This is a genomic window from Bradyrhizobium sp. BTAi1 (genome assembly GCF_000015165.1).
Lineage (GTDB): Bacteria > Pseudomonadota > Alphaproteobacteria > Rhizobiales > Xanthobacteraceae > Bradyrhizobium > Bradyrhizobium denitrificans.
This window is the reverse complement of the sequence record NC_009485.1, coordinates 5,987,792-6,044,069: the sequence shown is the minus strand read 5'-3', so window position 1 is coordinate 6,044,069 and position 56,278 is coordinate 5,987,792. Positions and strand designations below refer to the sequence as shown.

General features: G+C 61.6%; 58 protein-coding genes (2 of these 58 cut by a window edge). 47 read left to right on the top strand and 11 right to left on the bottom strand.

The window, feature by feature from the left end; genetic code table 11:
* The 27 genes from BBTA_RS27075 to BBTA_RS39140 form a co-directional block, all read left to right on the top strand.
* Positions 1-851 carry the 3' portion of a lytic transglycosylase domain-containing protein gene (locus tag BBTA_RS27075; protein WP_012045702.1) on the top strand. The gene continues 289 nt to the left of window position 1, outside the view, so 851 of the gene's 1,140 nt are visible here — the last part of the coding sequence; its start codon lies beyond the left edge, outside the window; the stop codon is at positions 849-851.
* A 129-nt stretch (positions 852-980) separates the two neighbouring features.
* Complete coding sequence (locus BBTA_RS27070) at positions 981-1,571, top strand: hypothetical protein (protein WP_012045701.1); 591 nt, start codon at positions 981-983, stop codon at positions 1,569-1,571.
* 895 nt (positions 1,572-2,466) lie between these two features.
* Positions 2,467-2,841, top strand: a complete 375-nt coding sequence (locus BBTA_RS27065; RefSeq protein WP_012045699.1) for a hypothetical protein — start codon at positions 2,467-2,469, stop codon at positions 2,839-2,841.
* Between the two features lie 291 nt (positions 2,842-3,132).
* Entirely contained in the window at positions 3,133-3,777 is a 645-nt protein-coding gene (locus BBTA_RS39150; RefSeq protein ID WP_012045698.1) for a hypothetical protein, read from the top strand.
* A 103-nt stretch (positions 3,778-3,880) separates the two neighbouring features.
* A complete protein-coding gene (locus BBTA_RS27060) occupies positions 3,881-5,551 on the top strand; it encodes a hypothetical protein (protein ID WP_041751632.1) in 1,671 nt (556 codons plus the stop codon).
* Entirely contained in the window at positions 5,544-5,846 is a 303-nt protein-coding gene (locus BBTA_RS27055; protein WP_012045696.1) for a hypothetical protein, read from the top strand. Before BBTA_RS27060 ends, BBTA_RS27055 begins: the two co-directional genes overlap by 8 nt.
* Before the next feature lie 211 nt (positions 5,847-6,057).
* The gene (locus BBTA_RS27050; protein ID WP_012045695.1) at positions 6,058-7,167 is read left to right on the top strand and encodes a hypothetical protein; all 1,110 of its coding nucleotides are present in this window, start codon (positions 6,058-6,060) and stop codon (positions 7,165-7,167) included.
* 9 nt (positions 7,168-7,176) lie between these two features.
* Positions 7,177-8,163: a M23 family metallopeptidase gene (locus tag BBTA_RS39145; protein WP_012045694.1), complete on the top strand. Its 987-nt coding sequence runs from the start codon at positions 7,177-7,179 to the stop codon at positions 8,161-8,163.
* A 501-nt stretch (positions 8,164-8,664) separates the two neighbouring features.
* The gene (locus BBTA_RS27045; protein ID WP_201767739.1) at positions 8,665-9,306 is read left to right on the top strand and encodes a hypothetical protein; all 642 of its coding nucleotides are present in this window, start codon (positions 8,665-8,667) and stop codon (positions 9,304-9,306) included.
* A gap of 576 nt (positions 9,307-9,882) precedes the next feature.
* Entirely contained in the window at positions 9,883-10,713 is an 831-nt protein-coding gene (locus BBTA_RS27040) for a hypothetical protein (RefSeq protein ID WP_012045692.1), read from the top strand.
* A 757-nt stretch (positions 10,714-11,470) separates the two neighbouring features.
* On the top strand, positions 11,471-12,433 hold the full coding sequence (locus BBTA_RS27035; RefSeq protein WP_012045691.1) for a DUF5309 domain-containing protein: 963 nt from the start codon (positions 11,471-11,473) through the stop codon (positions 12,431-12,433).
* Between the two features lie 66 nt (positions 12,434-12,499).
* Positions 12,500-12,862 carry a hypothetical protein gene (locus BBTA_RS27030; RefSeq protein ID WP_012045690.1) on the top strand — a complete coding sequence of 121 codons (363 nt, stop codon included), beginning with the start codon at positions 12,500-12,502 and terminating at the stop codon, positions 12,860-12,862.
* 1 nt (position 12,863) lies between these two features.
* Positions 12,864-13,175 carry a hypothetical protein gene (locus BBTA_RS27025; protein ID WP_012045689.1) on the top strand — a complete coding sequence of 104 codons (312 nt, stop codon included), beginning with the start codon at positions 12,864-12,866 and terminating at the stop codon, positions 13,173-13,175.
* The gene (locus tag BBTA_RS27020) at positions 13,175-13,510 is read left to right on the top strand and encodes a hypothetical protein (protein WP_148221514.1); all 336 of its coding nucleotides are present in this window, start codon (positions 13,175-13,177) and stop codon (positions 13,508-13,510) included. The genes BBTA_RS27025 and BBTA_RS27020 overlap by 1 nt, the downstream gene beginning before the upstream one ends.
* Positions 13,501-14,154: a hypothetical protein gene (locus BBTA_RS27015; protein ID WP_012045687.1), complete on the top strand. Its 654-nt coding sequence runs from the start codon at positions 13,501-13,503 to the stop codon at positions 14,152-14,154. Before BBTA_RS27020 ends, BBTA_RS27015 begins: the two co-directional genes overlap by 10 nt.
* A 22-nt stretch (positions 14,155-14,176) precedes the next feature.
* On the top strand, positions 14,177-14,608 hold the full coding sequence (locus BBTA_RS27010) for a hypothetical protein (protein WP_012045686.1): 432 nt from the start codon (positions 14,177-14,179) through the stop codon (positions 14,606-14,608).
* Position 14,609: 1 nt separating this feature from the next.
* On the top strand, positions 14,610-15,620 hold the full coding sequence (locus BBTA_RS27005; protein WP_012045685.1) for a hypothetical protein: 1,011 nt from the start codon (positions 14,610-14,612) through the stop codon (positions 15,618-15,620).
* Positions 15,620-16,231 (top strand): hypothetical protein, encoded by a 612-nt coding sequence (locus BBTA_RS40295; RefSeq protein ID WP_148221513.1) that lies wholly within the window; start codon positions 15,620-15,622, stop codon positions 16,229-16,231. Before BBTA_RS27005 ends, BBTA_RS40295 begins: the two co-directional genes overlap by 1 nt.
* A 131-nt stretch (positions 16,232-16,362) precedes the next feature.
* Positions 16,363-17,835: a hypothetical protein gene (locus tag BBTA_RS27000; RefSeq protein ID WP_012045683.1), complete on the top strand. Its 1,473-nt coding sequence runs from the start codon at positions 16,363-16,365 to the stop codon at positions 17,833-17,835.
* On the top strand, positions 17,832-18,146 hold the full coding sequence (locus BBTA_RS26995) for a hypothetical protein (RefSeq protein WP_012045682.1): 315 nt from the start codon (positions 17,832-17,834) through the stop codon (positions 18,144-18,146). The genes BBTA_RS27000 and BBTA_RS26995 overlap by 4 nt, the downstream gene beginning before the upstream one ends.
* Positions 18,094-18,555 (top strand): hypothetical protein, encoded by a 462-nt coding sequence (locus BBTA_RS26990; RefSeq protein WP_244424141.1) that lies wholly within the window; start codon positions 18,094-18,096, stop codon positions 18,553-18,555. The genes BBTA_RS26995 and BBTA_RS26990 overlap by 53 nt, the downstream gene beginning before the upstream one ends.
* Positions 18,556-18,754: 199 nt before the next feature.
* A complete protein-coding gene (locus tag BBTA_RS26985; protein ID WP_148221512.1) occupies positions 18,755-19,621 on the top strand; it encodes a hypothetical protein in 867 nt (288 codons plus the stop codon).
* A 107-nt stretch (positions 19,622-19,728) separates the two neighbouring features.
* On the top strand, positions 19,729-20,289 hold the full coding sequence (locus BBTA_RS40290) for a hypothetical protein (protein ID WP_148221511.1): 561 nt from the start codon (positions 19,729-19,731) through the stop codon (positions 20,287-20,289).
* A 147-nt stretch (positions 20,290-20,436) separates the two neighbouring features.
* Complete coding sequence (locus BBTA_RS26980; RefSeq protein ID WP_012045679.1) at positions 20,437-21,315, top strand: hypothetical protein; 879 nt, start codon at positions 20,437-20,439, stop codon at positions 21,313-21,315.
* Positions 21,316-21,360: 45 nt separating this feature from the next.
* Positions 21,361-22,509: a hypothetical protein gene (locus BBTA_RS26975; RefSeq protein ID WP_063719765.1), complete on the top strand. Its 1,149-nt coding sequence runs from the start codon at positions 21,361-21,363 to the stop codon at positions 22,507-22,509.
* Positions 22,510-22,572: 63 nt separating this feature from the next.
* Positions 22,573-23,025: a hypothetical protein gene (locus tag BBTA_RS26970; RefSeq protein ID WP_148221510.1), complete on the top strand. Its 453-nt coding sequence runs from the start codon at positions 22,573-22,575 to the stop codon at positions 23,023-23,025.
* Between the two features lie 268 nt (positions 23,026-23,293).
* Positions 23,294-24,307 (top strand): phage tail protein, encoded by a 1,014-nt coding sequence (locus tag BBTA_RS39140; RefSeq protein ID WP_083780706.1) that lies wholly within the window; start codon positions 23,294-23,296, stop codon positions 24,305-24,307.
* Here BBTA_RS39140 and BBTA_RS26960 read toward each other — a convergent pair.
* A complete protein-coding gene (locus BBTA_RS26960) occupies positions 24,304-25,041 on the bottom strand; it encodes an FkbM family methyltransferase (RefSeq protein ID WP_041751630.1) in 738 nt (245 codons plus the stop codon). The two genes, BBTA_RS39140 and BBTA_RS26960, sit on opposite strands and share 4 nt — an antisense overlap.
* 405 nt (positions 25,042-25,446) lie before the next feature.
* Between BBTA_RS26960 and BBTA_RS26955 the strand changes: the two genes are divergently transcribed.
* The 6 genes from BBTA_RS26955 to BBTA_RS26930 all read left to right on the top strand — a co-directional run bounded on the left by BBTA_RS26955 (position 25,447) and on the right by BBTA_RS26930 (position 29,004).
* On the top strand, positions 25,447-26,040 hold the full coding sequence (locus BBTA_RS26955; RefSeq protein ID WP_148221509.1) for a hypothetical protein: 594 nt from the start codon (positions 25,447-25,449) through the stop codon (positions 26,038-26,040).
* A 119-nt stretch (positions 26,041-26,159) separates the two neighbouring features.
* The gene (locus tag BBTA_RS26950; RefSeq protein WP_012045674.1) at positions 26,160-26,402 is read left to right on the top strand and encodes a hypothetical protein; all 243 of its coding nucleotides are present in this window, start codon (positions 26,160-26,162) and stop codon (positions 26,400-26,402) included.
* A 1-nt stretch (position 26,403) separates the two neighbouring features.
* On the top strand, positions 26,404-26,787 hold the full coding sequence (locus BBTA_RS40285; RefSeq protein WP_012045673.1) for a hypothetical protein: 384 nt from the start codon (positions 26,404-26,406) through the stop codon (positions 26,785-26,787).
* A gap of 2 nt (positions 26,788-26,789) precedes the next feature.
* Entirely contained in the window at positions 26,790-27,083 is a 294-nt protein-coding gene (locus BBTA_RS26940) for a hypothetical protein (protein WP_012045672.1), read from the top strand.
* A gap of 4 nt (positions 27,084-27,087) precedes the next feature.
* Complete coding sequence (locus BBTA_RS26935; protein ID WP_012045671.1) at positions 27,088-27,549, top strand: GNAT family N-acetyltransferase; 462 nt, start codon at positions 27,088-27,090, stop codon at positions 27,547-27,549.
* A 186-nt stretch (positions 27,550-27,735) separates the two neighbouring features.
* The gene (locus BBTA_RS26930) at positions 27,736-29,004 is read left to right on the top strand and encodes a CaiB/BaiF CoA-transferase family protein (protein WP_012045670.1); all 1,269 of its coding nucleotides are present in this window, start codon (positions 27,736-27,738) and stop codon (positions 29,002-29,004) included.
* Between the two features lie 64 nt (positions 29,005-29,068).
* On the opposite strand, the gene BBTA_RS26925 is transcribed toward BBTA_RS26930, so the two are convergent.
* Entirely contained in the window at positions 29,069-29,797 is a 729-nt protein-coding gene (locus tag BBTA_RS26925) for a CBS domain-containing protein (protein ID WP_012045669.1), read from the bottom strand.
* A 161-nt stretch (positions 29,798-29,958) separates the two neighbouring features.
* Between BBTA_RS26925 and BBTA_RS26920 the strand changes: the two genes are divergently transcribed.
* Together BBTA_RS26920 and BBTA_RS26915 are read left to right on the top strand one after the other, a co-directional pair.
* Positions 29,959-30,321 (top strand): hypothetical protein, encoded by a 363-nt coding sequence (locus tag BBTA_RS26920; protein ID WP_012045668.1) that lies wholly within the window; start codon positions 29,959-29,961, stop codon positions 30,319-30,321.
* Between the two features lie 209 nt (positions 30,322-30,530).
* Entirely contained in the window at positions 30,531-32,192 is a 1,662-nt protein-coding gene (locus BBTA_RS26915) for an alpha/beta fold hydrolase (RefSeq protein ID WP_244424139.1), read from the top strand.
* Positions 32,193-32,335: 143 nt separating this feature from the next.
* Here the strand turns inward: BBTA_RS26915 and BBTA_RS26910 are convergent, their stop codons facing one another.
* Positions 32,336-33,892: an AAA family ATPase gene (locus BBTA_RS26910; RefSeq protein WP_012045666.1), complete on the bottom strand. Its 1,557-nt coding sequence runs from the start codon at positions 33,890-33,892 to the stop codon at positions 32,336-32,338.
* Positions 33,893-33,916: 24 nt separating this feature from the next.
* Complete coding sequence (locus BBTA_RS26905) at positions 33,917-34,906, bottom strand: zinc-dependent alcohol dehydrogenase family protein (RefSeq protein ID WP_012045665.1); 990 nt, start codon at positions 34,904-34,906, stop codon at positions 33,917-33,919.
* Positions 34,907-35,163: 257 nt separating this feature from the next.
* Between BBTA_RS26905 and BBTA_RS26900 the strand changes: the two genes are divergently transcribed.
* Complete coding sequence (locus BBTA_RS26900) at positions 35,164-37,857, top strand: bifunctional acetate--CoA ligase family protein/GNAT family N-acetyltransferase (protein WP_012045664.1); 2,694 nt, start codon at positions 35,164-35,166, stop codon at positions 37,855-37,857.
* A 27-nt stretch (positions 37,858-37,884) separates the two neighbouring features.
* Here the strand turns inward: BBTA_RS26900 and BBTA_RS26895 are convergent, their stop codons facing one another.
* Together BBTA_RS26895 and BBTA_RS26890 are read right to left on the bottom strand one after the other, a co-directional pair.
* Positions 37,885-38,385 carry a hypothetical protein gene (locus BBTA_RS26895; RefSeq protein WP_012045663.1) on the bottom strand — a complete coding sequence of 167 codons (501 nt, stop codon included), beginning with the start codon at positions 38,383-38,385 and terminating at the stop codon, positions 37,885-37,887.
* A complete protein-coding gene (locus BBTA_RS26890) occupies positions 38,386-38,652 on the bottom strand; it encodes a hypothetical protein (protein ID WP_012045662.1) in 267 nt (88 codons plus the stop codon).
* 164 nt (positions 38,653-38,816) lie between these two features.
* On the opposite strand from BBTA_RS26890, the gene BBTA_RS26885 reads away from it, so the two are divergent.
* The 3 genes from BBTA_RS26885 to BBTA_RS26875 are packed head-to-tail and all read left to right on the top strand — an operon-like array spanning position 38,817 to position 41,841.
* Positions 38,817-39,953 carry an ABC transporter permease gene (locus BBTA_RS26885; RefSeq protein WP_012045661.1) on the top strand — a complete coding sequence of 379 codons (1,137 nt, stop codon included), beginning with the start codon at positions 38,817-38,819 and terminating at the stop codon, positions 39,951-39,953.
* Positions 39,954-39,955: 2 nt separating this feature from the next.
* Positions 39,956-40,735 carry an ABC transporter ATP-binding protein gene (locus tag BBTA_RS26880; protein ID WP_012045660.1) on the top strand — a complete coding sequence of 260 codons (780 nt, stop codon included), beginning with the start codon at positions 39,956-39,958 and terminating at the stop codon, positions 40,733-40,735.
* 2 nt (positions 40,736-40,737) lie between these two features.
* A complete protein-coding gene (locus BBTA_RS26875) occupies positions 40,738-41,841 on the top strand; it encodes an MlaD family protein (protein WP_012045659.1) in 1,104 nt (367 codons plus the stop codon).
* A gap of 21 nt (positions 41,842-41,862) precedes the next feature.
* Here BBTA_RS26875 and BBTA_RS26870 read toward each other — a convergent pair whose 3' ends face one another.
* Positions 41,863-42,180 (bottom strand): cytochrome c, encoded by a 318-nt coding sequence (locus BBTA_RS26870; protein ID WP_012045658.1) that lies wholly within the window; start codon positions 42,178-42,180, stop codon positions 41,863-41,865.
* A 139-nt stretch (positions 42,181-42,319) separates the two neighbouring features.
* Between BBTA_RS26870 and BBTA_RS26865 the strand changes: the two genes are divergently transcribed.
* A complete protein-coding gene (locus BBTA_RS26865) occupies positions 42,320-43,033 on the top strand; it encodes a helix-turn-helix domain-containing protein (protein WP_012045657.1) in 714 nt (237 codons plus the stop codon).
* Positions 43,034-43,583: 550 nt separating this feature from the next.
* Positions 43,584-44,315, top strand: a complete 732-nt coding sequence (locus BBTA_RS26860; protein ID WP_012045656.1) for a Crp/Fnr family transcriptional regulator — start codon at positions 43,584-43,586, stop codon at positions 44,313-44,315.
* A gap of 99 nt (positions 44,316-44,414) precedes the next feature.
* Here BBTA_RS26860 and BBTA_RS26855 read toward each other — a convergent pair whose 3' ends face one another.
* From BBTA_RS26855 to BBTA_RS26840, 4 genes are all read right to left on the bottom strand, one after another.
* A complete protein-coding gene (locus tag BBTA_RS26855) occupies positions 44,415-45,704 on the bottom strand; it encodes a TRAP transporter large permease (RefSeq protein ID WP_012045655.1) in 1,290 nt (429 codons plus the stop codon).
* Between the two features lie 22 nt (positions 45,705-45,726).
* Positions 45,727-46,239, bottom strand: coding sequence for a TRAP transporter small permease (locus BBTA_RS26850; protein WP_012045654.1), 513 nt, complete (start codon positions 46,237-46,239; stop codon positions 45,727-45,729).
* 38 nt (positions 46,240-46,277) lie between these two features.
* A complete protein-coding gene (locus BBTA_RS26845) occupies positions 46,278-47,276 on the bottom strand; it encodes a TRAP transporter substrate-binding protein (protein WP_012045653.1) in 999 nt (332 codons plus the stop codon).
* A 61-nt stretch (positions 47,277-47,337) separates the two neighbouring features.
* Positions 47,338-48,024 (bottom strand): GntR family transcriptional regulator, encoded by a 687-nt coding sequence (locus BBTA_RS26840; RefSeq protein ID WP_012045652.1) that lies wholly within the window; start codon positions 48,022-48,024, stop codon positions 47,338-47,340.
* A 371-nt stretch (positions 48,025-48,395) separates the two neighbouring features.
* Here BBTA_RS26840 and BBTA_RS26835 point away from each other — a divergent pair, with 371 nt between their 5' ends.
* From BBTA_RS26835 to BBTA_RS26810, 6 genes are all read left to right on the top strand, one after another.
* Positions 48,396-50,483: a molybdopterin oxidoreductase family protein gene (locus BBTA_RS26835; protein WP_012045651.1), complete on the top strand. Its 2,088-nt coding sequence runs from the start codon at positions 48,396-48,398 to the stop codon at positions 50,481-50,483.
* A 185-nt stretch (positions 50,484-50,668) separates the two neighbouring features.
* Complete coding sequence (locus BBTA_RS26830) at positions 50,669-50,935, top strand: hypothetical protein (RefSeq protein ID WP_041750916.1); 267 nt, start codon at positions 50,669-50,671, stop codon at positions 50,933-50,935.
* A gap of 67 nt (positions 50,936-51,002) precedes the next feature.
* Positions 51,003-51,239 carry a YiaA/YiaB family inner membrane protein gene (locus tag BBTA_RS26825; RefSeq protein ID WP_244424133.1) on the top strand — a complete coding sequence of 79 codons (237 nt, stop codon included), beginning with the start codon at positions 51,003-51,005 and terminating at the stop codon, positions 51,237-51,239.
* Positions 51,240-51,337: 98 nt separating this feature from the next.
* A complete protein-coding gene (locus BBTA_RS26820; protein ID WP_012045649.1) occupies positions 51,338-54,772 on the top strand; it encodes an acyl-[ACP]--phospholipid O-acyltransferase in 3,435 nt (1,144 codons plus the stop codon).
* The gene (locus BBTA_RS26815; RefSeq protein ID WP_012045648.1) at positions 54,772-55,509 is read left to right on the top strand and encodes a triacylglycerol lipase; all 738 of its coding nucleotides are present in this window, start codon (positions 54,772-54,774) and stop codon (positions 55,507-55,509) included. The genes BBTA_RS26820 and BBTA_RS26815 overlap by 1 nt, the downstream gene beginning before the upstream one ends.
* 72 nt (positions 55,510-55,581) lie before the next feature.
* Positions 55,582-56,278 carry the 5' portion of an enoyl-CoA hydratase/isomerase family protein gene (locus BBTA_RS26810; protein WP_012045647.1) on the top strand. It continues 83 nt past the right edge of the window, so 697 of the gene's 780 nt are visible here — the first part of the coding sequence; its start codon is at positions 55,582-55,584; its stop codon lies beyond the right edge, outside the window.

The following is a 56,278-nucleotide window of genomic DNA, read 5'->3' as shown; positions in this document are numbered from 1 at the left end:
CTGTGGGCCGGGCGGTGAGATCGCTGTTTCGACTCGACCACGACGTGATTGCTCGGACGATCCTGCCTGGCAACATCGATGCCAGTTGGCAGAAGCTCATCCCCGGATCTGACGTTCACAACCCGCGAGACAATATCGAGCTGACCGCGAAGCTGCTGGCGGGAATCGCAAAGCGGTTAGATGATCCCAGCGTCGAAAACATCTACTCGCTCTACAACGGTCTGTCGCACGATCGAACTTACGTGAACAAGCAGATCAAGTCGACGCCTTACTATGCGAAACGTGCGTTCGAAGATAGGGCTTGGGAGAAAGACGAATGGTCTGCGCCCGATGTGGCCGACGATCTCGCAAAGGTCGGACAGGTGGGGCCGCGCAACAACGAGTCCGTTGGCCAACCGTCTCCTGCGATCGGAGCCGCCGAGCTGTCGCAGTCACCGCTCCTGCGTGAGCTCGCGCGACGCAGGAATGCGGAGGCGGCTGGCGCTCCGCCGTTTCAGCCAGGGTCGCCGTCGCTGTCCCTCTTGTTTCCCCGAGGCGCTCAAGAGCCGCTGAAGCTGGTCGACCCCGCCGCGAGTGGAGGCGGCCCCGATCCGGTCGGGTCTCCCATCCGCATCCTGCGCTCCCGCCGTGCTGATCAGCTGCCGCCCACGGCAATCGGCGGACCGCCCGGGACTGCGCCGGATCAGCCTGTCTTGCCGCTGCCGAGGTCTGCAGGTTCGGTTGGTGTATTCTCCGGGAATGCAATGCCAGATTTTCTTTTGCAGGATCCGGCGTTTGGAGACGCCGCGGCGGGCTTGGAGGATCGTGCCGGGACTCCGCGTCGGCGCTCGCCTTGGGGCTCGGCGCGCTGATCGCGGCGCGGCTGCGAGCAGGCCTCGCGCCGATTATGTCTTGCGCCCGCCCGCTGATGCCGTTCCTCAGGGCCGGCACCAGTCGGCCCATCTCATCGCTTCCATCTTGCCAACGATACGGTTCTGATCATGCCGAAAATGTCCAACTCCGACCTCAAGACGATGCTCGCAACCGAGAAGGCCGACGCGCTGGCCGCCATCTCGGCCGCGCGCTTGGCGGAAGAACGCGCCGACGCCATGGACTACTATCTCGGTAACATGAAGAAGGACATGCCCGCGCAGGAAGGGCGCTCGCGCGCCGTCTCGACCGATGTCGCCGACACGGTGGAGGGCCTGATGCCGCATTTGATGGACATTTTCGCGGGCTCCGACGAGGTCGTGCGGTTCGAGCCGGTCGGCCCCGAGGATGAGGCCGCTGCGGCGCAGGAGACCGACTATGTCAACCACGTCTTCATGCAGCAGAATCCTGGCTTCATGATCCTGTATTCCTTCATCAAGGATGCGCTCCTCTCGAAGGTCGGTGTCGTCAAGGTGTGGTGGGAAGAACGCGAGGAGGAGAGCCGCGAGACCTACTATGACCTCACCGAGGAACAGTTCGCGCTTCTCGCGCAGTCGGTCATGGAGTCTGAGGGAGGCATCCGGATCGTGGCGCATACGATGCGGGGGACGGTTGCCGACCCGAGAACCATACCGCCGGGGGCTGGGCGCGTTCGCGAGTGATGCCGACTGCCATGCAATTCGCAATTGAGCGGGCAGCATGGCAATATGAGCGAGACGCGATGGAGAGAGGTGAACTAAACTGTCACACTGCCCCAGATCGCCGTATGAACAGCGAGGGAATTTTGCGGATCTTGCCGAGAACGCGTTGTCGTCGCGCAATCAATGACTCTGAGACCAAAGCCCTGCCAGGGGAACGACCACGAAGAACAGGCCATCGAACGTCCAGAGCAGAAAAAGGGTTTCAGTCCGGCTTGCGTCTCGGAGCAGCGCCTGGCCTTCCACGGTTAACGCGTTCGGATCGATGTAACGCGCGCATTTGCGGAATCCGTAGTAGTGCGTTTCGGATCGATTTGCGTCCGGCGCCGGCCGCTCTATGGCAAGCCGAGCCTGCGAGCGTGCCCGGCTGGCCAGAACAAGAATGCCGAGCAGCCAGATGCAGACGACTCCACCGCTGGGGGCGATCGCGGATTCGATTCTCGAACTGGCGGTCTGCTCGGTATGATTCAGGACTATCTATCGACCAAGGCCGCGCAACGCGGTGGACCTTGGTCGCCGGGCGGCTCGGCCCCCCGATGACCTGTCAGTGATCATCGGGTGCGAGGCGCGCGGACAGAGTCGAGTCTCGTCGTTCCCTGAGTGACCTGCCATGGCGCTCCTGAACTGTTTCAGACGGGTCCATCATCATGAATCTGTCCTTGCTCCTGGGCATCCCAAAGCCTGGTGAAAGGTTGGAAAGCCGGTGATCCAACACGTCCTGCGTGCAATAAAACTCAAGATCGAGTGAAAGAGCGGGGCAATATGAGTGAGATGAGATGGAGCGTGGTATCATGTGTCCGACATGGCTCAGCCGTCAACGTGCGAGCGGCAAGCGACTAAAATCCTCGGGGTTGAGACGATGCATATCGCGTTTTTTGTGCTCGGTGGATTTCTCTTGTTCGTTTCCGCGATCCGGACCTATTCCGTCCAGCGCGCCATCGTCGAGACGCTGCCTCCGCAATTCCAGGAGTACGAGAAGGCACGGTATGCCGTCTCCGTCTATGCCTTGGAGCCGACGACGCCACTGGACGTCCAGGCCGATTATGTCAGGTCCGAGGGCCTCGCCTGCGGAGCTTGCTTGTCGATTTCGGCCGGCCTCTTTGCGGCGGATCATGCGGTGTTCGGATCTCTCGCGTTGATCGCATTCGCATGGACCGGCTATGGCGCGCTCGCGGATTGGAAGACGTACAAGTCGAATCGCGAGCGAGCGCAGCGTGCAAGCGAAGATATCTGATCGACGGCGCTGAGGCCTGATGACAGCAATGCTGTCCCGACCGGGATCACGCGAGCACAGTCGACAACCTGCCGCCGAATAGGCCACCGTCTCAGCAGACGTGGCAACGTCGCTGTGGCCGGATCGTTTAAGTCACCGAACTTGTTAATGCGCGGGTGGCCACATGCCGCGGAGTCGTTCGGAGCAAACTCTGCAGCAGTTCACGTTCCGAGCGCCCGGCGGTCGAGGCATTTGGCTCGCAAGCTCGGCGCCGTGCGCCTGCGAGCGTTCAATAAAAGAGGAGAAGACAGCATGACGAAGGGCAGCTACGCCGGCGGCGTTTTCGGGTTTCGCCGTATGAAAGGTCTTGGCGGCGGCCTGTATATCGACAGTCATGGGCGGCTCTATCCGCAGCTTTACAGCGGTGAGCCGGGCTTCGGCATTTCGGGGGGCTATACCGATGATCTCGAAGGTCTGCTCACCGGGCCCTCCATCTCCGGAAGCTTCGGCAGGGGACCAGTCCGTCTCAACGGTGGATGGAGCGGCAGCGCATCCGGCTTCGGAATAGGAACGCCGGGAGTCGGCGTGACCAACGGCTATGGTCCATTCGACATGTCGGAGGACTTCTCGCGCCCTTGGGCTAAAGCCGTCGTGCGGGATTCCGCGGCGAGCGCAGGCGTGCCAAGTCGACAAAACGTTTGGGAATATGGCTTTCCTGATCCTACGGATCATACCGCGGCAGAGCGGAATGGGCGATCTGGACCGACGGCGACCGGCGGAGCGTCAGACCACTTTGAAGATGAGAGCGCATTCGGCTTGGGTCGCGCGCCTGTTCCTTTTGCGTATGTAGGTGGTTTGCCCGGTCCGGCCGCAAACAACAGTGAGCGGCCGGCAGGCGGCCTGCTCGGATTGATTCAAGATTATCTCCGCAGTCAGGCCGATCGCGCGGGATGGTAAACCTCCGCGCCGGCCGACGTGACGACTATGATCCAAACGGATCTAATTGCGCTTCGGCTCTGCCCCGCTCGTCCTCTTCGCCATTCCAAGCGAGACCATTGTGATGACCCTCTCCATGCCGTCGGCACTGTCGCAACCGGCGCCGGCATTCACCACACACGACGTCACCATCGTCACCACGCGAAAATTCGCGCAGGCCCGGGTGATGGGGGTGCCGCCCGAGGAGTTCGGCATCGAGCGCGGCGCGCGCTCGATCCGCGATTGCAACTACTGCTTTCACGAGATCGTCACCAAGACCGAGGCGCAGCTGATCGCCGAGGGCTTCGATGCGGCGCAGATCAGATCGCTCGGCGACTATGCCGGGACCACGCGGGTCGAGACCCTGGCCCGCGATACGGTCGACGAGCAGTCGCGGGCGTCGGCGAGCGCGGCCAATTCGGGTACCAGGCTCGTTCGCATCACCGAGCACTATGTGCGGATGGACTATGAAGGCGAGGGCAGGCCGTGCCTGTACCAGATCATCACCGGCGGCGACCAAGGCGAGATCCTGCGCAAGGATGGTCAAGACTGCATCACGCCATTCGATGCGATTCCCTTCGCGGCCACCACGCCGGTGCCGATGACACACCGCTTCTTCGGCCGTTCCATCGCCGATCTCGTGATGCCGCTGCAGCGGGAGAAGACGGCCTTGAAGCGCGGAGCGCTCGACAACCTCTATCTGCACAACAACCCGCGCGTCGAGGTCGCCGAAGCCAATGCCGGCCCGAACACGCTCGACGATCTCCTGGTCTCACGGCCGGGCGGTGTCGTCCGCACCAAGACTGCGGGCGGCCTGAACTGGCAGGTGGTGCCGGACATCACCAGTTCGATCTATCCGATGCTGCAATATATCGATGCCGAGCTCGAGAGCCGGTCGGGGCTGTCGAAGCAGGCGCAGGGCATCGACGCCAATGCGCTGCAGAACCAGTCCGCCACGGCGGTGGCGCAGGTGTTCTCGGCGTCGCAGATGCGGATCAAGCTGATCGCGCGGATCATGGCCGAAGGCGTCCGCGACATGTTCGGGCTGCTGCATGCCACGATCCGCAAGCATGGCCAGCAACGCCAGACGGTGCGGTTGCGCAATGCCTGGGTCCAGGTCGATCCGCGAGACTGGAAGACGCGCGACGACATGACGATCGAGGTCGGCCTCGGCTCCGGCGGCAAGGCGCAGCAATTTGCCCAGACCATGGCGATCGCCAATGTGCAAAAGGAGCTGGTGATGGCCGGAAAGGTCAATCTGGTCGGCGATCGCGAGCTGTACAATACAGCCGCCGAGCTGACGCGGATCATGGGGCACAAGAATCCGGGGCGTTTCTTCAATGACCCGGCTGCGGTGGATCCGCAGAGCGGCAGGCTGCTGCATCCGCCACCGGCACCGCCGCAGCCGCCGCCGGATCCGAAGCTGATCGCGGCGCAGGCGCGGGTGCAGACCGAGCAGGCGATCGCCGCGCACAAGGCGCAGCTCGCGCAGCAGCAGGCCCATAACGACCTGATCCACCAGCAGGTGAAGATGCAGGCCGAGATCGAGCTGGCGAAGATCAAGGCGGGATTGGATGCCAAGATTGCGCTGCTCGATGCGCATCTCAAGGGGCTCGGAGAGGCGCAGCAGCGTGAGCAGGCCCAGGCGGCTCACGAGATGAAGATCGCGGAAACGGCGCTCGATCTCGCCGTGACGTCGGCTCGGGCCGGGAGCGGGGGCCACGCCCATCACAGGACGGAGCGGCGCGATGACTGACGAAAGCATGTTGCAACACGCCGCCGCGCGCGGCATCCGCGCCAAGGCGCTGCTCGAGGACGAACTGCTCGCAAGCGCGTTCGATGCGCTCGAGGCGAGTTACAGCTCGGCTTGGCGGCAGACGTCGATCGACGACGTCGCCGGCCGCGAGAAGCTGTTTCTGGCCATCAACATCGTCGGCAAGGTGCGCGACCATCTCGGCGCCGTCCTCGCCAACGGCAAGCTGGCACAGGCGGAGCTGAAGGAGCTCGCGCTCACCGCGGTGCGGCGGAAGCGGTTCGGACTGCTGTCGTAACGCGCGACACAATCAAAAGATGTATTGACATGTTCCGTGTTTGTTCTAGCGTTCCGCAGCATTGAAGGACCCCTGTGCCGATCGTCGCGCGGAGTTGGTTTGATGATCTCGATCCCAAAGTTCAGCTTGGCTAGGGGTGAGGATGCTCGATCTCCGCAGCTACGGCGGACGCAGGAAGCGAATGCCGCACTGATTGCGAGGATAGGTTCGGATGTCTAGACGTCTGCGCCAGAGTCCGATGGTCCCAGGGGCAGGCAAGCATGTTGGACTCCTGTGGCGCTTGATCCGCACCGCGTGCATCTTGAGCCTCGGATGCATTCCCGATCTTGCTCTCGCGACGACTTCTGCACAGAGCGGGCTCCGCCTGCTGTGGAGCTCGAATCTCCCGGGTATTCCGCAGTTCTGTTACGAGTCTGAACCTGCCGTCATCTACATGCAGTATGATGCGCAACGAAAGACGACCTCGATCTTCAAAGGCTCCCTGAACGGCGAAGAGCATCTTCTCGCGACCGTCTCGGGCAATGCCGATGTGAGATCGCTGTCCTGCTCGCAGGATGGGCGGACGATCGTTGCCTACGATTTCTTTCAGCAGATGCTCTTCGTGTTGCGAGACACGCAACTTGCGACGTATCGGCTACCGCGATTTCACTCGTTCACAAGGGTGGGGCGGTACTCTTTCTTGTCTCCAGATGGGCGTCGTATCACGCTTCCGGAGAAGCCAGTCCTGGTCAGTGGCCCGGATCTCATGGCGGATATCGCCGTCTTTCCCCACGAGCGGCACAACGTCTTTTTCATGGAGCGGCATGTTTATGTCGACGATGCGAGAGTCATCCAGAGGTTTGTCCCAGCCCATGACGGCTGGATCAAGGACGGGGGAGAAATCAGGTTGCCCAAGGACTTCAGCTCGACCGAGATCGTGCGCTGTGGCGACCGCGAAGTCGCGTCTCTGGTCGGTGTCGAAACGTCGCGCTACGTGGCGCTGGGGGACGGTTCGGGCGCGCAGGACTGGTTGGCTCAAATCGGAGTCCGAAAGTTGTTTCGGAGATACAACGTGCCGTTCCTGATCAACGGTGATTACGGCATCTGCGCATTTCCGCTGCTCGATCATCGGCGCTGGCGCACGACGCTCGGAATAGCCCGCATCGACCGCACCGGCGTGCGGACGTTCTCGCTGCCCTATCCTGAATTCGAAGTGTCTAACGATAACGTCTCCTTCAGCAAAGACGGCTGCTACCTGCTGCTCCAGGGAACGTGGTCGGGAGGCGAGGTGTCGGGAAATACACATCTTCTGGCCGTCCAGGTCCCGGAATGCAGCCGATGAGAGGCGACAATGCCACGATACAATTATCCAGGGTATGGACCAAGAGGCGACGATTGGTTGACCAAGCGTCCCGGTACCGTAGGTGGGTATCACGGGGGATCCGATAACCCTGCCGCCGCGGGCACACCCGTGTATTCCGAATATACAGGCAAGATATTCAGAAGCGGCACGATCGCTGGTTACGGTCGTTCGGTCATCGTTAAGTCGGTAGCGCCCGACGGAACGACGTTCTACGCCCTATATGGCCATTTGGGTCCAGGAGACTTGCCGATCCCAGGTACCGATGTCGTCGCGGGGAGGCCGATCCCCGGTGCTGTCATCGGAAGCCAGAAGTATGTGCAGTCGATGAGCGGACTTTCCACTGGTCCACACCTTCACCGAGAGATCATTTCCGGAAATGTCCGGCTCAACGAGACAGGTGGTCTCGGACTTTATTCAAGCCAGATCGAACACAGAGCCGATCCGGATACGTTTGACATCAATCATCCGTCGTTTCCCTACGAACTGCCAGGCCGGTCGCCTGCGCAGTTGGAGCCAAGCAACGATCCTCGTCAATCGCTGCCCGGCACCAGCAAGATGATCATCTCGCCGTCTGTGGTTCAGCCGGAGCTCTCATTGCGACCGGGTATGCCAATTCCTGGCGCAGAAGGGCCCACGTCGATCGGCGGCCCTGGTGGGCCGCAGCCTGTCGTACCACCATCCTGGCCGTCACCAGGCGTGAGACATCCGCGAAGAAGTGATGCGATGGGGCCGTTTGATTTCGGCATTCAGATGGCGCCTGCCTCATTGGATAGCTCAGGCAATTCGCCGGCTTCCCCGCAAGTCGCAGGCTCGCGAATCGTGCCTACATCGCGTTCCGGAGCAGAGAACATGAGTCCGCTGGGGATGCTCGGAATTTTCTCAAGACCCGGCGATCCGGTCGAGCGAGCATCGAAGCAAATAGCTGATCAAGCGTATCCGGTCAGGCGGCTGATAAGCCGCGTCGCTCAGTCCTGAAGCAAGAGGCGGCTGCTGAGGGCCCCAAGTCGGAAGAGTCCGTATCGATGGCTGATGCGCGCCAGTTGCAGGAATCGACGGAGATCCGGCGAGCGTCCGGCGCCCTCGGGACTGCCGCTCGTCCTAAGCCTTGGCTTGCTCCTGCTATCCGTGAAGCGCGCCTCGAAACACGACGACTGGTCGAGTACGGGGCATGGATGCCAAGCCGCGCACGACGAGTTGGATCGCTTCGAAGCCGCGTGTCCAGCCGTAGTTTCGCTGCCGCGATAGAATTCGTGATATGCTGGGAGCAACTGTGCGATGACGAATAGGGCGGTGACGAGAAACGCGAGAGGCTGGAGATTTATTTTCAGCACGCCCTTATGGGCTACCCTTGTCCTTCTTCTGGGCTCCGATGGTCTCGCAGCCGATCAAAAGCAACCGGATCCCGAGGCCTATCATCGCGCGGTCGATTACTGTCGTGGCGACGTTCCGCGCCCCACGGCGATCAGCACTGACCGGATGATCGTCTGCTTCAGCGAGCAGACCGGCGTCGATGTCGACGTGTCCGTGGTCAGCCAGATCGCGCAGAACGGCCTCTTCGTCGTGCGCGGCAATGGCGGCAAGGCCGAGACGGCGATGCGTGTCTCCGACCTTTTGCGCGACCGCAACGCCACCGTCGTGGTGTTCGACGTCTGCGTCCACCATTGTTCGTCCTATTACGTCGTGGCGTCGGCGCAAACCTATGTCGTGAAGAATACGATCGTGCTCTGGCAGCATAGTTTGGAAGATTGCCAGGTCACGTTCCGCGCGCCGCGCGATTCCAGCGTCCCCAAGCTTTGGCGGGCGGAGTGTCCGAAAGGCAATGAATGGCGTCTCGCCTTTGCCAGCGATTATCCGGGGTTCGGGCGTTTCTATCAGGACAGGGTCGTCGACCAAGATCATTTCCAGCCGCTGCCCGACAGCGAATATGTCCGAAAGCGCTTGAAGCGCCTCTACGATCAGACAGGACGATTTCCAGGCATCGGATGGATGCTGAGTCCAACCTCGCTCAAGCGCCTTTTCAAGGCCGAGATCATCTACGAGGCCTACCCGCAGTCGCAGGAGGAAGCAACCGCGTTGGCCAACCACTTCGGCGCGCGTGACGTGATCTATGATCCATGATCGGCAAGCTCGTCGGATTTGTCATCAAAGCCAGAGCATTTTCAGGAGTGACCACATGAGAGACAGAGCGCCAGTGCATTCTGTACCCAATCCCAACTTTGCAGGCAAGCTTCGAGGATATCGCCAGCAGTGGACCGTACCAAGTGTTGAAGATCTCGCGCGAAACCGGGCGCCTCTCTATCTTCCTGGTGACGACCCGGCTCGCGACAATCCCGAGAATTCCCCGTGGAAGCCGAACTATCGGAATCAGAGGCCGCTCTTGCCGGGTCCGCAGTCGTCGCTGCCGGGAGCAGTCTCGGATCGACGGGCCGGACCTGCTTCATCATCGGCTCAGCTGCCGCCCCTTGCTGCGCTTGGTCATGCGTCGGTGGCAAACGGCGCCGGCGGACGCGGGCCGGGCGCGCTGGCCTCGCGACCTATGGGACCAGCCGTTCTGTTCGGCCTCGGCTCTTCGCCGCAGGCGCCGGGGCCTGGGGACCAGACCGGAAGCGGCGGTCTATTGGATCTGCTGGCCAAGCTCATGGCTTCCGGATCCGGCGATCAATTCTCCCCAAGGTGAAGTTGGGGCTATTGCGGATGCAATCCTGGTCTTGGATTCTCGTGCCTGCCCGCTGGTCGCTTGCTTTGGCGATGGTTCTGATCATTGCCATTCCGGACAAGTCCCGGGCACAGATCGATGAGGCTGATTGGAGCCTCTACCATCTCGCGGTGGAGTATTGCCGGGGGCCGTTGCAGCGCCCGATTGCGTCCGGCCCCGACCGGCGGATCGTCTGTTTTGACGGCTGGATCGATAGCGGCATGGATCTTTCTGCCATCCACGATCTCCAAGATGGTGGTCTATTCGTCGTCAGGAGTTTCGGAGGACACGCTGCGACGGCGATGACCATGTCGTGGTTGCTGCGAGATCGCCATGCGACCGTCATTGTCTACGACTATTGCATGTCTGCCTGCGCAGGCTTTCTCCTGATCGCGTCGGATCAGGCCTATGTGACCGGTGAATCCATCGTTGCCTGGCGCGTTGTGGATGACCCGCAGACGGAGTGTGTATCGGTCGGCGACGCCGACGATCGGCGCGGCAAGAGACTGCGGCGGATATCATGTCCGGAATCTTCCCCGGAGCAGGAACAGAAGACCAAAACGGCCATTCGCGCCGAGCGAGCGTTCTACGCAGACAGAGCGGCCAAACCCGAGTTCGAGGGGCCGCCGGACAGTCCTTACACGAGGCGGACGGTCAAGAACCTTTATGATCAGTTTGGAACCTATCGGAGGGTCGCGTGGATGCTCAATCCAAGATACCACGTCTTCTTGAAGACGAAGATCATCTATGAAGCCTATCCCGGCCATCAGGAGGAAGTCGACGCGCTCGCCGCGCGTCATCGTCTCGGCACGGTGATCCATGATCCATGAGAAATCAATATCAACAGAACAGTCACGACCAGAAAGAATGCGCGGTGACAAGCCTGCGGAGAGCCATTCGTGGAGCGATGACGTGAAAAATCCATTTGAGATACTAAAGAAGATTCCGTCGGTTCGTGGTTGGACAGCCGACGAGAATGGTCCCAGCATCAATCAGCTGGGACGGCGATCCGGCAATTCATGAATGACGACAACTCAGGACTTCCATCGTGGCTCCCGTCATCTCGATCTTGATCGTAGTGTTCTTCGGCTATACGTTCAGGCTGGTCCGCCGAGCCTTGGAACTATGATCAAAGTCGGACGCATCGGCAGGGTCTTGCGGTCCGATTCGCATTCAAACAATCACCCATTGACACGTCGGGCAAATCACCTTCATAAGGGCAAGATCGCAAGACTTAAATGAGCCCGCGCCGGAATAACCCGCCGCGGGCATTTTCGTGAGCCGTGACGTCGTCCGGCTCACCGCCAAATGCCGTGCTGTTGAACGTCACCGTCTCAACAAGGTGAGGTTCTCGATAGCTGGTTCTGCCGACCCCGCCTGCCGCGGGCGCCACGGCATCGACGTCTCGTGGGAGCCGAACCGGGAGAGATCTCTCGCGCCATTGTGCCGGCGGGACCTGAACGCCTCAGACCATCTCCAGATCTGCGCAAGCCGCGTGTCGGCGCGTACGCGCGCGTGACGTCCGCATGCGGACGGCGCGATCGCGGCGTTTGCCGTGCGCTGCGCAACCACCATCAAGGATCACCGATGACTACACCCACGTCCACCTTCGTTACCTACCAGGCGGTCGGCAACCGTGAAGACCTCAGCGACATGATCTACCGCATCGATCCGGTCGACACGCCGTTCATGAGCGGCGTCGACAAGGAGAAGGCGACGGCCGTCAATCACGAATGGCAAACCCAGGCGCTGGCGCCGGCCGACGGCACCAATGCCCAGCTCGAAGGCGACGACCCCAACACCAACGTGACCACGCCGACCGTTCGCCTCGGCAATCAGTGCCAGATCTCCTACAAGGTCGCGCGTGTCTCCGGCACCCAGCAGGCGGTTGACCATGCCGGTCGCGACAACGAGCTCGCCTATCAGGAGATGCTCAAGGGCCTCGAGCTCAAGCGCGATCTTGAGACCATCCTTTGCGGCACCAACCAAGCCAAGGTGGTCGGCAACACGACGACGCCGCGCAAGACCGCGTCCATCCTGTCCTGGATCGTCTCGAACACGTCGAAGGGCACGGCCGGCGGCGCTGCCGATCCCACCGCCGCCGACGGCACGGGCACGCGCACCGACGGCACCCAGATCGCCTTCACCGAGGCGCGGCTGAAGACGGTGCTGTCGTCCATCTGGATCAACGGCGGCAAGCCGGGCACGATCCTGACCGGCGCCTTCAACAAGCAGGTGTTCTCGACCTTCACCGGTCGCTCGACCGCGATCGAGGAGGCCAAGTCGAAGAAGATCGTGGCCTCCGTCGATGCCTATGAGTCCGATTTCGGCAAGCTCAAGGTGGTCGCCAGCCGCTTCCAGCGCGCGCGCGACGTGCTCGTGCTGGAGATGGACAAATGGGCCGTGGCCTATCTCAACGGTCGCAACATGATCTCCATCCCGCTGGCCAAGACCGGGGATTCCGACCGGCGGCAGATCCTTGCCGAATATGCCCTGGTCGCGCGCAACGAGAAGGCCAGCGGTGGCATCTTCGACAACACCGTTGCTTAGTTGGTCCCATCATCATCCTGAGCTCAGGCGGCCTTCGGGCCGCCTTCATTTTTTGGAGGATCATTCATGCCGCTTCCCGGCAACCGCCCCCTGAATACAGCTGATCTCACGGCCTATACGCCATCCTGTGGCGCCAGCCCCGTCGCGGCCTATGCTCGCACCCCCTTCCGGAGCCGTCTGCTCAAGGTCGCAGGCATCCTCGGCGGCGCCATCACGACCGCGGACGGAACCATCACCGTGGCGGTGAACGGCGCTAACGTCGCAAGCTTCGCCGTCCCGCAGTCGGCCTCCGCCGCAGGGCAGCTGTTCTCGGTCGTTCCGGCTTCGCCGACCTATCTCAATGAAGACGACGTCATCGTGCTGACGCCATCCGGCGCATCGGGGGCATCGGTGCCGATGCATTTCTCGATCACGGTGAAGGGAGCCTGAGATGTCGTTCTTTCCGAAACAGCCATCGTCCCGGGTCGGCGCCACGCAGACCATCGCCTATGACGGCAGCGTCGGTGCGACAAATAAGTTCGGGCCGGGCACGTTTCAGCTCAGGCTCGCAGCCAGCTCCGCATGCTGCTACCGGATTGGTGACGGCGTGCAGACCGCCACCACGACGGATGTGTTTCTTCCAGCGAACACGGTCGAATACGTGACCGTCACGCCGGGGCAGAACATTGCGGCGATCAAGGCTGCCAGCAACGGCCTGGTCACCGCGACCGCCGGCACATTGTGGGTCACGGAGCTGTCGTGATGGGAGTGACCATTCGCCCGCATCTGGATCCAGATGGCACGCGCCTGGTGATCGAGCATGTGCAGGATGTCGCGCCGATCCTGGATTGGAATCGTGATGCGCGCCGTGACGAGCAGCATAGCGATTGGGGACGGCTCGTCGCGCGCATTCCGAACGTCATCTACGTCAAATGGCTGAACGAGGAGTATGCCCGGGGTAACACGCGGCTGCGCCTGTTCACGCCGGAGTTCGATGCCATCGTGCAGAAGAAGCTCGCGGATCCGGATTGGGCCTATCTGCGCACGGACAAGGCCGGTCTGCATAGCGGATGGAGGTCGAGACCGTCATGCCCTTGATCTCGAACTATTCGTCTCTGCAGTCCGCAGTCTCGGAATACCTGGCCCGCGACCAGGACACCACGCTGGTGTCGCGAATCCCGAGCTTCATCCAACTCGCCGAGGCCAAGCTCAACCGTCAGCTGTTCGTGCGGCAGATGGAGCGGCGGGCCATCGCCGTCGTCGATCTCGGCTCCGCGGAGCCGAATTTCATCGCGCTGCCGTCCGACTTCCAGTCGATGCGACGAATCCGGTTGACCAGCGTTCGCGGCCAGCCGCCGCTGGAGTTCAAGTCGGGCGTCCAGCTCGACGAATATCGCTCCCGTATCTGCAATGTAGCAGGCCAGCCGCGCTACTTCTCGCTGTTCGGTGATCAGATCGAACTCGCGCCGAGGCCGGACGCGGCCTACACGATCGAGATGGTCTACCGGCGGACCATTCCGCCCTTGGCCTCGAACGACTCGAACTGGCTGCTGATGCTGGCGCCGGATCTCTATCTCTACGGCGCTCTGCTGGAGTCGGCGCCCTATCTCAAGGAGGACGGACGCATTCAGACCTGGGGCCTCGGCTTCAGCACTGCGCTTGCCGACCTCAACACGCTGGGTCTGTCCTCGACCTTCAACGCCGGACCGATGACCATCCGGCCCTCAGGTCAGGTCGTCTGACGTCTTTCAACCGAGGAATCACATGGCCGCATTCAACAAGTTCAACTGCTTCGTCCAGGATGTCGCGCACGCATTGCATGACATGCTGACGGGGACGGCGCACGTCTACAGGATCTATCTGACAAATACGGCGCCGACAGTGACCAACACGGTCTACAACACGCCGCCCGATCTCGCGACCGCCAACGGCTATACGGCGGGAGGCGTCTCGATCGGAACGATCACCGGCGGACAGGCTGCGGGCACGTTCCGTTTCATCGGCGGCAGCGATCCGTCGTGGACTGCGGCGGGCGGCTCGATCGGGCCGTTTCAATATGCCGTACTCTACAACGCGACGTCGGCGACCAAGCCGCTGATCGGCTGGTGGGATTACGGCACATCCGTCACGTTGACGAATGGCAATACGTTCACGGTCGATCTCGACCAGGTCAATGGCATTCTGACGATCACTTGACATGGCAGCATTTCTCGACATCTGCAGGTTCCTGCCGACCGCCGGCGGCACGACGGATTGGACCTATGCCGCGGCCGTGCAGGGCTATCAGGGCCCCGCAGCGGCGGGCGCTGTCAATGGTCGGCTCTACAAATATCGCGCCGAAAGCGCAGACCTGACGCAATGGGAGGTCGGTGAGGGTGTTTACACATCGTCGACCGGCACTCTGGCGCGGACGACGATTCTGTTCACGTCTGCCGGAACGACGGCAAAGATCAATTTCGCTGCCCCACCGCAGGTCGCCATCGTCGCGCTCAAGGAAGATCTGGTTTCGATCGAGGAAGCCAATGGATTTACGGCCTCCCAACAGGCCCAGGCACGCGCCAATCTCAATGCGGCATCCATCGCTCGAACCCGCAGCGTGATCAGCTCCGGATCCGGAACCTACACGACACCGGCGGGGTGCAAAACGCTGCTGGTGCGCATGGTCGGGGGAGGAGGCGGCGGCGGCGGCAGTGCAAACACCAGCGCCAATGCGGGCGCTGGCGGAGCCGGCGGCAATACCACTTTCGGGACGTCCTTCCTCGCGGCAAATGGCGGCGCTGGAGGTTCCGGCTCGGGTGGTGCTACCTCGAACGGAGGTGTCGCGAGTGGCGGTGATGTCAACCAGACTGGCAGCTATGGTGCGGCCAGCTCTGGTGCAGGATCGGGGCCGCAGGCGGCCTTGATTGGTGGAGCGGGGGCCGGCTCCGCATTCGGCGGCGGAACGCCCGGCGGCTGGCCCAATGCAGGCGGTCTGAGCGCCACGTCCTTCGGAGCGGGGGGCGGCGGCGCGGGCGGCCCGGCGGCCGCAGCAGGCTATAGCGGCGGCGGCGGCGCCTCTGGCGGCTATTGCGAGAAGCTGATCGCATCGCCTGCGGCGTCCTATGCCTTTGCTGTCGGTGCCGGTGGAACTGCCGGCACCGCGGGCAGCGGCGGTACGACTGGTAGCAGTGGTGGATCGGGCGTCATTATCATCGACGAGTTCTATTGATGTCGCTTCTCGGTTTTGATGCCATAGGCCGTCTCGCGACCGGGCAGCTTCCGCGAAGCGCGGGGGTGAATACGCTGTTCGCAGCGACGACGTCAGCTATCGCGCTCTCAGGTCGTGCTGCCAGCTTCCAGCTTGTCCTTTCCGTGCCGGTGGCCAATGTCAATTGCGCCGGCCTCGCGGTGAGCACAGGCATCACTCTTCCTGCTTTGCAGGCGGGCTGGCTGACATCGGGTCTTTCAGCCCGCTATTCGTTTGGGGCAGCCGCGTCTCGCGGCGAATACAGTGTTGCAGGAGTCTCCGCAGCGAGCCTCGGCAATATGGTCGCTGCGGGCAGATCCTACGATGTCGGCGCACCGCCTGCGGTGTTCGTCGGTGCCCTCGCTGGGCAGAGCGCGGCATTCCAGCTTGGCGGATACGACGTCGCGTATGGTCGCGGATTCGAGTCCTGGTACCCTTTGGCCGCGGTCGCAGGTGAATGGCAGGGCAGCGCATCCGCGACTCAATCCTGGCTTCCGGCGCCGGCGGCAATCCCGTCCTGGCTGGATGGAGCAGCCCCATCGTCGCGATGGGATCCAACATCGAGCCCCTTGCCGCCCTGGAAGAGCATCTGACGTCCTCGCGCTGGCGATGATCAGTTCTGGCGACGTGCGCGATCTTCGAGCGTCGCCGGTCTCGGTACGATTTATCGGCTTTCACGGCCGCGGCGCAGCTGTGCCGGCGGCAACCCATGTCCGGAGGTGACATGCCTCTTCTTGCCTTTGGCGAATACCGGCCCGATGTCAGCGACTACGAAGGCCAGGCGACGCGGAACATCCAGAACGTCGTGCCTCGCGGCGATGGATACGGCCCGTTTTCGTCGTTCTCAGCCTACACCGCCGCGCTACCCGCGCCCTGTCGCGGTGCATTTTACGCGCTGAAGTCGGATGGAACCGTCGTGACCTTCGCAGGCACCGCGACCAAGCTGTACCGTCTCAACAATACCGACTTCACCTGGCTCGACGTCTCCAAAGGCGGCGCCAGCTATTCACAGCTGTCGGCGTCCGCGCAATGGCAATTCGCGCAAACCGGAAACCTCGTCTTCGCGACGCAGGCGAACGCGGTGTTGCAGGTGTTCGATCTGACTTCATCGACGGCGTTCGATAACGCGCTGGGGGCGCCGCCGCAGGCTGCCTATATCAGCGTGGTCGGCCGTTTCCTGGTCCTGTCCGGGCTGCTCTCGACGCCGTACCGAATCCGGTGGTCAGGCCTCAACAATTTCAATTCGGCGACCTCATGGGATGGCCTGACGGCTGGCTCGGATTTCCAGGACTTTCCCGATGGCGGCATCGTTCGCGGCGTGGCCGGAGGAGAGGCGGGGATCATCTTCCAGGATCAGGCCATTCGGCGAATGTCCTATGTGCCGGGATCCCCGGTCATCTTCCAGATCGACCGTATCACCCAGGACAAGGGTCTCTACGCGCCCTATTCCATCATTCGAGCCGGCGAGCGCATCTTCTTCTACGCGGGCCAAGGCTTTCACAAGATCGAGCCTGGCGGTGTCCCGCAGCCGATCGGGCGCGAGAAGGTCGATCGCACCTTCCTCGCCGATCTCGACAAGGGCAATCTGCAATTGATGATCGGCGCGGCGGACCCGCGTTCCACGCGGGTGTTCTGGTCCTACAAATCCGTGTCCGGCACGACCGGAAGCTATGACAAGCTGCTCGGTTACGATTTTCTGCTCGACCGGTTCTTTTCGGTCGCGATGACCGGCGAGTATCTGCTCGGCATGTCGCAGACCGGTCTGACATTGGAGAATCTCGACAGCATCTCGTCGTCGATCGACGCCATGACCTTGAGTCTCGATGCCTATGCGACCGCGGTTCAGCCCGAGATCGCGCAGTTCTCGTCGAGCCACGTGCTGGGCTTCTTCCGCGGCAGCAATCTCGAGGCGACGATCGAAAGCGCGGAGCAGGGCACCGATGACAACCGGATCATGATCCGGGGCTTTCGGCCGGTCACCGATGCCACGACGCTGCTTGGATCGGTGTCGTCCCGTGAAACGCCCTCGGCGGCAGCGGCTCTCGGGGCGGAGGTCGCCGTGAATGCCCGCACCGGCCGGTGTGACGTCCGCAGGGATACCCGCTATGCGCGCTTCAAGATCCGCATTCCGGCTGCGGCGTCGTGGACCTTCTGTGCCGGCGTGGTGCCGGACCTGACCGTGAGTGGCACGCTATGACGGCCTATGTTCCGGGGATCGCGGAGACCGATCTCAAGAAGATCATCCTGGCGCTGCAGCAGCTCGCCGCCGGACGATCCAACGCGGTCGGCAGCGTGACGCTGGCGACGGGCACGTCGACGACGGTGGTGGCCGACAGAAACTGCTCGGCAGGGTCAACGCCGATCCTGACGGCAACCACGGCCGCGGCGGCGGCCGAACTCGGCAACGGTACGATCTATGTGAGCGCGGTCAGCAATGGCTCGTTCACGCTCGCACATGCCGGCAGCGCTGCGGCGACGCGGACGTTTCTCTATGCCCTGCTCGGTTGAACTCGCCTGCGTCGATCCCGAGCACGTCAGGACAATCTGGCCAATCGTCGCGCCGCGCTTGCGGCGGGCGATCCGCCGCACTGGCCTGTCCGCCTTCGCAGATATCGAGCGAGACGTGCTCGCGGGACGGGCGCTGCTATGGCTTGCACTGAATGGCGCATCCGGTGCGGCCACGATCGATGCCGTCGCGGCGACCAGGCTGGAGCTGACCGAGACAGGCATGGTGTGCATCATTACGGCTTGCGAAGGCCAGACCATGGCACGTTGGCTGCCGCTCATCTCCGGCATCGAAACCTACGCGAAGGCAGAGGGCTGTCGCGGCATGCGCGTCTACGGCCGTAGGGGCTGGCTGCGCGCGCTCAACGGCTATCGGCAGACGCATGTGATTATCCAAAAGGAGTTGAGGTGACAATCGGCTTTGATGATCTCTATAGAGTGCTTTGATCGTTTTATCAGACAAGGCGATCCTACCACGGGATGAATTAGCTCGGCCGCCGGTTGGCGGCACGCGCAAAGGCGAACGTTGCGCTTGACAGGTCGTTCTTGTTATGTTCTCCTGCGCTCAGGCGACATTATCTCCGCTAATTGCGTAGTTGCTGGGTAAACGCATGTCTTATCAGACAAGTGCAGATCGCACCGAAACAGCAAGACTCTTAGCAGGCTTTGTGCGATCGGGAGCAAAAGCCGCTCTCCTGGCGCTGACACTCACGATGAGGATGGACGCGACTCATGCCGAGGAGATTGACTTCGGCCCTTATCGCGCCGCTGCAGAATACTGCGCTGGCGAAGTCGCGCGTCCGCTGGCTCTTTCGCCGGATCGGCGGACTCTTTGCTTTGAAGGCCGTCTTGATGCCGATCAGGATCTGTCGCTCGTCAACGAACTGCAGGCCGGCGGATTATTTGTTGTCCGCAGTCATGGTGGTGACGACGTTGCAATGATGAAGCTTGCTGATCGCTTGCGTGATCGCAATGCGACAGTCGTCGTTCATAGCTACTGCGTGCTTGAGTGTGCTAGTTATTTCGTGGTTGCCTCCGGGATGACCATCATATTGAAAGATGGGTTGGTTGCATGGCGACCTCCGGTGATAGACGGATTCTGCGTAGGTTTTCGGAAAGCACGCGACGAGGGTTTGCCGCGCTTTGATATCGGACACTGTATCTCCGAGGGGGAGGACCAGTTTTTTCAGGCGCCTGGTCCAATCGGTGAAATGAGACAGAAGTTCATGAGCGCACGGCGCGTCAACCGTAATTTTGAGGAACCGCCGGAGAGCACATTTATCAGAAGAGCTCTAAAAAAGGTCGATTGGCCAAGGGCGAACGAAATAGCGCCCGTGATGTGGACATGGCATCCTCGCTTTCACCAGAGTTCGGTCAAGACGAAGATCGTGTACGAACATTATCCCGAGAGCCAGGAGGAAGTTGAGGCTCTTGCCAGGCGATTGCAGCTCGGTGTTCGGATTATCTACGATCCATGAGGCTCTTTTCGACATGTGAGTCGAGCTATTCTGGTACCCGAAAGAACTTCGAGGGTTGACGGCGCGCTGACGTAGCGCGCCGTTTTTTTATCTAGGGGAATGAAGGTATGGTAGGAAATCCAAGAGATAAATCGAGTGATTTGCCAAAAGTAGTGCGCGAAGGGATCGAGCCAGAAATATTGCGTCTGCCTGATTGGACAAGGATGCTTGGCCGCAAAGATTTTAGCAAGCCTTTCGAAGGCATTCCGCTGCCAGGGACGAGGACACCGGGGGCGCCGCCAAGATTGCCGTCATGGTTCGAAGATCCATCACAGCCGGGCTTGCCGCCATCGTTACGATACCCGTCGCCCGGCAACGATAGTCCGGGTTTTCCTCCCATTCCGGCACCTATCCCCGAACCGTCAACTATCCCTGGAAGCCAGATCCCCCAATGGCTGTTTGACGCTTTGCTCGGAAGCAATCGTCTGGACCAGTGGCAACTTCCGCAGACGTCCCAGCCGGTACTGAAAACAGATGCCAGTCGCAATGTAGTTGATTCGGACATGAGACTTGTTGCCGAACAGCGGGCCGATCAGGGAAGCCAGAATCGGACGACAAGAATAGGTCAAAACGAAGAACCATCGAAGCAACAGAAGCGCTTCCTCATATCGCGCGCGGAGCGTCGCTGATCTCCACGGGAACGTGACTGGATCCGCAGTGTGGTCTCTGTCTCCCCGGAACGGGGCGCTGGCATGCTCACGGTATTGCCCTGTTCAATCACTGCGAGCTTGCAGTCAAGTCAACTCTTAACAGTGTTAAATCAAGGAGCATGCCCAATGGGCGGACAATCAACCAGCACTCAGACGCAACAGTCCCAGACGCAGCCGTGGCAGCCGGCGCAGCCGATGTTGCAGAACATCCTGTCTCAGGTCAGCAGCGGTCTGAATAACACCGGCCTCACCGGCGCCGAATCCGGCGCGCTTGACGTGCTCAAGCAGAATGCGGCGCAGGGCAATCCATACGCCGGTCAGGTCGGCTCCTACGCGCAGTCGCTGCTCAATGGCGGCCAGGCGTTGGCGCAGGCCCCCGGCGTTCAGTCCAACCTGGACGCGTTGCGCAGCCGGTTGGCGCCCTATGCCAATGGCAGCATGGTCGGCAACAATCCCGCGCTCACGGCGCAGCTGGCGCAGATCCAGAACGATGTCGGCGCGTCGATCAACGGCCAGTTCGCGGCCGCTGGTCGCGACTTCAGCGGCGCCAATCAGATGGCCTATGGCCGGGGGATCGCCGCAGCGGAGGCGCCGATCATCGCGGCCCAGTATAATCAGGACGTCCAGAACCAGTTGGGCGCAGCGAATGCGCTCTACGGCGCCGGCAACACCACGGCCAACATGCTCGGCGGCATGCAGCAGCAATATCTCGCGAACCAGGGGCAGGGCGTGACCGCCTCGCAGGCGGCGCTCGACGCAAAAAACTACGGCGCGAACGCGACGCTGGCCGAAGAGGCGCAGCGCCGCGGCATTCCGGTGCAGGCGCTCGGACTGCTTGCACAGATCGGCACCCCGATCGCGCAACTGGGCCAGCAGAGCAACGGCACCTCGACGACGACGCAGCAGATGTCCGGCGCCGAACAGTTTTCCAAGATCGCCGGCGGCATCAGCAGCCTGCTTCAGCCGTTCAGCGGTGGCCTCAACAAGACGTTCTTCGGCGCCTAGGCGCCGAAGGTCAGCCGTTTGAAGCACGTAGAGGAGCGGATGCGAATGTCGAATGAGCCGGAGAGCAGCCTGACGGGAGCCGCCTTCGAATTGGACAATGCGGGCTATCGGCCGATGCCGGACATGGAGGAGCCGCCGGAGCGCGACGCGATCGAGGCAGACGCGATGTCGCTCCGGGAGGTGGCCGAACGGCGAACCGAGCGGCCTGCGCCGGTGATGGTCCGGGAATATGTCGACGAGGCCGGCAACGTCATCGACCGCAACGAGGCCGTCACATTGGAGCGGGCTGCGCGCGATCATGCACGCGTCAGAGCCGCGGAGACGCGCGAGTCAGGCGCCGGGCAGGCCAACGAGCCGCGTGACGACGAAGCTCCGCAAGCAAGCGGGGAGGAACTGCAGGGACGCGCCGCGGATGGGGTCGAGCAACAAGACGCTGCCGGAGGGCCTCCCGACACCGGCGTCGCGAGTCGGCTTGCACCCGAGCTGGAGAAAGCATTGCAGCATCCGCAGGTGCTGGAAGCGATCGAGCAGAAGATAGGAGAGGCGGAGAATGCCCGCCGATCCTATCAGGAAGGCCTCGCTTCCGCGGTGCAGATCGCGCAAGCGAGTTTCCTCAGTCAATTTCCGGAATTTGCCGGCATGCCGGCTGAGCAGGTTCCGGCCGTGCTCGAACGCATGTCGCGCGACGATCCCGACCGGTTCGGACGCATCCAGGCCGCGGTCGCTATGTCGGATCAATTGCTGGCGCAGCAGGCGCAGGAGCAACGGCGTCAGGCCGAGGTCGCCCAGCAGGGCTTCCAGTCCTTCGCGCAGGAGCAGGACAGCAGGCTCGAGAGCATGCTCGCCCGCGAGCCGAAGGCGGTGCGCCAGGCGGTTGCGGCGGAGATCATGGCGGCGGCCAGGGAGAACGGGATCTCGGCTGCGGAGCTCAACCGCTTGTTCGAGACCGAACCGTTGATGCGCCACGCCACCTTTCAGCGCATGATGTACGACGCGGCGCGATATCGGCTGATGATGCGGGCAAAGGACGACGCGGTCACCAAGGCTGTCCCGCCGGTGATGCGGCCGGGTGTCGCAACGTCGTCGCGGGAGCGCGGCCAGGATCTGCGTGAGCTCAATGCGCGGCTGACATCGTCAGGCGATCTCAAGGATGCGGTCGCGCTCTACCAGGCGCGCATCTCGAGGCGGCCGTGAGTCGTGCCGATGACAAGCCCGGTTCTGGCGGCGCTTGCCGAAGCGCGCCGGCAACGCGCGCCCTTGTTCGCGCACTGGTGTGAGCGGGAGCAGGAAACGTTCTGCCCGGCGTCTCCGGCGACCGTCGCCCGCTTTGCGAGAGAGCATGCCGGCCTCGGTGTCGACAGGCTCTGGCAGGCGCTGCACGACATCTCCAACACGCATCTGACGTTGGGATTGGCGGATCCCACGGCAGGCCCAGCTGTCGCGCTCGTGGTCGACGAGGCCGCCGGTGTATCGCCGCCACAATCGTGGCCGGCGGCCTGGAAGCAGCGTTTCAAGGCGCTACCCCATGACCTCAAGGTCTTCATCGCCGGCCATGAAAAGGGCCGCGAAAAGAGCCTGCGACGCACCCAGCATGCGCTGGCCCATGCAAACAAGACGCTCGAACGGCTCCGCTCAGCGCGGAGCGTAACGACAGAGGACCCGATCGATGAAGCAGAATCGCAGCGCCCCGACGCTGGAGGACAGAATTGAGCAATTGCGGGCCGAGATCGAACGCGTTGTGCAGGACCGCGTGGATGCCGTTGCCAAAGAGAGCCCCGGGGTGCCCAAGGGGGTGATCCGCAATCTCCTGACCGCCAGAGCTCCGTCCTGCGCCTGCGAGCAGTATCTCCTGCTTCGGCGGCAGACGTAGGGGACGATCGGACGCGCCAATCGGGCGAAAGCTGCCCGTTGAGCGCCTACTCAAAAATAGAGACCGGTTTCGGCCGCCCACGCGGCTATTTTCCATTCGAGGAGCAGAATGACATTCTATCGATGGTCGCAGACCGCATCAGCGGATGCCACGGCAGATCCCACAATCAACTGGTCAGAAGGACAGGCGCCCTCGAGCATCAACGACTCGGCGCGTGCCATGATGGCTGCGACGGCGAAGTTTCGCGATGATATAGCCGGCGCGATCGTGACCAGCGGAACCAGCACGGCCTATACGATCGCAAGCAGTCAGCAGTTCGACACGCTGCCGCGTCTCAACGGCCAGATGATCGCGTTCACACCGCATATCACCAACGGTGCGCCGGTCACACTCAACGTGGACGCCCTCGGCGCTAAGCCCTTGCGGAGTGGGCCGAATGCGGATCTCCTCCCGGGAACGATCATCCAGGGCACGCCCTATGTCGCGGTCTACAACCACGTTGACGGGAGTTTCTATCTGCACGGATTTTACGGTAACCCGTATAATATTCCACTGGGGGCTGGGCTTGAATTTTGGGGGATGAGCGCTCCCAACAGTGCATTCGCATTTCCTTACGGTCAAGCGATAAGCCGGGCTACATATTCTGCCTTGTTTGCTCTGGTCGGCACGACCTATGGCGGTGGCGACGGCAGCGCGACCTTTAATCTGCCGGATGTTCGAGGCCGGGTTGTCGCATGTCCGGACAACATGGGAGGAACAACAGCAAATCGTCTAGTCGCAGGTAATCTGGCAGCATTGCGCCATAGCTTAGGAGGTGCTGGGGGAGAAGATGCTCACACACTTACCCTGGCCGAACTCCCGGCTCATACGCATAACAATACACTTAGCGATCCGAGCCACGTTCACGGATCCACACATACGGGAACAGCGGTGGCATACCAGGGGCCGAGTAGTCTTGGAACAAACGGTAGTTCCGCGCTCCAAATTGCGGCCAACGTCACCTTCGGTATCAACGCTGCTACGACGGGCATTACGATTAATAATGCGAGCCAAGGAGGTGGAGGAGCTCACAATGTCGTTCAGCCAACTATCCTTGCGAACCGGATATTGCGAATCATCTAGGCGGGTCTTTGAAAGATGAAGTTATTATAATATTCCTTCCGCTTCCAGAACCACTCTCCATCTGTTTTCTGATGGATATTGGGGTCGAAAGACGACAATGGGAGTAGCTTTGATCCTGCGACAAAAGCTCCAGAGTACCCCAAGTCTGATAGGAATGAGAAGGTTTCTTTCATTCGTTCAAGCGAGACCAGATGGCGGTCACATTCACAAATAATAAGAGGCATGCAGCGGATCAGAGTCTCTTTGGCGCCACGCAGAACCTCTAGCTCCGCTCCTTCCACGTCGATCTTTATCGCGGATACATGCTCTTCTCCGGAGAAATAGTCATCCAACGAGATGGTGCTTACCTCTATCTCGCTGGATTTCTCCATCTGCTTTATAAGCGACGCCGCTGGCTGGTGCCCAGCTGGGATGAAGAATTTGTGAGTTCCGGAGGATGAATACACAGCCGTTCGCTCTACTACCACGTTGTCTAGTGCGAACATTGCGCACAGGCGAGACAGTCCATCGGCTAGATCAGGTTGCGGTTCGAAAGCAACTGTACGTCCTGGAGAGGACCAACGAGAGAACCAGTATGTGAAACTTCCCTTGTTGGCGCCAATGTCGCAAACCGTATCGCCGGGACGGATGTGGCGTCGCAATTCTCTAAGCTCAATCTTGTGATCGCGATATCGCGAGCGAAGCACTCTCACCAGATAACGAGAGGAATCGCGAAGAAGTTGATGGCCGCTCATGATCACGCAGACATCCAAATGTCGCGGGTAGGGAGATTCGACGCATTCGCGACGCACATGAAAGCAGGGGTTGTAACCTCGGTCAGCGTGGCTGAAGTCTGATTCAATAGCCGATACTTCAAAGGCCTGTCTCCTCACGCCTTAAGCTCACGAGGCGTAACACAATGGACCCACAAGTCAAAGTGGTCGCAAACATTTCACCCTTGTTGCAACCTTGGCGGAATAGCTTCAATGTCGGTAGCACGCAATAGGATTCATGGTGTTCATTTCAAGCGAGATGATGGGACGCCTAATCTTAAGACTCTCAGGGAAACGAATTCTGTTCGTTGGCTCAAGCTTAGGAGTTTGCGAGACCTTCGTTCGGTGGCAGGCAGGCTTGTAGCGGCCAAGAGCCGATATGAACTCGTGGCGAAGCGCACCGGTGTTCCCTGGGCTGTCATTGCGGTGATCCATGAGCGCGAATCGTCCCAGAGTTGGTCCGCCTCGTTGGCGCAGGGGGATCGATGGGACCGGGTCTCGGTCCACGTACCTGCTGGCCGGGGACCGTTCGCCTCCTGGGAGGAGGCGGCGGTCGATGCGCTGGTCAATTGCCCGCCGTATGCGGCGCGCTGGCGCGACTGGACGATCGGCGGCGCCTTGACGCTGCTCGAACACTATAATGGCCTGGGCTATGCGCGTCGCGGTGTGCCGTCGCCCTATATTTGGGCTGGCACGGATCAGTATCGGTCCGGGAAATACGTTCGGGACGGGGTCTACGATCCCCTGGCGATCGACCGGCAGCCGGGGTGTGCCGGCCTGCTCAAGGCCATGATGGCGATCGATCCGAGCATCAGTTTCGTGAGCGACGGGGAGGAGACGTTGGAGCCTCGGCCGCCAACAGGCCCTCCGACGTCATCGCCGGCATCGATCAGTCATCCGGAAAAGGGCTCCATCGGAGCCCTTTTTGCTGCGCTGGTGAAGCGCATTTTCGGTCGCCGGCAAGGTGGAATCGGCGGCTGAATTCTGACGCTGCCTGCGGCGCGGAGGTCGCAGGGAACGAGGCGAACGACAACAACCGCATCGCGCTCGTGCGCCCTGGGGGACGCGCGGCGCTTCTCTTATTCGAAAGGGGCTTTGTCATGTGGGCAAGAATCAAGGCCGCGTGTCGTCATTCGTTGACGATCGCCTGGGGCTACGTGCTGGCGTTCATCGGGGGGCTGCTGTCGATCATCGACACGATCAGCGACGCTCTGGGGGATCCTGGGCTGAAGGACCAGATCAGTGCCGCGTTCGGCGATACGCGGACCGTCGGCCGGATTCTTCTGCTGATTTCGCTGATCACGATCATCGCGCGACTGCGCTCGCTCAGGAGGGCTTCGTGACATGTGGATGAGCATTCTCGGCTTTCTCGGTGGGCCCGTGATCAAGGGGCTGATCGACGCCTACCAGGCGAAGCTCAAGGCCGGCAACACCGATGCCAAGATTGCGGCCGATCTCGCCGCAACGGAGATCGCGGCGCAGGTCTCCGAGACTGACGCTCTGCTGCGGCTTCGTGCGGCTGAGATCGGCTGCTGGTACGAGCCCGACAAGCTGATCGGCTACTGCGTCTCGATCTATTTCGCCAAGCTGCTGGTGTGGGACAAGGTTCTTGGGCTCGGCTCCACCGATCCGTTGGCCGGGTTTGCATCGACGACCGCAAACCTCGTCATCTCCTTCTACTTTGCCAAGCGCGGCTTCGAAAACGTGGCGAGAATCATCAGGCGGTGACGATGACGCATGACGAGATCAGGGCTGTGGTTGCGGAGACGCTGATGAAGCAGAGCCAGCTTCAGCGCGACGAGATCGACGCTGTCGTGATGAGGGCGATCGCGACCATTCTCACCTCTTTCGGCATCGAGGAGGAGGATCGGAAGGAGTTGAGAGCGGATTTTCAGCACTTGCGCCGCTGGCGCAAGAGCGTGGAGCAGGCCCAAAGCTATACGTTCAAGGCCGTCATCACGGTGATCGCGACCGGTCTGCTCGGCGCGATCTGGCTCGGCATCAAAGTGATGCTCGGAAGGTGATGCCGTGCCGGCAAATCGTGTGCGGCAGGCATGCCGATTCCTCATCCGAGAGGTCGACGCGTGTGAGCCCGATGTCCTCGATACGCTGAACGATCTCCATGTGCGAACCTTCCTCGATTGCGCGCCTCTCCCCGATTTCGAGATCGGACAGTGGTGGGTTTCGAGCGAGCATGGACGACCCGTCGCGTTTGCCGGCATGATCCCTTCATCGCTCGGCAGGGGCATCGCCTATCTCTCCAGGGTCGGCGTCATTCGAGAGTGCTGCGGACATGGTCTCCAGCGGCGATTGATGCGTACGATCGAGCAGCGCGCGCGACGATCCGGCCTGTATTGCATCGTTTCGGACACGACCGGCAACATCATCTCCGCCAACAATTTCATCCGCTGCGGGTATGTGTTGTTCCAGCCCGAGCAGCCCTGGGCCTGGCGGAACTCGCTTTACTGGCGCAAGGTGATCGGGTCCTGATGCGTCTCCTACGGCGCGCGCATGCGGCGTTGCGCTGCAGCAGAGCAGGGAGAAAGAGGGGGGCGGGGGCGACTTTCTTTGCGCCAGTGATTGAGCTAACCATGGTCTTCCAGTCGTTGTGGGCTCGTCGCCGAACAATACTGCACAGATCGCGTGAGACGATCGACGCAAGCGGGGAGGATTGGAATGCCGGCTCAGGTCGCTCTGCCAGATCGTGCGCCGCGGCCGACTGACGCGCCGGCCGCCTTGGCGGGTCTGCGGGTGATTGACTTCACCCGGGTCGTTGCCGGGCCGGCGTGTACGCAAACCCTGGGCGATTTCGGTGCCGAGGTCATCAAGATCGAGCAACCGGTCACGGGCGACGATACCCGCGCCTATGAGTATGCAGAGCTCGGCGGTGAAAGCGCAGCGTTCCTCAGTCTCAATCGCAACAAGCGGGGCGTCGTGCTGGATCTCACGGTCCGGCAAGGCCAGGAGGTCGCCCGTGCGCTGATCGCCAAGGCCGACGTCGTGGTGGAGAACTTCTCCTCTTCGGTCATGAAGAAGTTCGGCCTGGACTATCCGGCTGTCTCCGGCATCAATCCAGGTCTGATCTATTGCTCAATCTCTGCCTATGGACGCCACGGTCCGCTTGCTTGGCGATCGGGCTTCGATCCGATCACTCAGGCCGAGAGCGGCTTCATGTCGCTCAACGGTTTTGCCGATGGTCCTCCGGTCCGAACCGGCCCGCCGATCGTCGATCTGGCGACCGGCATGTCGGCTTGCAATGCCATTCTGCTGGCGCTCGCCGCCAGGCAGCGGCTCGGTCGCGGTCAGCACGTCGAGGTGGCTCTGTTCGACGTTGCCCTCGCCATGACCGGCTTCTTCGGGATGGCCTATCTGATGAACGGTGTGAACCCGAGCCGTACCGGAAACTCGCCGAACGACTCTCCAACAGTCGGCGTCTTCGAGGCGTCAGATGGTCCGCTCTACGTGGCCTGCGCCAATGACCGGCTCTACCGGCGGCTGGTGACGGAGGTTCTTGGTCGTCCGGATCTCCTGAGCGATCCGCGTTTTGCCACGCGACGGGCGAGATGGATCAACCGCGCTCAGCTACGCGGCATTATCGCTGACATTATGGCGACAACAGAGATGGACGTCTGGATCTCGCGGATGAACCAGGCCGGCGTTCCGGTCGGTCGCGTCCGCACCGTCGAGCAAGCCTTTCATGCTCCCGAGGTGCGGGAGCGTGACCGCGTCTGTCACATTCCCCACCCGACGGCCAGCGCGATCCCGAACATCGAGCCGCCGATTTCGATGCAGCTGACGCCCGCCGTCGACCCCCGCGCGGCCCCCCGACTCGGTGAGCACACCGCCGCGGTCTTACGCGACACTCTGGGGCATTCGGAGCAGGATCTCGAGCGTCTGCGGCAAGCTGGCGCCTTCGGCCCGATCCCTCCCATTCAACAAGCCTGACGCGCGCTCTGATGGTTCAGTCGCGGTGATGGCGGGTCGAGTTGGCCGAGGCCGGTCAGATCGATCAGCTGGCCTTGGCCATCTCCTCGTCTTCCGGCGAGTTGAGGTACATGCCTGACATGGTGTCGACCCAGCACAGATGATCGTGAACCTTCTTGACGCCGGCGACGTTCTCAGTGGCCACGATTGCCGCCTGCCGCGAACGTTCCTCGGTGATGACACCACTCAAATGAACGATGCCGTCCTTGACGATGACAGACAGGCCGAACGGGCACCAATCGTTCTTTTCGAGGTTGTCGATGACGCGGTTGCGGATGTGATCGTCATCCGCCGTCGGGTCCGGGACCTGGCGCCCAAGCGTTGCGACGGCCTGCAGCAGATTTGCCCGTGACACGATGCCGACCACCTGGTCGCCCTTGACCACGGGGAGCCGTTTCACATGGTTTTTTTCCATGATCTCCACGATTTCGGCCAGTGCGGCGTCTTCCGTAATGGTCAGAGGCGATTTGGTCATCACCTCCGACACCTTGCGTCCATGTTCGTGGACGAAATCGGCGGCCGATTTTCCGGGTCCGAGAATGAAGCGCAACCAGCGCCCGCGTTTCCGTCCGGTGCCGATTTCCGTTCGGCGGATGAAGTCGCCTTCAGAGACGACCCCGATGAGCTTGCCGCTGGCGTCGACCACCGGCAGGCCGCTGACATGGCGCTGGAGCATGATGTTGGCGGCCTCAACGATTGAGGTGTCAGGCGTGACGGTGATGACCGGACGGGTCATAATCTGATGGGCGCGCATGGCGGACTCCGATGTCAAAAGCTGATGGAGGGTAGTCCGCTGTCAGATCCCTGAATTGACCCAGGTCAAAGGCGGAGCTCGCGGATTCATTGATGCAGCTCAAGGCCTCAACCTGGACCTGGGCTATGAAGATCCACTGATCCAGCGAGAGGAGACGGCCGATGTCTGAACTCCCCGGCGTGAATGCTATGGCCGACGAAACGGCCGAATTGTCCGAACGCGTCGCGCTGTCCAATAAGCACGCTCTTGAGCTGCTCATCGGCTCCCAGCAGATCATGTTGGAAGAGATTCTCTTCGCCAGCAATGAGGCGCTGGATCGCGCGCGGACAGAAACGCATCTGTTCGCTGAATTCGTATCGAAACTGGCCGGCGTGCATTCCGTCAAGGGAATCCAGACGATGATGCAGGAATGTGGCCGGCATCAAGTCGAGTTTGTCAGGAGGGACTGCGACCGGCTCTTCAAGCACGGGCAGCGCCTGATTGATGCCAGTGTGAATCTTGTGGGGCAACGGTGGCGAAACTGAAGACTGTGGGGGCGTCGCGTCCTGATCCGCGGCGACGGGAAGGAAACGCCGAGAGCGGTCCGGCCGTTGCCGTGACAACAAAAGCGTCGGCAACGGCGCTTGCGGCAACGGGCGGAACACTGCCTCTCCGACAAGAGGACGAAGATTCCGACGCGTTTCGCCGCGAGGATCATGAGCTGGACAAGGCGTTCAGCGCCGTTCTGGCGCGGATGACCGCAGGAATCTCTCCCGCCGCCTTGTCGATGGCCTATCTGGATTGGGCGTGCCATCTGGCCGCCGCCCCGCAGCGCCAGATGGAGAATGTTCACAATGCTTGGCAGATGGCGAGGCAACTCGCCGAGCGGTCGCTGCATCTTGCCGACCCCAATCGCTTGCCTTGGGACCTGATCAAGCCTCAGCCCAACGATCATCGCTTTTCCAAGCCGCAATGGGCGATGCAGCCGTTCAACCTGTTGGCCCAGAGCTTCCTGCTGGGAGAGGATTGGTGGCATAAAGCGACGACCGGCATTCGCGGCGTGGATCCTGCCAACGAAGCCGTCGTTGATTTCTCGCTGCGTCAGCTGCTGGACATGTTCGCACCCTCGAACTTCGCGGCGACCAATCCTGAGGTCATCGAGAAGACATTCCAGAGCGGCGGAGAAAACCTGGTGTTCGGCTGGCAGAATTGGCTTGCCGATCTCATGCAGGTGCTACACCCGGGGCGACCACCCGGCAATGCCGAGTTCGTCGTCGGCAGGACGGTCGCGACCCGGCCGGGCAAGGTGGTGCTTCGCAATCGCTTGATGGAGTTGATCCAGTACGCGCCGACCACCGAGAAAGTCCGGCCGGAGCCGGTCCTGGTCGTGCCAGCCTGGATCATGAAGTATTATATCCTGGATCTGTCTGCGCATAATTCGCTTGTCAGATATCTGACGGACCAGGGCTTCACCGTATTCATGATCTCCTGGCGAAATCCGGGGGCAGCGGACCGCGACCTTGCCTTCGACGATTACCGATCCCTGGGCGTGATGTCCGCCCTGGACACGATCGGAAGGATCGTGCCGAATACGCAGGTTCATGCCACAGGCTATTGTCTTGGCGGAACGCTGCTCTCGATCACGGCAGCGGCCATGGCCCGGGATGGCGATGATCGTCTGAAGACGATCACATTGTTTGCGGCCCAGACCGATTTTACCGAAGCGGGAGAGTTGACGCTCTTCATCAATGAAAGCCAGGTCGCGTTTCTCGAAGACATGATGTGGGAGCGTGGGTATCTCGACACGACCCAGATGGCGGGGGCCTTTCAGCTGTTGCGGTCCAACGATCTGATCTGGTCGCGCGTCTCGCGCGATTACCTGCTCGGCGAGCGGGCCAGTCCGAGCGACCTGATGGCGTGGAACGCCGATGCGACGCGGCTACCTTATCGGATGCACTCCGAATATTTGCGCAGGCTGTTCCTGAATAACGATCTCGCAGAGGGGCGGTATCGGGTCGAAGGAAAGCCGGTCTCGCTGTCGGACATCCACAAGCCGATGTTTGTTGTCGGAACCTTGCGCGACCACGTGGCGCCATGGAAGTCGACATACAAGATCCACTATGAGGTCGATGCCGACGTGACTTTTGTGCTTGCAAGCGGCGGGCACAATGCCGGCATCGTGGCGCCGCCGGATGAGCAGGGGCACTCGCATCAGGTGCGAACCAAGGCTGCCGATGCGCCTTATCTCGGGCCGGACGAGTGGCTGAGCATTGCTCCGCGGGTCGAAGGATCGTGGTGGCCAACCTGGATCGAATGGCTGAAGCAACAGTCAGGGACACTGCGCGAGCCGCCGCAGCTCGGCACCGAAGGCGCGAGCGATCTCCCCGACGCGCCTGGTGATTACGTGCATACCTGACAAGAGAGGCGCCTGTGGTCCGCTCAAAAGCCGCCAGCCGAGCGTGGCGCGGCTGACAGGCGACATAGTTCTCGCGAGATCATGCCTCTCACGACAATTGGATTGGGGTGCGATGTCTGCATCGCGGCCACCGCATCGAAGCTTCAGTTTGAATTCGGAATGTAGCGCTGCAGCATCGACAGCGCTCGCTCGAGTGTCGTCTGCAGCGTGCTTGACGCATCCAGCTGCAGCCATTCCAGGGTACCCAGATCATAGCTTTCCTGCTCTCGGGCGACGCTGGCCGTCGCGTCGGACGCATCTCCGACCCGCGCGCGAATCCGTTCCAGTCGGATAGGGAGGTCTACAACAAGGAAGAGCCCCACGAAAGGCACGTCTGATCGCTGTGCAAGAGTCTCGACTTCCTGACGTTCATGCCGGCGTGCAAACACGGCGTCGACGATCACGGTGAAGCCCTGTGCGAGCACCTGGTGGGCTTGCCGCGCCAGCTCTTGATAGACGCGTGAGCTGGCATCAGGCGTGTAGGCGTCGCCGGGGAGCCGATCTGTCTCGTCGACACCGAACAGCCGTTTGCGCAGCACGTCGCTGCGGAGGACGATTGCTCCCGGTGGAGGGGGCAGGCGAGGGGCGAGCGCCCGCGCCAGCGCGGATTTCCCGGTGCCGGAAAGCCCGCCGACGGCGATCATCATTGCTGGCGCCGGCTGTATCAGCCGGCAAGCCAACTTGAAGTAGGTTTTTGCGGTCTCCAACGTGTTCGATCGCTCATGGTCAGCGTGACTGGCATCGTCACGATCGAGTTTCGCTAGAAAGACTTGAGCGCGGATCGCTGCGCGCATCGCCATGAAGAGCGGCAACGCGGCCAAGCCCCCGGCCTGCTCGCACGCCGCGGTCGATAGATAATGGTTCAGGAGTTGATTGGCCGCGACCGGCTGCTCGAAGTGCATCAGGTCCATCAGCGGGAAAGCGAGATCGTAGAGCACGTCGATCGTCGCGATCCGGTCATCGAATTCGATGGCGTCGAACAGCACGGGCTTGTCGCCGATGAGGACGATGTTGGCCAGGTGAAGATCGCCGTGGCAGCGTCGAACATGACCGGCCGCCGCACGCTGCTCGAGCAATGGCCGCAGACGCGAGAAAGCCGATTGGCAGCGGGTTCTGAGTTCCTCGACGTCAGGCTCATCGAAACGCGTGCTGGCTCGAAAGCTGGTGATGAACGCGTCGATCCAATGCGGGAGCTGCTCCACCCACGCGCTCGATGTGACCTGAGGCGCGACAGTGTGGGATTTGCCGATCGTCATGGCCAGGAGTCGGGCGAGATCGCCATCCAGACGACGTCGGGCGGCAAGATGATCGAGGGTCTGGCTGTCATCGAAGCGACGCATCTCCACGGCATACTCGATCGGTGTACCGGTTCCATCGAGTTCGATCGATCCATCCGGCGTCCTGGTGATGGCGACCACGCGCAGGTAGATGTCCGGCGCAAACGGCTGATTGATCTCCAGCTCCTTCACACAAGCCGCCTTGCGTTGTGCAAGAGTCGAATAGTCGAGAAAGGGCAGCCGGATCGCGCGCTTGATCTTCAGGGCGCGCTGCCCGAACAGAAAGACGGACGCGGCATGCGTATCGATGCGGCGGACCTCTGGATGTCGTCGTGGATCGCCCAGGAATGTGAGTACGTGGTCCTGATCGGATGATGAGGTCATGGGCCGGTACCGATTGAATTCGATTCAAAAGTCCGGGACGAGGACGGCCGCACCCACGATGTCGCCCTGCCTCAAGCGGGCCAGAACAGTGTTTGCTTCGGACAAGGAGTAGGCCGTCGTATGCGTGCGGATGTCAGCCTCCTGGGCCACCCGTAGAAAATCGACACCATCCTGCCGCGTCAGATTGGCGACGGACATCACCCGGCGTTCTCCCCACAGAAGCGAATAAGGGAAGCTCGGAATGTCGCTCATATGAATGCCGGCGCAGACAACCCGGCCGCCTTTGCGGACAGCCCGCAAAGCGGCCGGAACGAGCTCGCCGGCAGGGGCGTAGATGATGGCAGCGTCCAGATCGACGTCTGGACGCTGGTCTGCACCTGCAGCCCATACTGCGCCAAGTTGGCGGGCCAGATCTTGTGCGGGCCGGTCATGTTCGCGGGTGAAGGCATAGATCTGGCGACCCTGCCAGCGGGCGACCTGGGCAATGATGTGACCCGCAGCTCCAAACCCGTAGATTCCGAGCCGTTCTGCGTCACCCGCCATGACCAGTGACCGCCAGCCGATGAGACCGGCGCACAGCAGGGGCGCGGTCGCGACGTCATCGCCCAGTCCATCGAGCGGAAAGGCATAATTTGCGTCGGCGATGGCGTGGGTCGCATAACCGCCATTGCGCGTATAGCCGGTGAAAGAAGGCTCGTCGCAGAGATTTTCCATTCCGCGGCTGCAGAAGGGGCAGCGGCCGCAGGTATGCCCCAGCCACGGAATTCCGACCCGCTCGCCCAACCGGTGGTTTGTCACCCCACGACCGATTCGGTCAACGCGACCAACAATCTCGTGCCCGGGAATGATCGGATAAGGAATGCTGGGGAGCTCGCCATCGCAGAGATGCAGGTCGGTTCGGCAGACTCCGCAGGCGCTGACACGGACGCGAATTTCTCCGAGACCCGGCTCGGGATCCGACAGACATTCATGCCGGAGAGGGGCTCCAGGCGATTGCAGCACCATCGCGTGCACCTTGCGCCTCCTGGACCAATTTGTCTTCGACCCATAAGCCAAGACAACTCGCCACGGCTTGATGTCTGTCAAGGTTCTAAGCGGCTTGGGTCGCTTATCAAGTCGCCGTCGAGCATGGGGCTTGAGCAGCGTCACGTTCATTCCCCGTCTGGGATCATAAGTCACGCTAGACCGGCGGCGGATTGAAACTAAGATGCCGATTGGTGAGACGGACGTGGCTACGAACGGCTCTCGTCGCCTCCTTATTGGATATCGAAATGTCGACCTATCGCCTGCGGAACCTGCTGTTGCCACGCTCCATCGCTCTGGTGGGCGGAAGCCCGCGGCCGAACTCTGTCGGGAGGGCTATTCTCGACAACATCATGAAGGCAGGGTTCGAGGGCAAGCTCGGTCTGGTCAATTCCCGATACCGTGACATCGCCGGGATCGGGTCCGTCGGCAGCCTTGGCGAGCTGCCATTCGTTCCTGAACTTGTGGTGATCACCACGCCGCCCCCGTCGATTCCTGACCTGATCGATGGTGCCGGCGCTTTGGGAGCGGCTGGCGCGCTGATCATCACGTCGGGGCTTGGTCATGGTCCGGGCTCGCTCGCCGACCAGGCCGAAAAGGCAGCACAGCGCTACGGCATGCGCCTGATCGGACCGAACTGCCTCGGCATCATGATGCCCGCAATCAAGCTCAACGCCAGCTTCTCGGCGCATATGCCAGTGGCGGGCAGCTTGGCCCTGATTTCCCAATCCGGCGCCATTGCCGCAGGAATGGTGGATTGGGCTGCGCAACGCGGCGTCGGATTTTCGGGAATTGTCTCGATTGGCGACCAGCTGGACGTCGATCTCGCCGATCTTCTCGATCATTTCGCGCTTGACGGTGGAACCCGAGCGATCCTGCTGTACATCGAAGCTGTCAAGGATGCTCGGAAGTTCATGTCGGCGGCGCGCGGGGCGGCCCGGGTCAAGCCGGTTGTCGTCGTGAAGTCCGGCCGTGGTGCGGTTGGCGCAAGAGCTGCCGCAACACATACGGGAGCGCTGGCGGGGGCCGATGCGGTCTATGACGCGGCGTTTCGCCGCGCCGGCGTGCTGCGTGTGTCGGATCTCCGCGAACTGTTCGACTGTGCGGAGACGTTGGGGCGGGTCGAGTCGCCGACGGGTAAAAGGCTCGCAATTCTCACCAATGGTGGCGGAATTGGTGTGCTCGCGGTGGATCGGCTGGTCGAGCTCGGAGGAGTTCCAGCAACCCTGTCGCCAGCGGTTCGTGACAGGCTGCAGGCCGTCCTTCCGCCAACCTGGTCTGCGTCGAACCCGGTCGACATTGTCGGAGACGCAGACGCGGCCCGTTATACGACCTCGCTTGAGGCGCTGCTCGCGGACCAAGCCAATGACGCGGTCCTTGTGATGAACGTTCAGACGGCGATTGCGTCAGCAAGCGACATAGCAATTGCCGTCACGGAATTCGTCAATGCCTACCGTAAGCAGCACAGGCGTTGGGCCAAGCCGGTCCTTGCCGCTTGGGTCGGCGCGGAGCAGCAAGTCATCGAGACCTTGAGCGGTGCAGGAATTCCGAACTATCCCACGGAGGACGACGCCGTTCGGGGCTTCATGCACCTTGTACGCCATCGGGAGGTGGTCGAGTCGCTGGCCGCGGTGCCCCCGGCGATGCCGAGTTCTTTTTCGCCCAATGTCGAGGCCGCCCGCAACATTGTCGAGACAGCCCTCGCCGACGGGCGGAGCTGGCTTGATCCCGTGGAAATCAGCCGACTTCTGGAGGCCTATGACATCGCGATGGTGCCGACCTATGCGGCGTCGACGGTTGACGAAGCGGTCGCTTATGCCAACCAGCTGTTTGCGCAGGGCGCGACTGTCGTGCTCAAGATTCTGTCGCGCGACATCGTCCACAAATCTGATGTCGGAGGTGTCGTCCTCAATCTGACCACCGCCGAGGCGGTCCGTAACGCGGCAATTGAGATCATGGCCCGTGCGAAGGCTGTTCGCCCAGATGCACGCATTTCCGGAGTGATCGTGCAAGCCATGGTCGTGCGTGCCAAGGCACGGGAGCTGATCATGGGCATCGCCGACGATCCGACCTTCGGGACCGTGATCGTGTTTGGCCGGGGCGGCACTGCAGTCGAGATCATCAACGACAAGGCGCTCGGTCTTCCTCCGCTGGATCTCCATCTTGCCCGCAACTTGATCGAGCGCACGCGCGTCTCGCGATTGCTGCGCGCTTATCGTGATGTTCCGGCCGTCAAGCCGGACGCCGTCGCGCTGGTCCTCGTCAAGCTGGCGCAGCTCGCGGCGGATGTTCCCGAGATTCGCGAACTCGATATCAACCCGTTGTTGGCAGACGAGAGCGGGGTCCTGGCGGTCGATGCGCGCGTTGCTGTCGGACGGGTGCCGCCGAAATTCAAGGGCTCAGGGCCATCGAACTTTGCCGTTCGCCCATACCCGAGTCAGTGGGAGCGGCACCTCCAGGTGAAAGACGGCTGGCGCATCTTTGCGCGTCCGATCAGACCCGAGGACGAGCCGACCATTCATGAATTCCTCAAGCATGTCACCGCGGAGGATCTCCGCCTTCGCTTCTTCGCGCCCATGAAGGAGTTCACCCATGAGTTCATCGCGCGTTTGACGCAGCTCGACTACTCACGGGCAATGGCCTTTGTTGCTCTGGACGAAACGACCAATGAGCTCGTCGGCGTGGTGAGAATTCATTCCGATTCGGTCTACGAAAGCGGTGAGTATGCCATTCTGCTGCGTTCGGATCTCAAGGGCAGAGGACTCGGCTGGGCCTTGATGCAGCTGATCATCGAATACGCCAAGGCGGAAGATCTCAAGATGATCTCTGGCGATGTCCTGCAGGAGAATATCGTCATGCTGGAGATGTGTCGCAATCTCGGGTTCGAGGTCAAGACGGACCCGACCGAGCGTGACCTCTGCAACGTCAAGCTCAGGCTGTAGGCATAAACTCTTGCTGCGAAGGCCGATTCAGCTGGGAGGCGTGTCGGCGGATGGGCTCGTGGCTTCGGTCTCGGAGACGTCGTGCGAGCGGAGTGTCTTGATGATCATCGTGGCCAAGGGGATGATCAGCAGCGGAACCAAGCTGTTGAGCGGATGGTTGATGAGGCCCGACAGGTAGGATTGCAGCGATCTCGCCTCCGCTTGCAGCGCGTCCATCGACGAGGCATGCATCTCGTTGGCGAGCTCCAATTCGCGGCCCGCGGGCTCCCGGCCGGCCAGCATCAGCAGGAGTGCCGCAAGAACGACGTTGCAGGTGCCGAGAACCGCGGCTGCGACGACCGCAGACGTGATCTGGACCAATGCAAGATAAGCCGCCAATTCGAACATCAAGAGGCCGAAGCAGGCAATCAGTGCTGCGAGGGCTCGCAGCCCGAAGCCGACGAGCAGGTGTCGAAGCCTGATATCGGCGATCACCCGGTCGGTGCGCCAGAGAAGACGAAGGTGTTTGGCGACATTCTCTGTATCCACTTACGTTCTCCTCAATAGCAGGCCGACAGCGATGCCGATCGCGAAGGCCGACACGGCGGCCGTGACGGGACGGCTGCGGATCAGCTGTTCGACACGAAGCTCAGCATCGCCAAGATCTCTGCCCAGAGCGGCGCTCATTGCAGCGATCGGCGCCATCATTGAGGCGCGCCGGGACTGGCCGGAGTCCTTATTCTCGATTTGGCTCAATAGCTCGCGAAGTTCGCGGGTTAGTGCCGCCAGCTCATGTCTGGTGGATGCGTCAGCCATGCTTTGTCCTATGGTTGGATTAACTGTAAAACGGGAGGCGGCAGGGGGCTTGATTTCGCTCAATCGATGCCGTCAGACGGGGTTGACGCAGATCAAGCGCGGCTGATTGGTGAGATCTAAGGAACGGGGGTACCCTGGGCCTGCCGAGTGAAGGAGATATCGAGTTGCGCGCCCATCCAGGATTGGCCGCCGAGGCGACCGGAGAACTGCTCGAGCTTCGTCCCAGCGGATCCTGGGTGTCCCTCAACGTGACCGAACTCGAGAACCTGACGAGGTCTGCGAGCGGCAAAGTCGGCAACGCCAAGGCCGTGAAGCTCGATCTTGGTGCCGTCAGCGAGATCGATACGGTCGGCGTCTGGCTACTGGAAAAGCTCAGCCGGAGTGCTGCCGCCGGCGGCCGCCTTGTCGAGATGACCGGGGTTGCCGAGAATTACGTAGGTCTCGTCGAGGAGGTCCGGCAGGTCAACCGGCGCGATATTGCGCCGCCACCGCGGCAGAACCCGATAGTGGCCAAGCTCACGGATCTCGGTCGTTCGACGCTCGGGGCTGCGCGGGACGTCACGGTGTTCCTCGACATGCTGGCGGCGTTGTCATTGGCTTTGGTCCGGACGCTGGCGCGGCCGCGGTCGCTGCGCGTGACCTCGCTTGTCTATCAGATGTACCGTATCGGCTGGCAGGCCATTCCGATCGTGGTGCTGATCACCTTTCTGATCGGCGCTATTATTGCACAGCAGGGGATCTTTCATTTTCGTCGCTTCGGCGCAGAATCCTATGTCGTCGACATGGTTGGAATTCTCGTGCTGCGCGAACTCGGCGTCCTGATCGTGGCCATCATGGTGGCGGGGCGATCAGGTAGTGCTTACACCGCAGAGCTCGGATCGATGAAGATGCGCGAGGAGATCGATGCTCTGGTGACGATGGGGCTTGATCCGGTGGAGGTCCTGATACTGCCGCGTATCGTGGCATTGATTTTGACCCTGCCCATCCTGGCCTTCATTGGCTCAATGGCTGCGCTCTATGGCGGAGGCTTGGTCGCCCAGCTTTACGGTGGCATGGGACCGGCCATCTTCATCGCTCGCCTGCATGACGCGGTCTCCGTCACGCATTTCGAGGTCGGGATGTGGAAGGCGCCGTTCATGGCTCTCGTCATCGGCATTGTCGCCTGCAGCGAGGGCCTGCGAGTCAAGGGCAGTGCTGAATCGCTAGGTCAACAAACGACGACATCCGTGGTGAAATCCATATTTCTGGTCATCGTCCTCGATGGATTGTTCGCCGTGTTCTTTGCGTCCATTGGGTTGTAGCAATGGAACATCTGCAAGAGACGAGCGCGATCCGCGTCACCAATCTTGTCGTCGGGTTCGGTCGACAAATCGTTCTGAACGAATTGTCCTTGAATGTTCGCCGTGGTGAAATTCTGGGGCTCGTCGGGGCGTCGGGCGGCGGGAAATCGGTCCTGATGCGCACGATCATTGGCCTCATTCCACGGCGCAGCGGCAGCATCGAGGTGATGGGGGTGCCGCTCGGCGGCGCGGCAGAGCGCGCCACACAGAATGCGGCGACGCGGTGGGGAATCCTGTTTCAGCAGGGCGCGCTGTTTTCATCGCTGACGGTCAAGCAGAATGTCCAGTTTCCGCTGCGCGAAAACCTGCAGATGTCGCAGACTCTGATGGACGAGATCGCCATCGCCAAGCTCGAGATGGTCGGCCTGCGCGCCGAGGACGGCGACAAGTTTCCCGCTGAGTTGTCGGGCGGAATGACCAAGCGGGCCGCGCTGGCGCGGGCTCTCGCACTCGACCCTGCGATCGTGTTTCTCGATGAGCCGACCTCTGGCCTCGATCCGATCTCAGCTGGTGATTTCGATGCGCTGATCAAGACTCTCCAGCAGACGCTGGGGCTGACCGTGTTCATGGTGACGCATGATCTGGCCAGCCTCAATTCGGTCTGCGACCGTGTCGCGGCCCTGGCGGACGGCAAGATCGTTGCGATCGGTCCGATGAGCGATCTGCTTCGATCAGAACATCCCTGGGTCAAAGCCTACTTTCACGGTAAGCGATCCCAGATGCTGCAACCGAAAGTGAGTTGAAGATGGAAACGCGTGCGCCATTCGCTGTAATCGGCGGCTTCGTGCTGGCGGCGATCGTCGCGATCTTTGGTTTTGTGTACTGGCTCAACAACACGGGAGGACTTGGGCCACGCACAAGCTATCACGTGCAGTTCGAGGGTTCAGTTCCCGGTCTTCTGGTCGGGGCTGCCGTTCTTTTCAACGGAATTCGTGTTGGCGAAGTGACCGACCTGGTCCTGGCGCCGGACAATCCACGTCGGGTCAATGCGACGATTTCGGTTGCGACGAGCGTGCCGGTGCGGTCCGACACGAAGGTGGGTCTGGAATTCCAGGGGCTGACGGGGGTGCCGGTCATCGCACTGGAAGGTGGCTCGTCAACTGCGACATCAGGGCCGGTCTCGATCTTGATCGCAGAGCCCGGCGCCGGACAAAGCATGACGCAGGCGGCGCGTGACGCCTTGCGGCGCGTCGACGCTGTCCTTGCCGAGAATGCCGGGCCGCTCAAGGACACGATTGCCAATCTCCGGACATTCTCAGACGGGCTGGCGCGGAACACCGGCAAGTTGGACAGTATCGTTTCTGGACTCGAGAAGATGACCGGTGGTGGCGCTCCGGCACAGAAGGTGACCTATGACCTTCGAGCGCCGCGCGATTTCGGCCCGATCGCCAAGACCATCAAGGGACAACTCGCCATCCCAGAGCCGACGGCCGTGGCGATGCTGCAGACGCAGCGGATATTGTTCTCGCCGGCGAAGGATTATCCGGGATTTGGTGACGCCCTATGGGCAGACAGCATCCCGAAACTGCTGCAGGCTCGCCTGATCGACGCGTTTGAGAATTATGACATTGCCCACGCTCCGCTGCGGACAGCGGATCTCGGACAGCCTGATGTCCAATTGCTTGTGGATGTCCGCCGCTTCCGGATCAATACGGATCCGACAGCGGTCGTGGAGATCGGGCTGTCGGCTCGCCTTGTCGACAAGAGCGGAAAAATCATCGCTTCGCGGCTGTTTGACGAAAGCCAACCTGTTGATCGCCTCGATCCTGCGATTGCAGTCACTGCCTTCGACCAGGCATTTGGCCGAGTTGCCAAGTCGCTCCTGACGTGGACCGTCCAGGCGCTGTAGATCTCGCCTCTGGCTAAGAACCTATTCCAGCGTCTTCAGATACGACAGCAGATCGTTGATCTGCGTCGGTGCAAGTTCGAATTGTGGCATCGCGGGGTGCCCGGTGACGATGCCTTCGGCGAGAGCCTCGCCGAGCGTTTCGATCGGATAGCGCAGGTGCAGCGTTCGGAACGGAGGCGCCGGCTTGAACGGGCTTTCCCCGGTCGTGCCGATGGCATGGCACCGCGCGCAATGGGCCTTGGCGTAAGCCCGTCCCCGCTGTTCCGGCCTGGACGCTGCGTTCGACGGATGTGTCCACGAGAGAGGCAGAAGTAAAGCGCAGAGAACAAACCACCGCATGCATCACGTCCATGGCATCAGGCATTTTCCGCCACGATAGGGACGGGATCCTCCCGTCATTTGATTTGAATCAATCGGAACTATGGGCATCCGTTAGAATGCGGCAATTGTCCTTGCGCTTGGCCCAGCGGAGCCCCGTATGAAGACGTCTCTGGTTGCAGTCGATTTCCACGGGCAGGGCTGCTCTGAATGTGCTGTACGCGGATTTAGCGTGTGCGCATCGCTGGATCAGTTCGAGATGCGCGAGTTCGAACAGCTCAGTCGGCGTTCCCACTTCGCGTCGTGCGAGACTGTTTTCTCGCAAGAGGATATTACGTCCTGTTTCTACAACCTGCTCGACGGCGTCATGAGGCTCTATAAGCTTCTGCCTGACGGTCGGAGACAGATCGTCGGGTTTGTACTGCCTGGCGATTTCGTGGGCATGACGACCGAGGAGCGACATGGGTTTTCAGCCGATGCCATCGGTCCGGTTACGGTCTGTCAGTTCGCCAAGTTGCCGTTTGGTCGCTTTGCGCACGACAAGCCAAACCTTCTCCGCCGGATGAACGAACTGGCTGTGCAGGAGCTCAACCAGGCGCGGGACCACATGGTCTTGCTGGGTCGCCGTTCCGCTGAAGAAAAGGTTGCCACCTTCCTCGTGAGCTGGCGGGACCGGCTGGTCGACCTCCGAGGGCCATCCAACATTGTGCCGCTACCAATGAGCCGGCAGGACATTGCCGACTATCTTGGGCTTACGATCGAAACAGTCAGCCGGACGTTCACGAAACTCGAGCGGGATGGAATCATCACCATACTACCCGGAGGCGTATCGCTCCGGGATTCGGCGCGTGCCGAGGCGCTAGCGGCTGCCTGACATCTTTGCCGCTCCGCGAATGATCCGCTTTGCATTGATCTGAGTCAAAGACTGCCGGGGTGCGATTGAGAAACAATGTCTCAAACTCAAAAAAGGGGGAGAGACATGCCGTTCGATGCCATGATGGTGAGCTTTGCGGTGGTGGCGGTTTTCGTCGCGTTTGCGGGCGTCCTGCTCTGGGCTGATTCGCAGACTCGAACCCGAGCCTGAAGCCGACATCGCAGATCCTCCAAGCTGCCCGTTCAGACCTTTGGCTGGACCGTGGGTGACGAGATTTGCTGCGGTGCAGTATGATCTCTGCTGAGCTCTCGGTCAGCCGAAATGCGCCGGCGCTGGCGGTCAGGCCTCGCATTGATCTTTGACGCATTCTCTTGGACAAAGTCCCGATCTGCCGTATTCCGAAACGGAGCGGAATTGAGAGATGGGCGGTCGCGAGGCCGAGGGATCGTCTTTGCTGGGCGCGTCCGTGGTCCTTTGACGTCAAAGGGCACGGTCGGCGGCTTTCGACATCTCCTTTGGTCAGCCGGATGAGACGCCTGGGAGATGCGGTGTGACTGAGGAGAAAAAGGCGAGCGGCCGAGCAGCCGGAGGCGGTAAGCTGTCGGTCCTTCGACAGCATCCGATCTTTCGCGAACTCGAGCCCGACGCGCTCGACCAGCTCTGCCGCTACGCCAAGCCAACCTCGCTCAAGCGTGGCGCGACCATTTTCTCGAAAGGTGATCCCGGATCGAGCTTGTATGCCGTGATCAGCGGCACCGTCAAAATCAGCGTGTCGTCCCCGGATGGACGCAATGCGATCCTGAATTTGATCGGCCCGGGTGAGATCTTCGGCGAAGTCGCCGTGCTCGACGGCGGGGAACGAACCGCAGACGCAACTGCGAGCACCAATTGCGAGATCCTGGTCATCGATCGCCGTGAATTCCTGCCATTCGTCAAGCAGCAGCCGGTGCTCGCAATGAAGTTCATCGAACTGCTCTGCGACCGGTTGCGCTGGACGAGCGATCAGGTGGAGCAGGTCATCCTGCAGGATCTTCCCAGGCGTCTCGCCAGCGCTCTGCTTGGCCTGACCGAGAAGCGGAAGTTGGATCCCTCCAGCCGCACCATTGCGATCACTCAGCAGGAAATCAGCGAGATGGTCGGCATGACCCGCGAGAGCATCAACAAGCAGTTGCGTTCTTGGGCGGCGCGGGATTGGGTCCGACTTGAGCACGGCGCGATCGTGCTTCTCAATCCCGAGCCGCTGCGAGGATTGGCCGAGGCCGGTCAGGATGATGACCAGTAGGTCCCCCCGCTGATCAGCCTTATTCGCGGCAGCTTCACGTCCGGTTCTCCCCTGTTGTTTGTTTGACCGTCGCGAACGCCGCGGCGGGGCGCGAGAGCGTCAGCGCAGGATATGTCGTGGCAGCCACAGCGAGATCTCAGGGATGTACGTTACCGCCATCAGCACGCCGAACATGACCGCATAAAACGGCCATATCTTGCGCATGACCTGCTCGATCGACACCCTGCCGACGGCACAGCCGACGAAAAGGATCGCCCCAACCGGCGGATGGCAAAGGCCGATGCCCAGATTCAGCAGCATGATCATGCCGAAATGAACCGGATCGACGCCAAAATTCTGCATCACGGGAAGAAGGATCGGCGTCGCGATAAGGATCGACGGCGCCATATCGACCAGCGTTCCGAGCAGCAGCAACAGCACGTTGATCAGCAGCAAGATGACGTATTTGTTGCTCGATATCGACAGGAAGAACTGCGTCATCTTCGCGGGCATCTGCGTCAGCGCCATGATATAGCCGACTGCAGACGCGCACGCGATCAAGGTCATCATCATTGCTACGGTGCGGAACGTTCGGTGTAGCAGCGCGGGCAGGTCGCGCCAGCGATAGTCGCGGTAGATGAACATCGTGACGAAGAAGGCCCAGATGCAGGCGACGGCGCCGGCTTCGATCGCGGTGAAGATGCCGCCGAGGATCCCGCCGAGAATGATCACGAGCGTAATGAGGCCCCACGCTGCATCGATGGTGATCTTGACCGCATCCTTGGCTGGGACCGTCTGACCTTGCGGATGACGTTCGCGATAGGCGATCACGATACAAAGCATGATGAGCGAAAAGCCGAGCAACAGGCCGGGGAATACACCGGCCATGAACAAGGCGCTGATTGAAATCGTGCCGCCGGTCGCCAGGGAATACAGCACGGCGTTGTGGCTCGGCGGGACAAGCAGCGCCTGAACGGAGGAACTGATGGTCAGATTAGTTGCGAACACGCGCGGATAGCCGTTGGCCTCCATCTGCGGGATCATGACCGAGCCGATCGCCGAGGTATCGGCGACCGCCGAGTCAGAGATGCCACTTAGAAACGTCGTTGCCAGCACATTCACGATCGATAGACCGCCGCGCAGGCGAGTGAGACCGACCAGGACGTCAGCGAAAGCCACCAGCCGTTTGGCCATGCCGCCCTCCGCCATGATGGCGCCCGCCAGTACGAAGAACGGAATGGTCAGCATCGCGACCTTGCTCACTCCATCCGAAATCTTGAGCATCACCGCTTCGAGCGGAATGCCGACGGAGAGAGCGCCAGCGATTGCGGCCATCGCCAGCGAGTAAGCGATGGGCATCCCGATCAGGAAGCACGCCAGCATTGTGGCAAGCAGAATGAAGATGTCCATCGGTCTGCCTCGGCTGGCCGGCTTACTCGAACGATTCGGTGTCGTGATGAGGAATGGGGGCGGGCGGTGCGCCGATGAACAGCCGTTCGATGATAAACAGGAGCAAGCAGCAGCCACCGACCGGGATGGGCAGGTAGGTGACACCGACCGAGAGGAAAGGGAAATCCCCGATCGTGTTGTTCCACGTGACCTCGACCAGCCTCGTGCCCCAGACGATCATGAAGATCGCGATGACGGCCATCAGCAATTGCACGAGTATATCGAGTGCTCGTCTCACAGGGGGCGGCGTCTGGTTGGCAAAGTAGGCCAGGTTCATGTGAAGATTCAGCCGGTACCCAGCCGCCGCGCCAATGAACGTCAAGAGAATCGTCAGCAGAACGGCCATCGGTTCGGGCCAGGAGGCGGCGCTGTTCAGCACGTAGCGGGTGAAAACCGCCCAGGGAATGACGGCTGAGATCAGCACGAGCGCGGTGACGCCTACGATTACGCAGGCGAGATACAGCGCATCCATCGCACAGCGATAGAGCCCGGCCATGGTAACCTCCTGATTGTCCGAACCGATTGCTCTGTGCGTTACGCGATCTCTTGAATGCGCTTGATCATGTCTTGATACTTCGGGCCATATTTGTCCCAGACCGGTTTGACGGCCTTCTGGAACGGCGTCTTGTCGGCGATCTCGATGATCTCGCCGCCGGCTGCCTTGGCTTTCTCCATGGCCTCGCGCTCATAGGCCTTCCAAAGCTCGCGCTCTTCCAGTTGAGCCTCGCGCGCGAACTTCCTGATCAGAGCCTGGTCGTCAGTCGAAAGGTTCGTCCAGGCGCGCTTCGAGAAAACAAGAACTTCTGGAATGACCAGATGCTGCGTCAACGAGTAATACTTGGCCGCGGTATAATGGTTGCTGAAAACGTAACTCGGAGGATTGTTCTCGGCACCGTCGATCACGCCTGTTTGCAACGCGCTGAAGACCTGATCATAGCCCATCGCGACACCGTTGCCGCCGAGCGCGTTCATCATATCGATGAAGATCGGGTTTCCGATCACCCGGATCTTCAGACCTTTGATGTCCTCGACCGTTCTGATCGGCTTTTTTGTGTTGTAGATGCTGCGTGCACCGGAGTTCATCCAACAAAGTGCAACCAGATTTGCGCCCGGATTGGCGCTGATGCGGTCGAGCAGATCTTGTCCGATCGGGCCGTCCATCATCTTCTCGGAGTGTTCGATGCTCTTGAACAAGAACGGCATGTTGACGACGTTGACCTCATCGACGATCGGCCCCAATGCGCCGGCGCTGACGCGCAGCATCTGAATTGCGCCGATCTGGGTCTGTTCGATGGTCTCCTTCTCGCCGCCGAGTTGTGCGGAGGGGTACATCTGAAGTGTCAGCCGGCCATTGGTGGCGGCTGCGAGCTTCTTGCCGAGATTTTCGGTAGCCGCAACCGTCGGATAGCCGGGGGGCTGAACGTCGGAGGCCTTGAACACCGCCTTCGACTGGGCGTGCGCGGCCGAGAATGGCAGAAGCGCGACTGTCCCGGCGAGACCGGCTGTTAGTTTTACGAAATTGCGTCTTTTCATGGCGTCCTCCCACGGACTTTGGCCTGATCGCTAAGCCGCAGTTGGATGCCGCGGCATGTGGCTATGTCGGCTGATCGAAATAATCTGGATTGAGATTCTGAATTTCAGAGATGTCGTCGAGCAGTCGTTCCAAATGACTGGCCATGGCGGCGCGGGCTCGTTCCGGATCGCGCCGCTCGATCCCCTCCAGAATCGGTTCATGTTCGGCGATGACCTCCGCCATCCGTCCGATCTGAGGCAGGGTCAGGCGTCGATACCGATCGACATGAACCTTCACTTGCAGGATCAGCTTCCATATTCCAGGATAGCCCGCAACCTCAGCGATCCCCGCATGAAACATCTCGTCCGCTTGATGAAAGGCTTCTCGGTCCTTCGCAGCGCAGGCCTCGCGCTGGCGTTCGAGCGTCGCGTGCAGGTTCAGGAGCTGGCTGGAGGTCGCGTGCTCGGCGGCCATCCGGGCCGTGGTTTCCTCAAGGGACTTGCGGATGATGATGGTCTCGGGAAGCGCCGCGACAGGAATGCGCGAAACGAAAATGCCCGACTGGGGAAATATCTCCACCAGCCCCTCATCCGAGAGCTTCAGGATGGCTTCACGCACCGGCGTTCGGCTGACGCCGTAGGCGGTCGCGATCTGCGCCTCCGAGATCGGCTCACCTGGTCGACGGACCAGCGACACGAGCTCGGCCCTCAGATCGGCATAGATGCGCGAAGCGGCTGTTGCGCCCCGCGGCCGACCATTGCGGCGCATGCGGGCGACGACTGGACGTGGCGCGGGAGCCAATTTCCTTGGAGCACGACTCGGCATCTACGTTTCCTCAACTGATATATTAGTATATGAATCTGCTTTGGCAACAGCAAATGCCGGTTGCCCGAAGCATCGTTATGGTGCGATGCGGGGCTGGCGGAATCCCCTCGCTTCTGTCGATCCGATAATCACGGCACTCCACGGACCGTGACCGAGTTCCGGCGACGCCCGCGGTCGAACGGCTGCGTTCGTCGATCAATCGGACGAACTCACCCGGTTCCTTCCTCTCCAGAATTCGGATGCCTTGATTTTGTTGTTGAGAATGCGTCGCGAACGCTCTCGGCGGTCGGCTCGTTTGATGTTACGAGTCGAGGATGAACCAGCAGACACGCATCGATATCCGCCACTCCACATGTCCGCACGATTGTCCGTCAGCCTGTGCGCTTGACGTCGAGGTCATCGACGGCAGAACCATCGGACGCGTTCGTGGTTCAAAACGGCAGACCTACACGGCCGGCGTGGTTTGCGCGAAGGTCGCACGATATGCCGAGCGCATTCATCATCCGGATCGTCTGCTTCACCCGATGCGACGGGTTGGACCGAAAGGCGCTGGCAAGTTCGCCCGCATTGGCTGGGACGAGGCACTCGGCGAGATCGCCGAGAAGTTTCTGCAGGCCGAGCGCGAATTCGGCTCGCAGTCGGTCTGGCCCTATTATTACGCGGGTACGATGGGTCTCGTGATGCGCGACGGCCTCAACCGTCTCACGCATGTGAAAAAGTACTCGAGGTTCTACTCGACGATCTGCGCCAATGTGGCCCGCGTCGGTTTCGCAATCGGCACCGGCAAGATTGCCGGCGTCGATCCCCGCGAGATGGCTCTTTCGGATCTCATCGTGATTTGGGGAACGAATCCCGTCAACACCCAGGTTAATGTCATGACTCACGCCGCGCGCGCCCGAAAGGAGCGGGGCGCCAAGATTGCCGCGGTCGACATCTACGACAACGAGACGATGAAGCAGGCTGACATCAAGATCATCCTGCGTCCCGGCACTGATGGTGCGTTCGCCTGCGGCGTGATGCATGTGCTGTTGCGTGATGGGCATGCCGATCGCGCCTATATGGCGAAATACACCGATTGTCCGGACGAGCTCGAGGCGCATCTGAAGGCGCGGACGCCGGAATGGGCATCGCAAATCTGCGGTGTTCCGGTGGCCGAGATCGAGGCCTTCGCGAAGCTTGTCGGTGAAACCAAGCGGACCTTCTTTCGGCTTGGCTATGGCTTCACCCGCAGCAGGAACGGTGCAACGCAGATGCATGCGGCCTCCTGCATTCCGGCCGTGACGGGCGCCTGGCAATATGAAGGAGGCGGAGCTTTCTTCAACAATGCTGCGCTGTGGCGCTTCGACGAGTCGATCATCGAGGGTCATGACGCCATCGATCACGCCACCCGGCTTCTCGACCAATCGCAGATCGGGCGCATCCTGGTCGGAGACCGGGAGGCATTAGGTGATGGCCCGCCTGTCAAGGCGATGCTGATTCAGAATACCAATCCCATGACGGTTGCTCCGGAACAGGACTTGGTTCGTCAGGGTTTTGCGCGCGCGGATCTGTTTGTCGCGGTGCATGAGCAGTTCATGACTGAAACGGCGCAGATGGCCGACATCGTGCTGCCCGCAACGATGTTCATGGAGCATGACGATCTGTATTATGGCGGAGGCCACCAGCATATTTCGGTCGGACCGAAGCTGATTGATCCGCCCGGCGAATGTCGCTCCAATCACGAAGTGCTGCAGGCCTTGGCGCGTCGATTGGGGGCGATTCATCCCGGCTTCGAGATGACGCCGCGCGAATTGATCGATGCCACGTTGAAGAAGAGTGGCCACGGCGACATCGCCGCTCTCGAGGCTGATATCTGGCGCGACCTGCAGCCTGACTTCCGCACGTCGCATTATCTCGACGGATTTGCGCACAAGGACGGCAAATTCCACTTCAAGGCCGATTGGGTCCATCCGCCGTTCGGGCGCGTCATGGGCAATCCTGAACGCATGCCTTCGCTGCCGGATCATTGGGCGGTCACCGAGGACGTGGATCAGCAACATCCGTTCCGACTCGCAACGAGTCCCGCGCGCTCGTTCCTCAACACCTCCTTCAACGAGACGCCCTCCTCGCAAGCGAGGGAAGGGGCGCCGTCGGTGATGATCCATCCGCTCGATGCCGCCCCGATTGGCATTGCGGATGGCGATCTCGTCACACTCGGAAATGACCGCGGGCAGACGTCGCTGATCGCCCGGCTGTTCGAAGGCGTTCGGCGCGGGGTGCTCATCGCCGAATCCATTCATCCCAATCGGGCCCATCCCGGTGGTCGTGGCATAAACTCGCTCACGGGAGCAGACACCGTCGCGCCGATCGGCGGTGCAGCCTTCCATGACAACAAGGTCTGGATGCGAAAATCGATTGGGTGAACGCGGTCGCCCCAAGAAATCTCAGAATAATATTATAAGTCAGAGGCTTAGGAGTCGGCCCGGCGGGCGGGCGCGGCTGCCGAGAACATCTTCTTTACCAAATTGTCCTGTCCTGCAAGATTTTCTTGAGCGTCGCTCATAAATCCGCTATGGTTTGAGCGTCGCTCAAACTTGGAGGTCATTCCATGCAGGTGCTCAGCTATGGCGGTCCGCGACTTTTTTCCGTTCCATCTCAGGCTCTGCTGAACGGTTTGGCCCGAGCCGCGTCTCACCTCGTAGCGTCTCGCGTCGAACGCATCGCCAATGCCTGCGACGTCGCCGGTCTGCTGGCGGCGCGACGAGCGCGGCGACTGGCGGGTTATCAGCTCTTTCGTGCCGCCGGGCGCGGACGGGGCTGGCTTCGCCGCGGCGGCCTGTTCGGCTGCTTCGACTACCTGAGCGAACTGAGCTGATCACAGCTCAAATCTGCTGCTCATACGCAACGAAGCGGTCACCATGTCCTTACGTCCGGTTTCCTCCGTGCAGCTGACCTTCATCCGGATAAGCTTTTTGCACATGACCTTCGCGATATCGTTTGTGCTGGTCGGCGGCGGCATCGTTGCGTTGCCGCTCGATTGGCAGCTGCGCGGGGGCTTCGCAGCAGGGCTTGTGGCGCTCTTGTGGTCGTCCTTCACGCTGGCCGACACGATGGCGCTGCTGTCGCGAGGCTCGGTGCGTTGCGGTCGACGACGCAGACCGGAAAGGCGGCGCGCGTGAGGCGGCACGCGTTCCGGACGAGCCTCTATTTCAGCACCAAGATTCAACAGTTTTCGCGATCCTTGCGGCAAAGCGTCCGCAGCACACAGGAAACGACCATGATCAAGCAGCTAATGTCGTCGCGCCGGTTTGCTCCGCTGTTCTGGGCGCAGTTCGCCTCGGCGCTGAACGACAACGTCCTGAAGAACGCGCTGGTCATCATGCTGCTCTACGGCGCGGTCGCAGCGCATGGGGATGCGCTGGTGACGGTGGCTGGAGCGGTCTTCATCTTCCCCTTCTTCATCCTGTCCGGGCTCGGTGGCCAGTTGGCCGACAGATACGTCAAGGGAGTCGTGGCGCGCAGGTTGAAGTTCGCAGAGATCTTCGCCGCCGGGTTTGCCGCGCTTGGCTTCTTCCTGCATTCGATCCCGCTGCTGTTTGTCGCGCTGGGCATGTTCGGCGTCATCGCGGCACTGTTCGGACCGGTGAAATTCGCCATGCTGCCTGACCAGCTGACGGTCGGCGAGCTCGCCACCGGCAATGCGTTGGTCGAAGGCGCGACCTTCATGGCCATTCTGATCGGCACGATCGCTGGCGGCCAGCTGGTCTCTGGCTCCTCCCACATGGGATGGGTCGCTCTCGCGGTCATTGGTCTTGCCGTCATCTCCTGGGCGTCGGCCTCGCGCATTCCGCACACCGCGCCGTCGGCGCCGGATCTCCGGATCACCGCCAATCCCTGGACCTCGACGTCGCACCTCTTGAAGTCGCTCTATGCCGCGCCGCGGCTGTGGGACGGCATGGTGATCGTGTCGTGGTTCTGGCTGGTCGGCGCCGTCGTGCTGTCGCTGCTGCCGGCGCTGGTCAAGGATGTCGTTGGCGGGACCGAGGGGGTTGTCACCTTGTGCCTCGCCATCTTCGCGATCGGTATCGCGATCGGCTCGCTATTCGCTGCCCATCTCAGCCATGTCAGGCCGAACCTCGCACTGGTGCCGATCGGCGCCATCCTCATGGGCGTGCTCGGACTGGATCTCTCCTGGGCCATCGCCACGACAGAGACCGCGAAAGGCCTCACCCCGCTTGGCTTCATCGGCTCCTGGGCTGGCGCGCGCATGCTGATCGATTTTGCCTTGTTCGCCTTCGGCGGCGGCCTGTTCGTTGTTCCGGCCTTCGCAGCCGTGCAGGCTTGGTCGGAACCGGATGAGAGAGCCCGTATCATCGCCGCCGGCAATGTCCTGCAGGCTGCCTTCATGGTGGTCGGTTCGCTGGCTGTGGCCGGCCTGCAGGCCGCAGGCGTCTCGATCGCCTGGATCTTCTTCGGACTCGGGCTGGCGAGCTTCGGGGCGGTCTGGTTCGTGCTCAACAAGTGGGGCAAGGAAGGCGTGCGGGACTTCGGCGCCATGCTGTTCCGCGCGCTGTTCCGCACCGAAGTGCGCGGCCTGGAAAACCTGCCGTCGGCCGGCACCCGCATGCTGATCGCGCCGAACCATGTCAGCCTGATCGATGGCCCGCTGCTGCATGCGGTGCTGCCGATCGACGCGACCTTCGCCGTCGACACCGGCATCTCCAAGGCCTGGTGGGCGAAGGTCTTCCTCAAGCTGGTCCGCCACATCACGATCGATCCGACCAAGCCGCTCGGTGCGCGCGACCTCATCAAGCTGGTCGCCAGCCAGGAGCCGGTGGTGATCTTCCCGGAAGGCCGCATCACGGTGTCCGGCTCGCTGATGAAGGTGTATGACGGCACCGCGATGATCGCCGACAAGGCGGATGCCGTGGTCGTGCCCGTCCGCATCGAGGGCGCGCAGCGCTCGCATCTCAGCTACCTCAAGGACGGTCAGATCAAGCGCTCGTGGTTTCCCAAGGTGACGGTGACCATCCTGCCGCCGGTCAAGCTCACCATTGACGCGGCGCTCAAAGGCAAGACCCGCCGCAACGCGGCTGGAGCGGCGTTGCAGGACGTCATGATCGAGGCGATGGTCAAGAACGCCATGCTCGACCGTACGCTGTTCGAGGCGCTGGCCCATGCCCATCGCGACCACGACACCGGCAAGGTGATGATCGAGGATCCGCTCGGGACCAGGCTGACCTATCGCAAGCTGCTGCTCGGCGCGCAGGTGCTCAGCCGCAAGCTCGAGCATGGCACCATGGTCGGCGACAATATCGGCGTGCTGCTGCCGAACTCGGCCGGCGTCGCCGTCGTCTTCATGGCGCTGCAGTCGATCGGCCGCGTGCCCGCGATGCTGAACTTCTCCGCCGGCCCGGTGAACGTGCTGGCAGCGATGAAGGCGGCGCAGGTCACGACGGTGCTGACCTCACGGGCCTTCATCGAGAAGGGCAAGCTCGACAAGCTGATTGCCGCGATCGAGGGGCAGGTGCGCTTGGTCTATCTCGAGGACGTCAAGGCCTCGGTCGGCCTCGCCGACAAGATCAAGGGCATCATGGCTGGCACCAAGCCCCGCGTGCCCCGCAACGCCGATCACCCGGCCGTGATCCTGTTCACCTCCGGTTCGGAGGGCACGCCCAAGGGCGTCGTGCTGTCCCACCGCAACATCCTGGCCAACGCCGCTCAGGCGCTGGCCCGGGTCGACGCCAATGCCAACGATCTCGTGTTCAACGTTCTGCCGGTGTTTCACTCCTTCGGCCTTACCGGCGGCATGATGATGCCCATGTTGGCGGGTATTCCGATCTATATGTACCCGTCGCCGCTGCACTACCGGATCGTGCCGGAGTTGATCTACCAGACCGGCGCTACCATTTTGTTCGGCACTGACACCTTCCTCACCGGCTACGCGCGTTCGGCCCATGCCTATGATTTCCGCACGCTTCGACTGGTCATCGCCGGCGCCGAGCCGGTCAAGGACCGGACACGGCAGGTCTACATGGAGCGCTATGGCATCCGCGTGCTCGAAGGCTATGGCGTCACCGAGACCGCGCCGGTTCTGGCGATGAACACGCCGATGGCCAACCGTGTCGGTACCGTCGGCCGCCTGTCGCCGCTGATGGAGTATCGGCTCGACAAGGTGCCGGGCATCGAGGAGGGCGGCCGGCTCTCCGTCCGCGGGCCCAACGTCATGCTCGGCTATGTCAGGGCCGAGAATCCCGGCGTGCTCGAGGCGCTGCCGGAGGGCTGGCACGACACCGGCGACATCGTTACCATCGACCCGCAGGGCTTCATCACGATCAAGGGGCGCGCCAAGCGCTTCGCCAAGATCGCCGGCGAGATGGTCTCGCTGACGGTGGTCGAGCAGATCGCCACGACGTTGTGGCCGCAGGCCGCGTCCGTCGCGGTGTCGATCCCCGATCAGCGCAAGGGCGAGCGGATCGTGCTGATCACGACGCAGAAGGATGCCGAGCGCGCGGCGATGCAGCGTCAGGCCAAGGCGCAGGGCGCGCCGGAACTCGCGGTGCCGGCAGTCGTGATGGTGGTCGACAAGATCCCGCTGCTCGGTTCCGGCAAGACGGATTATGTCGGTGCCAAGGCGATTGCCGAGGAGGCTGCCAAGGAGACTGCTCAGGCCGCTCCGGAGCGCGAGGCGGAGGAGCGGGAAGTGGCGTGATGGCATCGCTGCGCCGATCTCGCCAACAGCATGGCCCCCGCGACGCGGGGGTCGTCCTGCTGCATGGCATCGCCGGCCGCTCATTGATGCTGCGCCCGCTGGAGCGGCGGCTGCAGCGCGCGGGATTTGCCACGCTGAACCTCGACTATGAGAGCCGCAAGAAGCCGCTCGAGCGTCTCGCCGAGGATATCCATCCGGCCATTGCCGCCTTTGCGACAGGAATCGACGGCCCGATCCACTTCGTGACCCATTCGATGGGTGGGCTGCTGGCGCGGGTTATGATCGCGCATCATCGGCCGTCGCGGCTTGGCCGCGTCGTCATGCTGGGCACGCCCAATGGCGGCAGCGAGCTCGCGGACCGGCTACAGAATGTCGGGCTCTATCGCGCTTATTTCGGTCCCGCCGGCCTGCAACTGGTGACCACCAAGCACATCACGCTCACATCGCTGCCGCCGCCCGATTACGAGATCGGCGTCATCGCCGGGAACCGCTTTCTCGACCCGATCGCGGCGCTGTTCGTGCTGCCATGGCCCAATGACGGCCGCGTGTCGGTCGAGAGCTGCAAGCTTGCTGAGATGACGGACTACACGACGGTGAAGGCCTCGCATATGGGCCTCTTGGTGCATCCGACATCGATCCGGCAGACGATCGCGTTCCTACGCAATGGCCAGTTCGAGCCGGCGCGTCCGCTCTTGCGCGGTGTCATCGCCGAGATCGGCCGCCGCGCGGCCTCTTGACGCAAGTTTTCCTTGCCCCTCCCAGCTATCCCGCGACAATCTCGCATCCGACAGCAAGCGACAGGCAAGGCGATGACCGACGATAGCGTGATTCTCGACAAGCGCGGCCAGGCCCTCTGGATCACCATCAACCGGCCCGAGAAGCGCAACGCCCTCAATGGCGACGTCATCGCGGGCATCTCGCGCGGCTACCGCCAGGCGCATGACGATCCGGACGTGCGCGTGATCGTGCTGACGGGGGCAGGGGACAAGGCGTTCTGCGCCGGCGCCGACCTGCAGAACTCCGGTGCGGCCTTTGCGATGGATTTCTCGCGGCCCAATGTCGACTACGCCGATCTGCTCAGGCTGTCGCAAAACGCCACCAAGCCCGCGATCGCGCGGGTCGGCGGCGTCTGCATGGCCGGTGGCATGGGGTTGTTGTGCATGACCGACATGGCGGTCGCAGCCGACCACGTGATCTTCGGCCTGCCGGAGGTGAAGGTTGGTGTGTTCCCGATGCAGGTGCTGAGCCTGTTGCAGAGCATCGCGCCGCCCCGGCTCGTCAATGAATGGGCTCTGACGGGCGAGCCGTTCGACGCCAAAGCGGCGCAGGCGGCAGGGCTGCTCAACCACGTCGTTCCGGCCGCCGAGCTCGATGCCAAGATCGATTGGCTGATCGGCCGTCTCGTCGACAAATCACCGACCGCCATCCGACGCGGCAAATACGCGATGCGCGCGATCGCGTCGATGTCGTTCGACGAATCCATCGCCTATCTCGAAAGCCAAATCG

What these genes read in the sequence shown, in the direction of transcription:
- BBTA_RS27070 (WP_012045701.1), top strand. Translation starts at nt 981, where the DNA reads ATGCCGAAAATGTCCAACTCCGACCTCAAGACGATGCTCGCAACCGAG.
- BBTA_RS27065 (WP_012045699.1), top strand. Translation starts at nt 2,467, where the DNA reads ATGCATATCGCGTTTTTTGTGCTCGGTGGATTTCTCTTGTTCGTTTCC.
- BBTA_RS39150 (WP_012045698.1), top strand. Translation starts at nt 3,133, where the DNA reads ATGACGAAGGGCAGCTACGCCGGCGGCGTTTTCGGGTTTCGCCGTATG.
- BBTA_RS27060 (WP_041751632.1), top strand. Translation starts at nt 3,881, where the DNA reads ATGACCCTCTCCATGCCGTCGGCACTGTCGCAACCGGCGCCGGCATTC.
- BBTA_RS27055 (WP_012045696.1), top strand. Translation starts at nt 5,544, where the DNA reads ATGACTGACGAAAGCATGTTGCAACACGCCGCCGCGCGCGGCATCCGC.
- BBTA_RS27050 (WP_012045695.1), top strand. Translation starts at nt 6,058, where the DNA reads ATGTCTAGACGTCTGCGCCAGAGTCCGATGGTCCCAGGGGCAGGCAAG.
- BBTA_RS39145 (WP_012045694.1), top strand. Translation starts at nt 7,177, where the DNA reads ATGCCACGATACAATTATCCAGGGTATGGACCAAGAGGCGACGATTGG.
- BBTA_RS27045 (WP_201767739.1), top strand. Translation starts at nt 8,665, where the DNA reads ATGATCGTCTGCTTCAGCGAGCAGACCGGCGTCGATGTCGACGTGTCC.
- BBTA_RS27040 (WP_012045692.1), top strand. Translation starts at nt 9,883, where the DNA reads ATGCAATCCTGGTCTTGGATTCTCGTGCCTGCCCGCTGGTCGCTTGCT.
- BBTA_RS27035 (WP_012045691.1), top strand. Translation starts at nt 11,471, where the DNA reads ATGACTACACCCACGTCCACCTTCGTTACCTACCAGGCGGTCGGCAAC.
- BBTA_RS27030 (WP_012045690.1), top strand. Translation starts at nt 12,500, where the DNA reads ATGCCGCTTCCCGGCAACCGCCCCCTGAATACAGCTGATCTCACGGCC.
- BBTA_RS27025 (WP_012045689.1), top strand. Translation starts at nt 12,864, where the DNA reads ATGTCGTTCTTTCCGAAACAGCCATCGTCCCGGGTCGGCGCCACGCAG.
- BBTA_RS27020 (WP_148221514.1), top strand. Translation starts at nt 13,175, where the DNA reads ATGGGAGTGACCATTCGCCCGCATCTGGATCCAGATGGCACGCGCCTG.
- BBTA_RS27015 (WP_012045687.1), top strand. Translation starts at nt 13,501, where the DNA reads ATGCCCTTGATCTCGAACTATTCGTCTCTGCAGTCCGCAGTCTCGGAA.
- BBTA_RS27010 (WP_012045686.1), top strand. Translation starts at nt 14,177, where the DNA reads ATGGCCGCATTCAACAAGTTCAACTGCTTCGTCCAGGATGTCGCGCAC.
- BBTA_RS27005 (WP_012045685.1), top strand. Translation starts at nt 14,610, where the DNA reads ATGGCAGCATTTCTCGACATCTGCAGGTTCCTGCCGACCGCCGGCGGC.
- BBTA_RS40295 (WP_148221513.1), top strand. Translation starts at nt 15,620, where the DNA reads ATGTCGCTTCTCGGTTTTGATGCCATAGGCCGTCTCGCGACCGGGCAG.
- BBTA_RS27000 (WP_012045683.1), top strand. Translation starts at nt 16,363, where the DNA reads ATGCCTCTTCTTGCCTTTGGCGAATACCGGCCCGATGTCAGCGACTAC.
- BBTA_RS26995 (WP_012045682.1), top strand. Translation starts at nt 17,832, where the DNA reads ATGACGGCCTATGTTCCGGGGATCGCGGAGACCGATCTCAAGAAGATC.
- BBTA_RS26990 (WP_244424141.1), top strand. Translation starts at nt 18,094, where the DNA reads ATGCCGGCAGCGCTGCGGCGACGCGGACGTTTCTCTATGCCCTGCTCG.
- BBTA_RS26985 (WP_148221512.1), top strand. Translation starts at nt 18,755, where the DNA reads ATGTCTTATCAGACAAGTGCAGATCGCACCGAAACAGCAAGACTCTTA.
- BBTA_RS40290 (WP_148221511.1), top strand. Translation starts at nt 19,729, where the DNA reads ATGGTAGGAAATCCAAGAGATAAATCGAGTGATTTGCCAAAAGTAGTG.
- BBTA_RS26980 (WP_012045679.1), top strand. Translation starts at nt 20,437, where the DNA reads ATGGGCGGACAATCAACCAGCACTCAGACGCAACAGTCCCAGACGCAG.
- BBTA_RS26975 (WP_063719765.1), top strand. Translation starts at nt 21,361, where the DNA reads ATGTCGAATGAGCCGGAGAGCAGCCTGACGGGAGCCGCCTTCGAATTG.
- BBTA_RS39140 (WP_083780706.1), top strand. Translation starts at nt 23,294, where the DNA reads ATGACATTCTATCGATGGTCGCAGACCGCATCAGCGGATGCCACGGCA.
- BBTA_RS26960 (WP_041751630.1), bottom strand. Translation starts at nt 25,041, where the DNA reads ATGAGCGGCCATCAACTTCTTCGCGATTCCTCTCGTTATCTGGTGAGA.
- BBTA_RS26950 (WP_012045674.1), top strand. Translation starts at nt 26,160, where the DNA reads ATGTGGGCAAGAATCAAGGCCGCGTGTCGTCATTCGTTGACGATCGCC.
- BBTA_RS40285 (WP_012045673.1), top strand. Translation starts at nt 26,404, where the DNA reads ATGTGGATGAGCATTCTCGGCTTTCTCGGTGGGCCCGTGATCAAGGGG.
- BBTA_RS26940 (WP_012045672.1), top strand. Translation starts at nt 26,790, where the DNA reads ATGACGCATGACGAGATCAGGGCTGTGGTTGCGGAGACGCTGATGAAG.
- BBTA_RS26930 (WP_012045670.1), top strand. Translation starts at nt 27,736, where the DNA reads ATGCCGGCTCAGGTCGCTCTGCCAGATCGTGCGCCGCGGCCGACTGAC.
- BBTA_RS26925 (WP_012045669.1), bottom strand. Translation starts at nt 29,797, where the DNA reads ATGCGCGCCCATCAGATTATGACCCGTCCGGTCATCACCGTCACGCCT.
- BBTA_RS26920 (WP_012045668.1), top strand. Translation starts at nt 29,959, where the DNA reads ATGTCTGAACTCCCCGGCGTGAATGCTATGGCCGACGAAACGGCCGAA.
- BBTA_RS26915 (WP_244424139.1), top strand. Translation starts at nt 30,531, where the DNA reads ATGACCGCAGGAATCTCTCCCGCCGCCTTGTCGATGGCCTATCTGGAT.
- BBTA_RS26910 (WP_012045666.1), bottom strand. Translation starts at nt 33,892, where the DNA reads ATGACCTCATCATCCGATCAGGACCACGTACTCACATTCCTGGGCGAT.
- BBTA_RS26900 (WP_012045664.1), top strand. Translation starts at nt 35,164, where the DNA reads ATGTCGACCTATCGCCTGCGGAACCTGCTGTTGCCACGCTCCATCGCT.
- BBTA_RS26890 (WP_012045662.1), bottom strand. Translation starts at nt 38,652, where the DNA reads ATGGCTGACGCATCCACCAGACATGAGCTGGCGGCACTAACCCGCGAA.
- BBTA_RS26880 (WP_012045660.1), top strand. Translation starts at nt 39,956, where the DNA reads ATGGAACATCTGCAAGAGACGAGCGCGATCCGCGTCACCAATCTTGTC.
- BBTA_RS26875 (WP_012045659.1), top strand. Translation starts at nt 40,738, where the DNA reads ATGGAAACGCGTGCGCCATTCGCTGTAATCGGCGGCTTCGTGCTGGCG.
- BBTA_RS26870 (WP_012045658.1), bottom strand. Translation starts at nt 42,180, where the DNA reads ATGCGGTGGTTTGTTCTCTGCGCTTTACTTCTGCCTCTCTCGTGGACA.
- BBTA_RS26865 (WP_012045657.1), top strand. Translation starts at nt 42,320, where the DNA reads ATGAAGACGTCTCTGGTTGCAGTCGATTTCCACGGGCAGGGCTGCTCT.
- BBTA_RS26855 (WP_012045655.1), bottom strand. Translation starts at nt 45,704, where the DNA reads ATGGACATCTTCATTCTGCTTGCCACAATGCTGGCGTGCTTCCTGATC.
- BBTA_RS26850 (WP_012045654.1), bottom strand. Translation starts at nt 46,239, where the DNA reads ATGGCCGGGCTCTATCGCTGTGCGATGGATGCGCTGTATCTCGCCTGC.
- BBTA_RS26845 (WP_012045653.1), bottom strand. Translation starts at nt 47,276, where the DNA reads ATGAAAAGACGCAATTTCGTAAAACTAACAGCCGGTCTCGCCGGGACA.
- BBTA_RS26840 (WP_012045652.1), bottom strand. Translation starts at nt 48,024, where the DNA reads ATGCGCCGCAATGGTCGGCCGCGGGGCGCAACAGCCGCTTCGCGCATC.
- BBTA_RS26835 (WP_012045651.1), top strand. Translation starts at nt 48,396, where the DNA reads ATGAACCAGCAGACACGCATCGATATCCGCCACTCCACATGTCCGCAC.
- BBTA_RS26830 (WP_041750916.1), top strand. Translation starts at nt 50,669, where the DNA reads ATGCAGGTGCTCAGCTATGGCGGTCCGCGACTTTTTTCCGTTCCATCT.
- BBTA_RS26820 (WP_012045649.1), top strand. Translation starts at nt 51,338, where the DNA reads ATGATCAAGCAGCTAATGTCGTCGCGCCGGTTTGCTCCGCTGTTCTGG.
- BBTA_RS26815 (WP_012045648.1), top strand. Translation starts at nt 54,772, where the DNA reads ATGGCATCGCTGCGCCGATCTCGCCAACAGCATGGCCCCCGCGACGCG.